At 64.9% G+C, this 57,671-nt stretch carries 48 protein-coding genes (1 of these 48 running past the window's edge); 28 read left to right on the top strand and 20 right to left on the bottom strand.

Annotated elements, in window-relative coordinates:
- Positions 1-370 carry the 5' portion of a LysR family transcriptional regulator gene (locus UNPF46_RS11575; protein ID WP_100175195.1) on the bottom strand. 515 nt of this gene lie to the left of the window's left edge, so 370 of the gene's 885 nt are visible here — the first part of the coding sequence; the start codon lies at positions 368-370; its stop codon lies off the left edge, out of view.
- A 120-nt stretch (positions 371-490) separates the two neighbouring features.
- On the opposite strand from UNPF46_RS11575, the gene UNPF46_RS11570 reads away from it, so the two are divergent.
- Entirely contained in the window at positions 491-1,117 is a 627-nt protein-coding gene (locus UNPF46_RS11570; protein ID WP_100175196.1) for a pyridoxamine 5'-phosphate oxidase family protein, read from the top strand.
- 181 nt (positions 1,118-1,298) lie between these two features.
- Here UNPF46_RS11570 and UNPF46_RS11565 read toward each other — a convergent pair whose 3' ends face one another.
- Genes UNPF46_RS11565 through UNPF46_RS11555 form a run of 3 tightly spaced genes read right to left on the bottom strand, consistent with a single transcriptional unit; the run spans position 1,299 to position 4,844 of the window.
- Positions 1,299-2,030, bottom strand: a complete 732-nt coding sequence (locus UNPF46_RS11565; protein ID WP_142250092.1) for an ABC transporter ATP-binding protein — start codon at positions 2,028-2,030, stop codon at positions 1,299-1,301.
- On the bottom strand, positions 2,027-3,796 hold the full coding sequence (locus UNPF46_RS11560; RefSeq protein ID WP_142250091.1) for a branched-chain amino acid ABC transporter ATP-binding protein/permease: 1,770 nt from the start codon (positions 3,794-3,796) through the stop codon (positions 2,027-2,029). Before UNPF46_RS11560 ends, UNPF46_RS11565 begins: the two co-directional genes overlap by 4 nt.
- Before the next feature lie 7 nt (positions 3,797-3,803).
- The gene (locus tag UNPF46_RS11555) at positions 3,804-4,844 is read right to left on the bottom strand and encodes a branched-chain amino acid ABC transporter permease (RefSeq protein ID WP_174718744.1); all 1,041 of its coding nucleotides are present in this window, start codon (positions 4,842-4,844) and stop codon (positions 3,804-3,806) included.
- A gap of 178 nt (positions 4,845-5,022) precedes the next feature.
- Between UNPF46_RS11555 and UNPF46_RS11550 the strand changes: the two genes are divergently transcribed.
- The 8 genes from UNPF46_RS11550 to UNPF46_RS11515 all read left to right on the top strand — a co-directional run bounded on the left by UNPF46_RS11550 (position 5,023) and on the right by UNPF46_RS11515 (position 13,305).
- Positions 5,023-5,544, top strand: a complete 522-nt coding sequence (locus UNPF46_RS11550) for a MarR family winged helix-turn-helix transcriptional regulator (protein WP_100175199.1) — start codon at positions 5,023-5,025, stop codon at positions 5,542-5,544.
- 334 nt (positions 5,545-5,878) lie between these two features.
- The gene (locus UNPF46_RS11545; RefSeq protein WP_142250090.1) at positions 5,879-6,154 is read left to right on the top strand and encodes a transcriptional regulator; all 276 of its coding nucleotides are present in this window, start codon (positions 5,879-5,881) and stop codon (positions 6,152-6,154) included.
- A 34-nt stretch (positions 6,155-6,188) separates the two neighbouring features.
- Entirely contained in the window at positions 6,189-8,189 is a 2,001-nt protein-coding gene (gene hyfB / locus UNPF46_RS11540) for a hydrogenase 4 subunit B (RefSeq protein WP_142250089.1), read from the top strand.
- Positions 8,186-9,142, top strand: a complete 957-nt coding sequence (locus UNPF46_RS11535; protein WP_142250088.1) for a respiratory chain complex I subunit 1 family protein — start codon at positions 8,186-8,188, stop codon at positions 9,140-9,142. The genes hyfB and UNPF46_RS11535 overlap by 4 nt, the downstream gene beginning before the upstream one ends.
- Before the next feature lie 3 nt (positions 9,143-9,145).
- The gene (locus UNPF46_RS11530) at positions 9,146-9,808 is read left to right on the top strand and encodes a hydrogenase-4 component E (RefSeq protein ID WP_100175203.1); all 663 of its coding nucleotides are present in this window, start codon (positions 9,146-9,148) and stop codon (positions 9,806-9,808) included.
- Positions 9,805-11,244, top strand: a complete 1,440-nt coding sequence (locus tag UNPF46_RS11525; RefSeq protein ID WP_142250087.1) for a hydrogenase 4 subunit F — start codon at positions 9,805-9,807, stop codon at positions 11,242-11,244. Before UNPF46_RS11530 ends, UNPF46_RS11525 begins: the two co-directional genes overlap by 4 nt.
- 3 nt (positions 11,245-11,247) lie before the next feature.
- Positions 11,248-12,777: a hydrogenase large subunit gene (locus UNPF46_RS11520; protein WP_142250086.1), complete on the top strand. Its 1,530-nt coding sequence runs from the start codon at positions 11,248-11,250 to the stop codon at positions 12,775-12,777.
- 3 nt (positions 12,778-12,780) lie between these two features.
- Positions 12,781-13,305, top strand: coding sequence for an NADH-quinone oxidoreductase subunit B family protein (locus UNPF46_RS11515; protein WP_142250085.1), 525 nt, complete (start codon positions 12,781-12,783; stop codon positions 13,303-13,305).
- 53 nt (positions 13,306-13,358) lie between these two features.
- Here the strand turns inward: UNPF46_RS11515 and UNPF46_RS11510 are convergent, their stop codons facing one another.
- The 9 genes from UNPF46_RS11510 to UNPF46_RS11470 form a co-directional block, all read right to left on the bottom strand.
- Entirely contained in the window at positions 13,359-14,642 is a 1,284-nt protein-coding gene (locus UNPF46_RS11510; RefSeq protein WP_142250084.1) for a glycerate kinase type-2 family protein, read from the bottom strand.
- 207 nt (positions 14,643-14,849) lie between these two features.
- Positions 14,850-16,079, bottom strand: coding sequence for an ABC transporter substrate-binding protein (locus UNPF46_RS11505; protein WP_142250083.1), 1,230 nt, complete (start codon positions 16,077-16,079; stop codon positions 14,850-14,852).
- A gap of 241 nt (positions 16,080-16,320) precedes the next feature.
- Positions 16,321-17,550, bottom strand: coding sequence for an ABC transporter substrate-binding protein (locus tag UNPF46_RS11500; protein ID WP_142250082.1), 1,230 nt, complete (start codon positions 17,548-17,550; stop codon positions 16,321-16,323).
- 120 nt (positions 17,551-17,670) lie between these two features.
- Positions 17,671-18,906: an ABC transporter substrate-binding protein gene (locus UNPF46_RS11495; RefSeq protein WP_142250081.1), complete on the bottom strand. Its 1,236-nt coding sequence runs from the start codon at positions 18,904-18,906 to the stop codon at positions 17,671-17,673.
- 30 nt (positions 18,907-18,936) lie between these two features.
- Positions 18,937-19,956: a branched-chain amino acid ABC transporter permease gene (locus UNPF46_RS11490; protein ID WP_100175210.1), complete on the bottom strand. Its 1,020-nt coding sequence runs from the start codon at positions 19,954-19,956 to the stop codon at positions 18,937-18,939.
- Positions 19,957-19,958: 2 nt separating this feature from the next.
- Positions 19,959-20,837, bottom strand: coding sequence for a branched-chain amino acid ABC transporter permease (locus UNPF46_RS11485; RefSeq protein WP_097660018.1), 879 nt, complete (start codon positions 20,835-20,837; stop codon positions 19,959-19,961).
- Between the two features lie 13 nt (positions 20,838-20,850).
- Complete coding sequence (locus UNPF46_RS11480; protein WP_008135694.1) at positions 20,851-21,564, bottom strand: ABC transporter ATP-binding protein; 714 nt, start codon at positions 21,562-21,564, stop codon at positions 20,851-20,853.
- Entirely contained in the window at positions 21,561-22,358 is a 798-nt protein-coding gene (locus UNPF46_RS11475) for an ABC transporter ATP-binding protein (RefSeq protein ID WP_097660016.1), read from the bottom strand. Before UNPF46_RS11475 ends, UNPF46_RS11480 begins: the two co-directional genes overlap by 4 nt.
- Before the next feature lie 66 nt (positions 22,359-22,424).
- Positions 22,425-23,291 carry an IclR family transcriptional regulator gene (locus UNPF46_RS11470; protein WP_174719271.1) on the bottom strand — a complete coding sequence of 289 codons (867 nt, stop codon included), beginning with the start codon at positions 23,289-23,291 and terminating at the stop codon, positions 22,425-22,427.
- 131 nt (positions 23,292-23,422) lie between these two features.
- Here UNPF46_RS11470 and UNPF46_RS11465 point away from each other — a divergent pair, with 131 nt between their 5' ends.
- The 9 genes from UNPF46_RS11465 to UNPF46_RS11420 all read left to right on the top strand — a co-directional run bounded on the left by UNPF46_RS11465 (position 23,423) and on the right by UNPF46_RS11420 (position 35,238).
- Positions 23,423-25,519 (top strand): 3-hydroxyacyl-CoA dehydrogenase NAD-binding domain-containing protein, encoded by a 2,097-nt coding sequence (locus UNPF46_RS11465; RefSeq protein ID WP_100175211.1) that lies wholly within the window; start codon positions 23,423-23,425, stop codon positions 25,517-25,519.
- Between the two features lie 145 nt (positions 25,520-25,664).
- Positions 25,665-27,347, top strand: a complete 1,683-nt coding sequence (gene pimA, locus UNPF46_RS11460; protein WP_142250080.1) for a dicarboxylate--CoA ligase PimA — start codon at positions 25,665-25,667, stop codon at positions 27,345-27,347.
- Positions 27,344-28,531, top strand: coding sequence for an acetyl-CoA C-acyltransferase (locus UNPF46_RS11455; protein WP_142250079.1), 1,188 nt, complete (start codon positions 27,344-27,346; stop codon positions 28,529-28,531). The genes pimA and UNPF46_RS11455 overlap by 4 nt, the downstream gene beginning before the upstream one ends.
- 135 nt (positions 28,532-28,666) lie before the next feature.
- The gene (gene pimC, locus UNPF46_RS11450) at positions 28,667-29,857 is read left to right on the top strand and encodes a pimeloyl-CoA dehydrogenase large subunit (RefSeq protein ID WP_142250078.1); all 1,191 of its coding nucleotides are present in this window, start codon (positions 28,667-28,669) and stop codon (positions 29,855-29,857) included.
- 135 nt (positions 29,858-29,992) lie between these two features.
- On the top strand, positions 29,993-31,135 hold the full coding sequence (pimD, locus tag UNPF46_RS11445) for a pimeloyl-CoA dehydrogenase small subunit (protein WP_142250077.1): 1,143 nt from the start codon (positions 29,993-29,995) through the stop codon (positions 31,133-31,135).
- A gap of 128 nt (positions 31,136-31,263) precedes the next feature.
- Entirely contained in the window at positions 31,264-32,037 is a 774-nt protein-coding gene (locus UNPF46_RS11440) for an SDR family NAD(P)-dependent oxidoreductase (protein ID WP_142250076.1), read from the top strand.
- A 127-nt stretch (positions 32,038-32,164) separates the two neighbouring features.
- Complete coding sequence (locus UNPF46_RS11435) at positions 32,165-32,572, top strand: endonuclease domain-containing protein (RefSeq protein ID WP_142250075.1); 408 nt, start codon at positions 32,165-32,167, stop codon at positions 32,570-32,572.
- 271 nt (positions 32,573-32,843) lie between these two features.
- Complete coding sequence (gene glpK / locus UNPF46_RS11425; protein WP_142250073.1) at positions 32,844-34,349, top strand: glycerol kinase GlpK; 1,506 nt, start codon at positions 32,844-32,846, stop codon at positions 34,347-34,349.
- A gap of 295 nt (positions 34,350-34,644) precedes the next feature.
- Positions 34,645-35,238, top strand: coding sequence for a GNAT family N-acetyltransferase (locus UNPF46_RS11420; RefSeq protein ID WP_100176773.1), 594 nt, complete (start codon positions 34,645-34,647; stop codon positions 35,236-35,238).
- A 271-nt stretch (positions 35,239-35,509) separates the two neighbouring features.
- On the opposite strand, the gene UNPF46_RS11415 is transcribed toward UNPF46_RS11420, so the two are convergent.
- Positions 35,510-36,424, bottom strand: coding sequence for a LysR substrate-binding domain-containing protein (locus tag UNPF46_RS11415; protein WP_100181107.1), 915 nt, complete (start codon positions 36,422-36,424; stop codon positions 35,510-35,512).
- Here UNPF46_RS11415 and UNPF46_RS11410 point away from each other — a divergent pair.
- A complete protein-coding gene (locus UNPF46_RS11410; RefSeq protein WP_142250072.1) occupies positions 36,374-37,903 on the top strand; it encodes an MFS transporter in 1,530 nt (509 codons plus the stop codon). The genes UNPF46_RS11415 and UNPF46_RS11410 overlap by 51 nt on opposite strands.
- Positions 37,904-38,047: 144 nt before the next feature.
- Here UNPF46_RS11410 and UNPF46_RS11405 read toward each other — a convergent pair whose 3' ends face one another.
- Together UNPF46_RS11405 and UNPF46_RS11400 are read right to left on the bottom strand one after the other, a co-directional pair.
- On the bottom strand, positions 38,048-38,479 hold the full coding sequence (locus UNPF46_RS11405; RefSeq protein ID WP_142250071.1) for a DUF6636 domain-containing protein: 432 nt from the start codon (positions 38,477-38,479) through the stop codon (positions 38,048-38,050).
- An 11-nt stretch (positions 38,480-38,490) separates the two neighbouring features.
- On the bottom strand, positions 38,491-39,474 hold the full coding sequence (locus tag UNPF46_RS11400) for a threonine/serine dehydratase (RefSeq protein WP_142250070.1): 984 nt from the start codon (positions 39,472-39,474) through the stop codon (positions 38,491-38,493).
- Between the two features lie 27 nt (positions 39,475-39,501).
- On the opposite strand from UNPF46_RS11400, the gene UNPF46_RS11395 reads away from it, so the two are divergent.
- Positions 39,502-39,804, top strand: coding sequence for an ArsR/SmtB family transcription factor (locus tag UNPF46_RS11395; protein WP_028177302.1), 303 nt, complete (start codon positions 39,502-39,504; stop codon positions 39,802-39,804).
- 140 nt (positions 39,805-39,944) lie between these two features.
- Positions 39,945-40,574 (top strand): glutathione S-transferase family protein, encoded by a 630-nt coding sequence (locus tag UNPF46_RS11390; RefSeq protein WP_142250069.1) that lies wholly within the window; start codon positions 39,945-39,947, stop codon positions 40,572-40,574.
- Between the two features lie 372 nt (positions 40,575-40,946).
- On the opposite strand, the gene metH is transcribed toward UNPF46_RS11390, so the two are convergent.
- Both metH and metF read right to left on the bottom strand, forming a co-directional pair.
- A complete protein-coding gene (gene metH, locus UNPF46_RS11380; RefSeq protein ID WP_142250068.1) occupies positions 40,947-44,795 on the bottom strand; it encodes a methionine synthase in 3,849 nt (1,282 codons plus the stop codon).
- A 6-nt stretch (positions 44,796-44,801) separates the two neighbouring features.
- A complete protein-coding gene (metF, locus tag UNPF46_RS11375; protein ID WP_142250067.1) occupies positions 44,802-45,722 on the bottom strand; it encodes a methylenetetrahydrofolate reductase [NAD(P)H] in 921 nt (306 codons plus the stop codon).
- 396 nt (positions 45,723-46,118) lie between these two features.
- Between metF and UNPF46_RS11370 the strand changes: the two genes are divergently transcribed.
- The gene (locus UNPF46_RS11370) at positions 46,119-47,132 is read left to right on the top strand and encodes an LLM class flavin-dependent oxidoreductase (RefSeq protein ID WP_100176780.1); all 1,014 of its coding nucleotides are present in this window, start codon (positions 46,119-46,121) and stop codon (positions 47,130-47,132) included.
- Positions 47,133-47,170: 38 nt separating this feature from the next.
- Here the strand turns inward: UNPF46_RS11370 and UNPF46_RS11365 are convergent, their stop codons facing one another.
- Together UNPF46_RS11365 and UNPF46_RS11360 are read right to left on the bottom strand one after the other, a co-directional pair.
- Positions 47,171-48,031 carry a prephenate dehydratase gene (locus UNPF46_RS11365; protein ID WP_100176781.1) on the bottom strand — a complete coding sequence of 287 codons (861 nt, stop codon included), beginning with the start codon at positions 48,029-48,031 and terminating at the stop codon, positions 47,171-47,173.
- A 37-nt stretch (positions 48,032-48,068) separates the two neighbouring features.
- Positions 48,069-48,809: a 3-deoxy-manno-octulosonate cytidylyltransferase gene (locus UNPF46_RS11360; RefSeq protein WP_142250066.1), complete on the bottom strand. Its 741-nt coding sequence runs from the start codon at positions 48,807-48,809 to the stop codon at positions 48,069-48,071.
- Between the two features lie 234 nt (positions 48,810-49,043).
- Between UNPF46_RS11360 and UNPF46_RS11355 the strand changes: the two genes are divergently transcribed.
- The 6 genes from UNPF46_RS11355 to UNPF46_RS11330 all read left to right on the top strand — a co-directional run bounded on the left by UNPF46_RS11355 (position 49,044) and on the right by UNPF46_RS11330 (position 57,538).
- The gene (locus tag UNPF46_RS11355) at positions 49,044-49,598 is read left to right on the top strand and encodes a c-type cytochrome (protein WP_100176783.1); all 555 of its coding nucleotides are present in this window, start codon (positions 49,044-49,046) and stop codon (positions 49,596-49,598) included.
- Between the two features lie 211 nt (positions 49,599-49,809).
- Positions 49,810-51,705, top strand: coding sequence for an extracellular solute-binding protein (locus tag UNPF46_RS11350; RefSeq protein ID WP_142250065.1), 1,896 nt, complete (start codon positions 49,810-49,812; stop codon positions 51,703-51,705).
- Positions 51,706-51,719: 14 nt separating this feature from the next.
- Entirely contained in the window at positions 51,720-53,606 is a 1,887-nt protein-coding gene (locus UNPF46_RS11345; RefSeq protein ID WP_174718889.1) for an extracellular solute-binding protein, read from the top strand.
- Between the two features lie 2 nt (positions 53,607-53,608).
- Positions 53,609-54,718, top strand: a complete 1,110-nt coding sequence (locus UNPF46_RS11340) for a microcin C ABC transporter permease YejB (protein WP_100176786.1) — start codon at positions 53,609-53,611, stop codon at positions 54,716-54,718.
- Entirely contained in the window at positions 54,718-55,896 is a 1,179-nt protein-coding gene (locus UNPF46_RS11335; protein WP_142250064.1) for an ABC transporter permease, read from the top strand. Before UNPF46_RS11340 ends, UNPF46_RS11335 begins: the two co-directional genes overlap by 1 nt.
- Positions 55,897-55,900: 4 nt before the next feature.
- Entirely contained in the window at positions 55,901-57,538 is a 1,638-nt protein-coding gene (locus UNPF46_RS11330; RefSeq protein ID WP_142250063.1) for an ABC transporter ATP-binding protein, read from the top strand.
- The last annotated feature ends 133 nt before the right edge of the window (positions 57,539-57,671 follow it).

The raw sequence follows: 57,671 nt of genomic DNA, 5'->3' as shown, positions 1-57,671 counted from the left end.
CGGCGGCGACCTCGGGATAGCGCTTGAGATAGGCCGTCATCACCGACGCAACATGCAGCCGGCCGAAACCGACCGGGGCCGACACCACGAGGCGCCCGCTCGGCCGGTTGCGTTCCTCCCGGGCGGAGCCGTCGGCCTCCTCGACATCGGCGAGAATGCGCCGCGCGCGTTCCAGGTAGCGCGTGCCGACGTCGGTCAGCGTCACCTGCCGCGTGGTCCGCTGCAACAGCCGGGCGCCGAGATGCTCCTCCAGCGCCGCGATCAGCCGCGTCACCGCCGAGGGCGACAGCCTCAGCTTGCGCGCCGCCGGGGCAAAGCCGCGCAGATCAGCAACGGTGACGAAGACGTGCATGGCTTCGAGGCGGTCCATGAGATTATTGCATATATTGCAACGATGAAGTGTCAATAGGCCAGATTGTTTTAGTCGCAGGAAGGTCCATTTTGAGAGGCGAAGACGCAGACATGCGCCGGAATTTCAGGAGATGTTCCGATGAGTGAAGTCCACACCTATGCCAGCGACGTCGCCTTCTCGCCGGCGGTGAAATCGATTCAGACCCGAAAGGGCTCGCGCGAGGGCTATGCCCACGCTGAGCAGCGCGGATGGCGCACCGAGGTCGACGAGAACCTCGCGGCGTTCCTGGCCGATGCCAACAGCTTCTATTTTGCGACGGCCTCGGCCGACGGCCAGCCCTATATCCAGCACCGCGGCGGACCGAAGGGGTTCTTGAAGGTGCTGGACAAGCAGACGCTCGCCTTCACCGACTACGCTGGTAACAGGCAATACATCACCCAGGGAAACCTGTCCGAGAATCCCAAAGCCTACATCTTCGTGATGGATTACACCCATCGCCGCCGGGTGAAGATCTGGGGCGAGGCGCGCGTCGTCGAGGACGACGAGGCGCTGACGACATCGTTGATGCCGAAGGGCTATCGTGCGCGGCCCGAGCAGGTGATACTGTTCAAGATCGCCGCGTGGGACACCAACTGCCCGCAGCACATCCCGCAGAAATTCGACGCGGGCGATGTGGCGGCGGCCCTTGCGGCGAGGGATGCGAGGATCGCGGAGCTGGAAGCGGAGGTCGCGGCGCTGAAGGGTGAGAAGGGTACTGCGAGTTAAACGGCGCTGTGCTCTTTCACCCTCCCCTGGAGGGGGAGGGTCGATCGCGCGCAGCGCGAGCGGGGTGGGGTGATCTCTCAACACGGGTACTGTGCGCGGGGAGAGACCGTCACCCCACCCCGCTTCGCATTTCGCTTCGCTACATGCGAAGCGACCCTCCCCCTCCAGGGGAGGGTAAGAGTTACAACACGCTCGCGCCTTCGTGCTGGAAGCCGAGATAGCTCGCCGCGACCCGCTCGTTCGCGGCGATGTCGCTAGCTTTCCCGCTGAGCACGAACTCGCCGAGCTCCATCACATAGGCCTGGTCCGCGATCTTGAGCGCGGCCTGGGCGTTCTGCTCGACCAGCAGCACGGAGACGCCGGCGGTGCGCAGTTCGGTCACGATGCGGAAGATGTCGGCGACGATGATCGGGGCGAGGCCGAGGCTCGGCTCGTCCAGCATCAGGAGCTTCGGCTCGCCCATCAGCGCGCGGCCCATCGCGAGCATCTGCTGCTCGCCGCCGGACAAGGTACCGGCGAGCTGCTTGCGCCGCTCCTTGAGCCGCGGAAACAGCGCATAGACCCGTTCGATCGAGGATTTCGCCCGGCTCCGCTCGATGCGGAAGGCGCCGAGCTCGAGATTGTCCTCGACATTCATGGTCACGAACAATTCGCGGTGCTCGGGGACGAGACCGAGCCCCATCGCGACGCGGTCCTCGATATCGAGGCGGGCGAGATCCTCACCGGCAAAGGTGACGCGGCCCTTCAGCGGCAGGATGCCCATGACGGCCGAGAGCAGCGTGGTCTTGCCGGCGCCGTTGGCGCCGACGATGGTGACGATCTCATTGGCGCCGACCTCGAGCGAGACCGAGCGTACGGCCTCGACCTTGCCATAGGCGACATGGGCGTCGGTGACGGACAACAGCGCGCTCATGCCGCCACTCCGAGATAGGCCTTGATCACTTCTGGATTGGTCTTGATCGTGGCGGGGGTGCCCTCCGCGATCTTGGTGCCGAAATCGAGCACCACGATGCGGTCGGCGAGGTTCATGACGAAGCCCATGTCGTGCTCGACCAGGAGCACGCTCATGCCGCCGTCGCGCAAGTCCCGCAGCAACTTGGCGAGCTGCTGCTTCTCCATGTGGCGCAGGCCCGCGGCGGGCTCGTCGAGCAGCAGCAGCATCGGATCGACGCAGAGCGCGCGGGCGATCTCGACGATGCGCTGCTGGCCGAGCGAGAGGCTGCCTGCGAGCTGATGCATCTGGTCGGCAAGGCCGACACGCTCGATCTGGCGGGCGGCTTCGGCAAGCAGCTTCGCCTCATCGGCGCGGTCGAGCCGCAGCATCGAGGAGATCGGCCCCGAATGGCCGCGCAGATGGGCGCCGATGGCGACGTTTTCCAGCACGGTCATGTCAGGGACCAGCTTGACGTGCTGGAACGTCCTGCTGATTCCGAGCTTGACGATCTCCTGCGGCGGCGCGTTGTCGACCTTCTTGCCGAGCACCGAGATCGAGCCCGAGGTGGCCGACAGCACGCCGGTGATCAGGTTGAAGGTGGTGCTCTTGCCGGCGCCGTTCGGGCCGATTAGCGCGACGATCTCGCGGGCCTGGACGTCGAAGGAGACGTTGTTGACGGCGACCACGCCGCCGAACTGCTTTCGTGCCTTTTCGACCTGGAGCAGGATGCTGGCCTCGCCGGGCGAGCGGATGCGCTGCTCCAGCTTCAACGAGGTGTCGGGCTTCTTGCCACGGGTAGCTTCCGGCAGGAACGATATCAGCCAGGGCCAGAGGCCGCCGGGCGCAAGCTGCAGCAGCGCCACCAGCATGATGCCGAACACGATGGTCTCGACCTGGCCGGAGCCGGGCAGGATCAGCGGCAAATAGCTCTGCAGCACCTCTTTCAGCACGACGACGATGGCCGCGCCCAGCACGCCGCCCCAGACATAGCCGGCGCCGCCGACCACGGCGATGAAGAGATATTCGATGCCGGCCTGCGCGCCGAACGGCGTCGGATTCACCGCGCGCTGCAGATGCGCGTAGAGCCACCCCGACAGGCCGGCGAGCACGGCGGCATGGATGAACACCAGCAGTTTGGCGCGCGGCGTGTGCACGCCGAATGCTTCGGCGGCGACATGGCCGCGGCGCAGCGCGCGGATGGCGCGGCCGGTGCGGGAGTCCAGGAGGTTCATCGTCAGCAGGGCCGAAAGGATCACGGCGACCCAGATCGCGTAATAGATCGAGCCGGGCGAGAGCATCTTGAACGTGCCGATCGACAGCGGCGGAATCGCCGAGATGCCGTCGTTGCGCCCGAGGAACTCCAGCTTGCTGAACAGGTAGAACAGCCCCAACCCCCAGGCCAGCGTGCCGAGCGGCAAATAATGGCCGGAGAGGCGGACGGTGATCAGCCCGAGCAGCACCGCCAGCGAACCGCTGACCACGAGCGACAGCGGCAGCGTCAGCCAGGGCGACAGGCCGTAGGCCGTCGACAGCACCGCGGTGGTGTAGGCACCGAAACCGACGAAGGCCGCTTGTCCGAACGAGGTCAGGCCGCCGACGCCGGTCAGCAGCACGAGGCCCATCGCGACGAGGGCCGCGAGGCCGATATTGTCGAGCAGCACGATCCAGAACGGAGGCATTCCGGGAACGAACGGGATCGCCGCCATGACGGCTGCGAAGATGGTGATGGGAAGCCGGCTCTGCATCTTGGCCTCAGTCCTTCTCTTCCTCGACCGCAGGCGCGGCGAGCGAGCGCAGCAGCAGCACGGGGATCAAGAGCATGAAAACGATCACCTCCTTGTAGTTGGAGGCATAGAAGGACGAGAACGCCTCGACGATGCCGACGACCAGCGCCGCGACGGCGGTCAGGGGGTAGCTGACGAGGCCGCCGATGATCGCGGCGACGAAACCCTTCAGGCCGATCAGGAAGCCGCTGTCGTAATAGAGCGTCGTGATCGGCACGATCAGGATGCCCGACAGCGCGCCGATGACGGACGCCAGCAGGAAGGCGATCTGCCCCGACAGCGTGGTGCGGATGCCGGCGAGCCGCGCTCCCAGCCGGTTCACGGCGGTCGCGCGCAGCGCCTTGCCGTAGAGCGTCAGGCCGAAGAACAGCCAGAGCCCGACGATGAAGGCGATGGTGATGCCGTAGACGGTGAGGCTCTGGCCGGTGAAGCGCAGCGCGCCCGCGGTGAACGACCCCGCCAGCACGGCGGGTCCGCGCTGGCCTTCGGCGCCGAAGAACAACAGGCCGAGGCCCTGCAGCGCGAGGTGGACGCCGACCGATGCGATCAGCAGTACCAGCACGGAAGTGTGCGCCAGCGGCTGGAAAGCTATGCGGTAGAGATAGAGGCCGATCATGGCGACGATCACTAGCGACAGCACGATCGCAACTGCGACCGGGGGCTTCTGGGCGGCGAAGTACACGGTCAACGCCAGCACGACGGCCGGCAGCACGACGTTGGTGACGAGGCTGCGCAGGATCAGGCGCCCATGCAGCGCCCTGCGGGCGACGAACAGGTCGAAGCCGAAGGCGCCGATGCCCAGCGCGAGCGCGAGCTTCGCCGTGCCCGGCATCTGGCCCGCGGCCAGCGAGGCATAGGTCAGCGCGCCGTAGGTGACGAATTCGCCCTGGGGAATGAGGATGACGCGGGTGACGGCGAACACCAGCACCAGCGCCAGGCCGAGCAGCGCATAGATCGCGCCATTGGTGATGCCGTCCTGCACCAGAAACAGCATGATGGTGGTATTCAAGACCGGACGCTCCCCCTCAAGATTTAAGGACCGGTCTCCGCAATTGCGGTGGATGGTCCCCTCACAGCCATTGAAATGCACTGGCGATATTTGATATGGTCCATAACAATTATCAAATATAACATCAAGGGTGAGGAACGACCCGACCCGAATTTAGCGGGATTACGAGCATGAGGCGATGACCGTTTCCAAGACCGCTGAGAAGTCCTCCGAAAAGTCCGGCGAGGCGGCCAAGGGCCGCAAGGACGCAGGCGAGCCGCTGGCGGAAACCCTCCAGCTCGGCGAGCTCTCCGAGCAGCTCGGCTATGTGCTGAAGCGGGCGCAGCTCAAGGTGTTCGAGAACTTCTTGCGTTGCATGGCCTCGCTGCAGCTGACGCCGGCGCAGTTCTCCGTGCTGCTGCTGGTCGAGAAGAACCCGGGCCGTAACCAGACCGAGATCGCCTCGACCCTCGGCATCCTCAGGCCGAACTTCGTGGCGATGCTCGACAATCTCGAGAGCCGCGATCTCTGTGCCCGGATCCGCTCCACCAACGACCGCCGCTCGCACATCCTGGTGCTGACCGACAAGGGCAAGGCCGTGCTGGCCCGCGCCAAGAAGCTCGTCGCCACCAAGCACGAGGCGCGGCTCAACGATCTGCTCGGGCAAAGCAACCGCGAGGCCCTGATCGCGATGCTCTCGAAGATCGCGAACGAGTTCTGAGGCGGACAGTCGTTCCTGGGCGCGCGCGGGTGCGACCCCGGAAGCTCGCGCTGCATTTGCGCGGTCGTCATGCCAGGGCTTGACGAGGGCTTGACGAGGGCTTGACCAGGTTTGTCCCCGGCATCCGCGTCGCTCCGTCAATCCGCGACGGCCGCACGGCCTGACGTAAATCCGCAGTTGCGGATTGGGGAGCCGCACCTCACGCACTTGGAGGGAGCCCCGACAACGTCGAGCGGTATGATGCGCCGCATATAGAAATTGATGCTTGAAACGTCATTCTGCGCACTCTAAGCTTGCCTAATCAAGCACCGTAACTGCCACGGATATCCTGCCCGTGATCACCGCCGCGCAGCTTCGAGCCGCCCGTGCCTTGCTCAGGATTGACCAGCGCGAACTCGCGCAGCGCTGTTCGCTGTCACTGCCGACGATCCAGCGCATGGAGGCCTCCGAAGGGGTGATCCGCGGCAACGTCGATTCCCTGGTGAAGCTGGTTGAGGCGCTGTCGCTTGCCGGCATCGAGCTGATCGCCGAGGGGGCGGTGTCGAGCGCCGGGGGCCGCGGCGTGCGGCTGAGGTCTCCACCTCCGAGAGCGGGCGGCCAAGAGCGATGACGACGCGCGCGCAAATCATGATCCAGGAGCGGCCATGATCGCCGTGGCGCTATGGTCGGTGGCGGCTCTGCTCGCTCTGGCGCCTGCGGGAGTCGTGCTGTCGACGCGCCCGCGCGGCTCGCTCATCGTTTACGGCGGATGCCTGATCGCCACATCGACGCTATGCGTCACGGCGCTGTCCGATCTGCTCCATGTCCCTCAACTAACGCCGAGCGCGACACTGCCGATCGGCCTGCCCTGGCTCGGTGCCCATTTCCGGCTCGATGCGCTGTCCGCCTTCTTCCTCGTCGTCGTCAATCTCGGCGGCGTCGCTGCGAGCCTTTTCGCGCTCGGTTACGGCCGGCACGAGGACTCTCCCGGCCGCGTGCTGCCGTTCTATCCTGCCTATCTCGCAGCGATGAACGTCGTCGTGCTGGCGAACGATGCCTTCAGCTTCCTGGTCGCCTGGGAATTCATGTCGCTGACCTCCTGGGCGCTGGTGGTGTCGCATCACCGGGAGGCCGAGAACATCCGCGCCGGCTACGTCTATCTATTGATGGCGAGTTTCGGCACGCTGGCGCTGCTGCTCGCGTTCGGCCTGCTCGCAAGCGGCGCAGGTTACGATTTCGATGCGATCCGGGCCTCACATCCTTCCGCTGCAGTGACCGGCACGGTGGTGATCCTCGCGCTGCTGGGCGCCGGCTCCAAGGCTGGCCTGGTACCGCTGCACGCCTGGCTGCCGCTCGCCCATCCCGCCGCACCCAGCCACGTCTCCGGCCTCATGAGCGGCGTCATGACCAAGGTCGCCGTCTACGGCTTCGTGCGCATCGTCTTCGACCTTCTGCCCGAACCGGTGTGGTGGTGGAGCATGGTGGTGTTGCTGGTCGGCGGTCCGACGGCGACGCTGGGCGTGCTCTATGCGCTGATGCAGCGCGATATCAAGCGCGTGCTCGCCTATTCGACGATTGAGAACATCGGCATCGTCTTCACCGGCCTCGGGCTGGCACTGGCTTTCAAGGCGGAAGGGCTCGACTGGGTGGCGGCACTGGCTTTCACCGCGGCGATGCTGCATGTCTTCAATCATGCACTGTTCAAAAGCCTGCTGTTCTTCGGCGCCGGCGCGGTGCTGGCAGCAACAGGCGAGCGCGACATGGAGAAACTCGGCGGGCTCATCCATCGCATGCCGAAGACGGCGTTCGCGATGCTGATCGGCTGCGTCGCGATCTCGGCATTGCCGCCGTTCAACGGCTTCGTTTCGGAATGGCTGACTTTCCAGGCGATCCTGCTCTCACCGCAATTGCCCTCCTGGGGCCTCAAGCTGGTGATTCCGGCGGTCGGCGGCTTGCTGGCGCTCGCGGCCGCCCTTGCCGCGGCCTGCTTCGTCAAGCTCTATGGCATCAGCTTCCTCGGCCGGCCGCGTTCGGACGTCGCGGCGTCAGCGCATGAGACCGACCGCTTCTCGCTGACCGCGATGCTCGTGCTTGCCGCCTTCTGCCTCATCGCCGGTATCCTGCCCGGGCTGTTCATCGATGCGCTGGCGCCAGTGAGCAAGGCCATGGTCGGCAACATCATGCCGCATCAGGTCGGTCTGCAGTGGCTCACCATCGTGCCGATTGCGGAAAGCCGTAGCTCCTATAACGGCCTTCTGGTGTTCGTGTTCGCGGCACTCTGCGGCACGGCGGCGGCTTCAGCCATTCACCGTCTCGCCTCCGATCGCTTGCGCCGCGCACCGGCCTGGGATTGCGGCCATCCCGATCCAAACCCGGCGATCCAGTATTCGGCTTCCAGCTTCTCGCAGCCGATCCGCCGCGTGTTCGGCAGCGTCGTCTTTGCCGCGCGCGAGATCGGCGAGATGCCGCCGCCGTCCTCGCCGCGTCCTGCGCGGCTCCGGGTCGAACTGCACGATCTGATCTGGGAAGCGCTGTACGCGCCGATTGCGATGGTCGTCGGCTTTGCGACGGACCGCGTCAATGTCCTTCAGTTCCTCACCATTCGCCGCTACCTGACGCTGGTCTTCGTGGCGCTGATCGTGCTGCTGCTGGTGGTGGCACTATGAGCGCGCTGCGCGACATCCTCTCCCAGGGCGCCCAGATGTCGCTCGTGCTGGGGCTCGCGCCGCTGCTCACGGGTTTCGTGCGCAAGGTGAAGGCGCGGTTGCTGCGCCGGCGAGGGCCGCCGCTGCTTCAGCCCTATCGCGACCTCATTCGCCTGATGCGCAAGGACGCCGTGCTCGCGGACAATGCGTCATGGCTGTTCCGCGTCATTCCCTATCTGATGTTCTCGGGCACCTGGGTCGCCGTCTCGCTGGTGCCGACTTTCGGCAATGGTCTGTTGTTCTCCTGGACCGCCGACCTCATCGCCATCATTGCGCTGCTCGGCAGCGCCCGTTTCTTCCAGGCGCTCGCTGGCATGGACGTCGGCACCGCCTTCGGCGGCATCGGCTCCAGCCGCGAGGTCATGATCGCCTCGCTCGCCGAGCCCGCGATGCTGATCACTGTATTCTCGGTCGCCATGATCGCCGGCTCGACGCAGCTCGCCAACGTGGCCGAGTTCATGGGCTCGGACGCGGTCGGCTTGCGCGTGTCGCTTGGCATGGCGTTCGTGGCACTGACCATCGTGGCGTTGGCGGAAAACGCCCGTATCCCCGTCGACAACCCCGCCACCCATCTCGAGCTCACCATGGTGCACGAGGCCATGGTGCTGGAATATTCGGGACGGCATCTCGCGCTGATCGATCTATCGTCACAGCTCAAGCTCATGCTCTATGTCTCGCTGATCGCCTGCGTGTTCCTGCCATGGGGGATGGCGACTGCGGATTCGAGCGTCGCCCGGCTCGCCTTCGGCGCGCTGCTCTATCTCGGCAAGCTGACGGTTCTTGGCTTTCTGCTCGCCGTGTTCGAGACGTCGATCGCCAAGATGCGCGTGTTCCGGATTCCGGAGTTCTTGGGCGCGGCGCTGATGCTGGCGTTGCTCGCCACCCTGTTGCGCTTCGTGTCGGGGAGCCTCTGAGAGATGAGTAGCCTGCAATTCGACATCGCCCATCTGCTCGCCGGCTCCCTCGTGCTGGCGAGTTTCATGATGCTCTACCAGGACCGGCTCTATGCGCTGCTCAACGTCTATGCGCTGCATGCCGGCATGCTGGCGCTGTCGGTGGCCTGGCAGGCCTATGTGCAACAAGCGCCGCATCTCTATGTCACGGCGCTGATCGCGCTGGTGTTCAAGGCCATCATCATCCCGGTGGCGCTGCACCGGATCATCAAGCGGCTCGGTATCCACCGCGAGATCGAGAACGTGATCGGGATCGGGCTGACCATGATGGCCGGCATCGGCCTCGTCGCACTGTCGATGGTGGTGATGCTGCGGGTGACGCCGGGCGCAGATGCGCTCGCGCGCGAGGACCTCGCCTTCGCGCTGTCGGTGGTGCTGCTGGGGCTCCTGATCATGGTGACGCGGCGCAACGCGGTGGGCCAGGTCGTCGGCTTCATGTCGCTGGAGAACGGGCTGGTGCTGGCGGCAACCGGCGCCAAGGGCATGCCGCTGGTGGTCGAAATCAGCGTCGCGTTCTCGGTGCTGATCGCCTTCATCGTGATCGGCATCTTCCTGTTCCGCATCCGCGAGCGCTTTGACAGCGTGGACATGCAGGCGCTCGACCGTTTCCGCGGAGAGCGGCGATGAGCATCGACGTCCTCAGCGCCATCCTCGTGATCCCGGCGGTCTCGGCGGCGCTGCTGGCGATTTTGCCGGGCTATGGGCAGACGGCGAAGCTGAACGTGGTGGCCGCACTCGCGACCTTCCTGACCTCGCTCTCGCTGTTCGTGGTCGAGCCGGTGTCGGGGCAGTATCTGCTGGTGGACGACCTCAACAAGGTCTTCATCGTATTGACCACCTTCGTCAGCTTCACCACATCGGTGTTCAGCGCGAGCTATATCCAGCACGAGATCGAGATCGGACGCCTGACGCCGACGTTCCTTCGCTTCTACCACGCGATGTATCAGACGCTGATGTTCGCGATGAACCTCGCGCTCGTCGCCAACAATATCGGCCTGATGTGGGTCGCAGTCGAAGTGGCGACGCTGACGACCGTGCTGATGGTCGGCATCTACCGCACCCACGAGGCGCTGGAAGCGGCCTGGAAATACTTCATCCTCGGCAGCGTAGGCATCGCGCTGGCGCTGTTCGGCACCATCCTGGTCTACATGGCGGCGCGCCCCGTGGTCGGTGAGGGGCTCGACGGCATGGTGTGGACGGTGCTGGTGAAGCACGCCGCACGGTTCGACCCGGCGCTGCTCAACGTCGCCTTCGTCTTCCTGCTGCTCGGCTACGGCACCAAGGTCGGCCTCGCGCCGCTGCACGCCTGGCTGCCCGATGCCCATGCGGAGGGTCCGACGCCGATCTCGGCGGTGCTCTCGGGCCTCCTGCTCAACGTGGCGCTCTACGCGCTGTTGCGCTTCAAGATGATGCTCGCGGTCAATCTCGCGGCCATCGCGCCGGGGCCGTTGATGGTGACGATGGGCCTGATCTCGGTGATCTTCGCTTCGCTGATGCTCTACCGCCGCCGCGACATCAAGCGCATGTTCGCCTACTCCTCGATCGAGCATATGGGCATCATCGTCTTCGCCTTCGGCATGGGCGGGCCGCTCGCGAATTTTGCCGGCCTCCTCCACATGACCATGCATTCCCTGACCAAGTCGGCGATCTTCTTCGCTGTCGGCCACATCGCGCAGGTCAAGGGCACGCAGAAGATCGCCGACATCGGTGGACTTACGGTGACCAATCCCGTGCTCGGCTGGGGGTTGATGCTCGGCGTCATAGCCATCGTCGGGCTGCCGCCGCTCGGCATCTTCATGAGCGAGTTCCTGGTGGTGAGCTCGACCTTCTCGCACGCGCCCTGGCTGACGATGATCCTGGTGCTCGGCATCATCATCGCGCTCGGCGGCCTGCTGCTGCGCGTCGGCTCCGTGATGTTCGGCGAACCCAAGGGACCTACCGCGCCGGCGGAGGCGTCCTATGTGCCAATGTTCACGCATCTCGCGCTGGTGCTGATGGCCGGCATTTATCTGCCGCCGGGGCTGGTCACTGGCTTCCAGAACGTCGCGAAGCTCCTGGGGTAGGCCATGGGCATCTTCGACAGCATCCCCCATGTCAACGCGGTGCTGTCGCACCGGCCCTGGCCGCGCGCGGTCGTGACGGAGGCGGGTTGGCAGGCGGCGATCGATCGACTGGTCGAGGGAGGCCTCACGCTGCTCGGCTTCTGGGGCGAGCCGGCGGCGGTGCATATGGCGCTGCTCGATGGGGGCTCGGCCGAGATCGCGGTCGTCACCTACGAGTGTACAGCCGGCACATTTCCAAGCGTCGCCAGCCGTCATCCGCCGGCGCTTCGGCTGGAGCGGACCATTCACGATCTGTTCGGGCTCGTTCCGACTGGCGCTGGCGATCTGCGGCCAGATCTCCGGCCTTGGCTCGATCACCATGCCTGGGGCAAATCCTATCCGCTCTCGGGCCGCAATGCATCGCGCGACGTGCAGCCGTACCAGTTCCTGCCGGCCGAAGGCGAGGCGTTGCACCAGGTGGCGGTTGGCCCCGTCCATGCCGGGATCATCGAGCCCGGCCATTTCCGCTTCACCGCCAATGGCGAGCATGTGGTGCGGCTGGAGCAGTGGCTCGGCTACACCCACAAGGGCGTCGAGTCATTGATGCAGGGCGCTAGCCTCGATGCCGCGGCAAAGCTCGCCAACCGCACCTCCGGCGACAGCGCGGTGGCCTACGCCTTTGCCTTTGCGCGTGCCGTGGAAGCGGCGCTGCAGATCGAGGCGCCGAGGCAGGCGACTCTATTGCGAGCGCTGATGGCGGAACTGGAGCGGCTCGCCAATCATTTGGGCGACATCGGGGCCATCTGCAACGACGCGTCGTTCGCGCTGATGCATGCCCAGACCGGTATTCTGCGCGAGCGCTGCTTGCGCGCCGCAAATGTCGCGTTCGGCCATCGCCTGATGATGGACGTCATCGTGCCCGGTGGGGTGACGCGCGATATCGCGCCGGACGGTGTTTCCGCGCTGCGCGCGCTGCTCGCGGAGCTGCGCAAGGTCTTTCCGCGCTTGATCGAGCTCTATGACAACACGGCGTCCTTGCAGGACCGCACCGTCACCACGGGCATCGTGAAGGCTGAATATGCGCGCCAGTTCGGCGCCGGCGGTTATGTCGGCCGTGCTTCGGGCCGCGATTTTGATGCGCGGCGGGCGCTGGCCTACATGCCCTATGACGCGCTGTCGTTCGAGGTGCCGGTTCTCCAGGCCGGCGACGTCAACGCGCGGGTCTGGATCCGCATCCGGGAGGTCGAGCAGAGCGTCGCGCTGATCGAGCAGATCCTGGACCGGCTTGATGAGCCAGGAGGGCTGCAGACCGCGCTGCCTCCCAGGATCGGCCGCGGTGCCTGTGAAGGCATGGCGCTCACCGAGGCCTTCCGCGGCGACGTGCTGGTTTGGCTGCGGCTCGATGGCGAGTTGCGCGTCGAACGCTGCCACCTGCGCGATGCCTCGTGGTTCCAGTGGCCGTTGCTGGAAACCGCGATCGACGGCAACATCATTGCCGACTTCCCGCTCTGCAACAAGTCGTTCAACTGTTCCTATTCGGGCGCGGACCTCTAAACCATGCGCAAGACCCTGCTCGAAAGCCTCACCCATGGTTCGCTGACGGAGCCCGCGCCGGCGCCGGACGAGTCGGCGCTGGCGGAGCTTGCAACGAAAGTCGACCGCGCGGCCCAGGCCAGGCTCGGGCGTTCTCTTGCCATTCGCGAGGTCGATGCCGGATCCTGCAACGGCTGCGAGCTGGAAATCCACGCGCTGTCCAACGCTTTCTACGACATCGAACGTTTCGGCCTGCGCTTCGTCGCCTCGCCGCGGCACGCCGACGTGCTGCTGGTCACCGGTCCGGTGACGAAGAACATGCGACAGGCGCTGGAGCGGACCTACAACGCGACGCCCGATCCGAAATGGGTCGTCGCGGTCGGCGGCTGCGCGATCGATGGCGGCATTTTCAGAGGCAGCTACGCCTGCGTCGGCGGCGTGTCCGAGACCGTGCCGGTGGATCTGCATATCAAGGGCTGCCCGCCGTCGCCGACGGACTTGTTGAAGGGCCTGCTCGCGCTGCTCGAGCATGTCAGCGCCAAGCGTTAAGCCGCGCTCTCCGTCATTGCCGGACTCCGCGATGGCATCGAACAAAGCGAGTTCTAATCCACCAGGATCACCCTGATGTCGTTCACGTTGGTGAGCGTCGGGCCCGGCTGCAGCAGATCTCCCGTCGCCTCGAAGAAGCTGGTCGCGTCGTTGTTGTCCAGATAGGCCTGCGGCTGCAGCCCCAGCATCTTCATCTTCGCAAACGTCGCCGCGTCGATCAGTGCGCCGGCGGGGTCGGTCGGGTGGCCGGCACCGCCGTCGGCGCCGTCGGTGTCGCCGGCGAGCGCCGAAATGTTCGGTGTGTCCTTGAACAGGCTGGCGAGCGCCAGCGCATATTCCTGGTTCGGCCCGCCGCGCCCGTTGCCGCGCACGGTGACCGTGAGCTCGCCGCCGGAGAGGATCGCGAGGCGCTTGCCCCGTGCGCGCGCGTCGAGCGCCAGCCTGGCGTGAGCGGCGGCGACCTCGCGCGCCTCGCCTTCGAGATCGGCGCCGAGGTCGATCGTCTCAAAGCCGGAGTCGCGCGCGAGCTTCACTGCGGCGTCGAGCGACTGCTTGGGCCGCGCGATCAGTTCGAAACGCGCCCGCGCGAAGGCGGGATCATCGGGCTTGCAGCTTTCGTTGCGTTCGTCATCGAGCGCGCGGCGCACGGCATCGTCGATGTCGAGCTTGTATTTCGCGACGATCGCGCGTGCATCGGCCAGCGTGGTCGGATCGGGTACGGTGGGGCCCGAGGCGATCGCGGAAGGATCGTCATGCGGCACGTCGGAGATCGCGAGCGTCACGATCTCGGCGGCATTCTTGCCGGCGCGCGCCAGACGCCCGCCCTTGATGCGCGAGAGGTGCTTGCGCACGACGTTCATCTCGCCGATCGGCGCGCCCGAGCGCAGCAGCGCCCTGTTGACCGCCTGCTTCTGCGCGAAGCTGATGCCCTCGCTCGGCGCGATCCAGTTCGCCGAGCCGCCGCCGGTGAGCAGCACCAGCAGCAGATCGTCCGGCCCGGCTTCGCCTGCGAGCGCGAGCGTGTCGGCCGCGCCCTTCAGGCCGGCCTCATCCGGCACGGGATGGCCGGCTTCGACGACGCGGATGCGGCGGGTCGGCACGCCGTAGCCGTGACGCGTGGTGGCGATGCCGACAAGGCGCTCCGGTGCGAGCTGAAGCGTGTCGAGATAGTGCCGCTCGGCCGCCGCGGCCATGGCGGCCGCACCCTTGCCGGCGGCGAGGCAGATCACGCGTCCCCTGGGTGCGGGCCGCAAGTGCGGCGCCAGCACCACATTGGGATGGGCGGCGGCGACGGCGGCGTCATAGAGCGCGCGGAGCAGGGGACGTCGGTCGGTCATGACGATGGCCTTGAGCAGACGGATTGGACAGACGGAACAGAGTGGCGACAAGCGCCGCCGTTCCCCTGCCTACCGCATTGGGCGCCGAAGCGTAAGTCGGCTTTGCCATCATTCGATTATGCAATCGCGTGATCATAATCGGCACGCAGGAAAAAGCCCCCTGCGATGCTCTCGCAGGAGGCTTTCCGTCGTCAGATCGTCGGGTGGCTAGCCGCCGACGTCGGCGCTGATCACGTCGCCGAACAGCTCCCACTTCTCGCCCTTGAACTTCTCGAGCCGGAGCTGGCTGATGGGTGCAAAGTCGGTCGGCGAGGTGTTGATCTGGATTCCGGGCAACAGCACTTCGGTGCGGAAGTCCTTCAGGCTGGCCGCCTGCTTCATGACGTTCGCGCGGGTGAGGTCGTCGCCGCACTGCTTCAACACCTGGACCAGGGTCTGCGCCACGCCGTAGCCGACGATGGTGCCATGGTCGAGCTTGTCGCCCTCGGGGAAGTACTTGTTCATGAAGGCCAGGAAGTCCTTCATGCCGGGGTCGTTGTTCCACTCGGGATCGGAAACGTCCTTGAGATAGTCCGCGGAAATGATGTCCTGGGCATTCTCGAAGCCCGCGGGCTTGAGCACGCTGCCGACCGACGCCGAGACGTTGTTGAGGAAGTGCAGCGGCTTCCAGCCGATCTCGGCGTTCTTCTTGATCGCCTGCGCCGCGAATTTCGGCGTCGTGATGTTCATGAAGACGTCGGCACCGGTCGACTTCAGCTTCACGATGTGATTGTCGATGGTCGGCTCGGAGGTCTCATAGCTCTCCTCCATGATGATCATCGAAGCGGCCTTGGCGCCGAGGCCGTCCTTCAGGCCCTTCAAATAGTCCTTGCCGTAATCGTCGTTCTGATAGAGCACGGCGATCTTGGCGTCCGGCTTGTTCTTCAACAGCCATTTCGCATAGATCTGCGTTTCGCTCTGGTAGTTGGGTTGCCAGCCCATGGTCCATGGGAAGTCCTTGGGGTCGTTCCACTTGGTGGCGCCGGTGGCGACGAAGAGCTGCGGCACCTTCTTGGAGTTCATGTATTTGTGAATCGCCGAGTTTGGCGGCGTGCCGAGCGAGTTGAAGATGAACAGCACCTCGTCGCTCTCGACCAGCTTGCGCGCCTGCTCGACGGTCTTCGGCGGCGAATAGCCGTCGTCATAGGAGATGAAGTTGATCTTGCGGCCGTTGATGCCGCCCTCGTCGTTGATCTTCTTGAAATAGGCGGCCTCGGTCCGCCCGATGATGCCGTAGGCGGAGGCCGGTCCGCTGTAGGGCATGATGTTGCCGATCTTGATCTCCGTATCGGTCGCGCCGGTATCGTATTTCTTCTGGGCCGATGCGGTGGAGGCCGAGGCCGCAATGAGCGCAAGCGCCAGTGATGCGGCCGCAAGTTTGCCGGTGACAGCGGGCATTCCTATCTCCCTATTTTCTTGGTGTGTGTGCGTCCCTTTTTTTGTCTTGATTGTTTTTGGCGGCGCGGCCGCAATTCAATACGATTTGGCCAACGGCTTCAACAGAAAGCCCCCGCGACGGGGTCGCAGGGGCTGCGTCTTTAGTAGTCAGCGGCGGCAGGGCTCTCGTGTGCGACTGCGAGAAGGCGCGGCTGTCTTGAGTTGTTTAACCAATCCGGGTGCGATTTTGAGTTGCGTCGCGTCAATGATCCATCTCGCTGGAGATGATGTCCCCGATCAGCTCCCATTTCCGGCCCTTGAAGCGCATCATCTGCAGCTGCTCGATCGGGGCGAAATTGTCCGGCGCGGTGTTGATCTTGATGCCGGGCAGCAGCGTGTCGGGCTCGAAATCCTTCAGGGAGGCCGCCTGCTTCATGACGTTCTCGCGGGTGAGGTCGTCGCCGCACATCTGCAGCACCTTCACCATGGTCTGCGCGGCGGCATAGCCGAACACGACGCCGGCATCGAGCTTGTTGGCCTTGGGGTCGTACTGCGCGAGGAAGTTGTAGAACCGCTTCATGCCGTCATCGGCATTCCACTGCGGATCGGAGCCGTCCTTGGTGTAGGTCGCCGACAGGATGCCTTGTGAGATCTCGAGACCGGCCGGCTCGATCACCCCGCCGACGGAGGCCGAGACGTTGGAGACGATGTAGACCGGATGCCAGTTGATCTCCGCCGCCTTCTTGATCGCCTGCGCGGCGAATTTCGGCGTGGTGATGCTGATGAAGACGTCGGCGCCCGAGGCCTTCAGCTTCACGACGTGCTCGTCGATGGCGGGCTCGGACGTGTCGTAGGGCTCTTGCAGCACGATCATCGAGGCCTTGGCGCTAAGGCCGTCCTTCAGCCCCTTCAGGTAATCCTTGCCGAAATCGTCGTTCTGGTAGAGCACGGCAATCTTCCCGTCCGGCTTCTCCTTCATGATGTACTTGGCGTAGATGCGCGCTTCGCTGGCGTAGCTCGGCTGCCAGCCCATGGTCCAGGGATACTGCTTCGGGTCGTTCCACTTCGAGGCGCCGCTTGCCACGAACAATTGCGGCACCTTCTTCTCGTTCATGTATTTGCGGATGGCGCTGTTGGTGGAGGTGCCGAGCGAACCGAACACCAGCAGCACCTCGTCGCTCTCGACCAGCTTGCGCGCCTGCTCCACCGTCTTCGGCGGCGAATAGGCGTCGTCATAGGAGATGAACTTGATCTTGCGGCCGTTGATGCCGCCCTCGGCATTGACCTTGTTGAAATAGGCTTCTTCAGCCTTGCCGATCGCGCCATAGGCCGAGGCCGGGCCGCTATAGGTCATGATATTGCCAATTCTGATCTCGGTATCGGAAGCGCCGCTGTCGTATTTCTTCTGCGCCAGCACCTCGCTGCTGCCCATCGCAGTGCACAACGCGACGACGGCCAGAAGCGCCGCAACCTGAAATCGAACGGCAGTCATCATTCTCCCACCCCGAGTTGGCTCGACGCCGCATTGAACAAGATTGGCGTGTGTCGTCAACAAAAAGCCCCCGCGATCGTTCGCGGGGGCTTCTCGGGGCCGGACTATGACGTCAGCGTGTCACTCGGAAGCGACGTCGCCGCTGATGATCTCGCCGAACAGTTCCCACTTCTCGCCCTTGAAGCGCTGCATCTGGAGCTGGGCGATCGGGGCGAAGTCGGTCGGGCTGGTGTTGATCTTGACACCGGGCAGCAGCGTATCCGGCGCAAAGTCCTTCAGGCTCGCGGCCTGCTTCATGATGTTGGCGCGGGTGAGATCGTCACCGCACATCTCGAGCACCTTGGCGAGGGTTGACGCAGCACCATAGCCATAGACCATGCTGGTGTCGGACTTGTCGGCGCCGGGCATGTACTTGTCGACGAACTCGTTCCACTTCTTCATGCCGGGATCGTTGGCCCACTGGGGATCGGTGGAATCCTTGGCGTAAGCCGCCGACAGCACGCCCTGCGCGTTCTCGAAGCCGGCCGGCTTCATCACGCTGCCGACCGAGATCGACACGTTGGTGAGGATCTGCAGCGGCTTCCAGCTGAGCTCGGCCGTCTTCTTGATGGTCTGGGCCGCGAACTTCGGCGTGGTGTAGATCAGCAGCACGTCGGGATTGGCCGCCTTGATCTTGACGATGTGGCCGTCGATCGAGGGCTCGGACACCTCATAGCTCTCCTCCATGATGATCATGGACGAGGCCTTGGCGCCGAGGCCGTCCTTGGTGCCCTTGAGGTAGTCTTTGCCGAAATCGTCGTTCTGATAGAGGATCGCGATCTTGGCGTCGGGCTTCTCCTTCATCAGCCATTTCGCGTAGATATGCGCTTCGCTCTGGTATGAGGGCTGCCAACCCATGGTCCAGGGGAAGTTCTTCGGATCGTTCCACTTGGTGGCGCCGGTGGCGACGAACAGCTGCGGAATCTTCTTGGAGTTGAGGTACTTCTGGATCGCGCTGTTCGAGGGTGTGCCGAGCGGATTGAACACGGCCAGCACCTCGTCGCTCTCGACCAGCTTGCGGACCTGTTCGACGGCCTTCGGCGGCGAGTAGCCGTCGTCATAGGTGACGAAGTTGATCTTGCGGCCGTTGATGCCGCCCTTGTCGTTGATCATCTTGAAATAGGCTTCTTCGGTCTTGCCGATGACGCCATAAGCCGACGCCGGACCGCTGTACGGCATGATATTGCCGATCTTGATCTCGGTGTCGCTTGCGCCGGTGTCGTATTTCTTCTGGGCGAGTGCTGCGCCGGAGGTGAGAGTGGTGGCCGCCGTTGCCGTGACCAGCGCGGCGGCTCGCAGTGTTCTTCCAAAGTTCAATTCGGTCTCCTTCTCTAATTCAACTGGTTTTCAGTTCTTTCTGAGCTTGCCGGCGAATTGCTGGCCCAGGATCGCGATCTGCCTTGCGCCGTGCGGCACGAGGTAGATGACGAGGAACAGCAGCACGCCGAACACGGCGCCGGAGAGGCCCTTGGAAATGCTCTCCGCCATGTTCGGCACGAAGATGATGAAGGCCGCACCGACGAACGAGCCGGGCAGCCAGCCGACGCCGCCGACCACCATGCCGAGGAACAGCGAGATCGCCAGCGTGATGGTGTAGCTGTCGGGAGCGACGAACTGCACCGCAATGGCGCCGAGCGAGCCGGCAACGCCGGTGATCGCCGCCGACACGCCGAAAGCCAGCGTCTTGTAGCGGGAGACGTTGACACCCATCGAGGACGCCGCGATCTCGTTGTCGCGGATCGCCATGAAGGCGCGGCCGGACCTCGAGCGCAACAGGTTCACCGACAGCAGGTAGATCGCGACCGTCACGATGAGGGTGAAGTAGTACAGCCAGGTGTCCTGCGACATCGGCAGACCGAACGGCGCGTCCGGCTTGGTGACGACGAGGCCCTGCACGCCGCCGGTCCAGTGTTCCAGGAAGTTCAGCTTCAGGAGCTGCGGCATCGCGGTGGCGAGCGCGAAGGTCGCGAGCGCGAGATAGACACCCGACAGCCGCAGCGCCGGCTTGCCGAACAGGTACCCGAAGCCGAAGCAGACCGTCGCGGAAATCGGAATCGTCAGCGCGTAGTTGATGTTGGCGTGCTCCATCAGCACCGCCGACGTATAGGCGCCGACGGCGTAGAAGGCGCTCTGGCCGAGCGAGAACTGGCCGCTTCCGCCGGTCAGGATGTTGAGCGCCAGCACGGCGAGCCCGTAGATCAGGAGCATCGTCATCTGGAAGATGATGAAGTTCTTGACGAACATCGGCACGAGCAACAGCGCCGCCAGCACCACCAGCGAGGTGCCGGTACCCAGCGTCATGGCTCGCTTCGGAACGGCCTCGACGGCCTGGTGGCCTTCGGCAACGACTTCTTCTGCTGCGCTCATGATCAAACTCGCTTGACGATTTGCCGGCCGAACAGGCCAGCGGGTTTGACGACCAGGACGGAGATGATCAGCGCGAGCGCGATCGGGAGTTTCAGCTCGTTGCCGACGCCGGGGATGTAGGTGCCGGCGAGGTTCTCGAAGACGCCGACCAGGAAGCCGCCGACCACGGCGCCGAACGGGCTGGAGAGCCCGCCGAGCACCGCCGCGGCGAAGCCGTAGATCAGCACGCCGCCCATCATGTTGGGCTCCAGGAACACGACCGGTGCGATCAGCATGCCGGCGATCGAGCCGATCGCGGTCGCCATGCCCCAGCCGAGCGCGATCATCCAGCTCGTGTTGATGCCGACGAGCCGGGCCGATTCAGGCACCGAGGCTGCGGCCCGCATCGCAAGGCCGATCCGCGTGTACTGGAAGAAGAAGTAGAGGCCGAGCAGCAGCAGCACGGTGACGCCGATCATGCCGGCCTGGTGGGTCGAGATCAGCTGGCTGCCCAGGAACGGCGCGGAGCCGAACGGGGTCGGGTACTGCTTGATGGTGAAGTCCCAGATCAGGCCCGCCGAGGAGTTGATGATCGCGAACAGTGCGATGAAGCCGGCGACGTTGGTCAGCACCGGCGCCTTGGCAAGCGGCTTGAACAGGATGCGCTCGATCGCGATGCCGGCGACGAAGGAGAATGCCAGCGTGATCACGAAGGCTGCCCAATAGGACACGCCCCACTGCATCAGCTGCCAGGAGATGAAGGTCGAGAACATCGCCATCTCGCCTTGCGCGAAGTTGAGATGGTCGATGGCCTGGTAGATCATGACCACGGCGAGCGCCATGCAGGCATAGATCGCGCCCGTGGCGATGCCGGCCAGGACCTGGTTGGTGAACAGCTCCATTGTGCCGGCTCCCTCAGTAACCCAGATAGGATTTGCGGATTTCTTCGTTGTTCGCGATGTCCTTGGCGTTGCCCGACATCACGATGCGGCCGGTCTCGATCACATAGGCCTGGTCGGCAAGCTCGAGCGCGAGCTGGGCGTTCTGCTCGACCACCAGGATCGACACCTTGTCCTCGCGGTTGATCTTGCCGAGGATGCCGAACAGGTCGCGCACCACCAGCGGCGCGAGGCCGAAGGACGGCTCGTCCAGCAGCATCAGCCGCGGCCGCAGCATCAAGGCGCGAGCGACCGCGAGCATCTGCTGCTCGCCGCCGGAGAGCGTGCCGGCCTGCTGGGTGTGGCGCTGCTTCAACACCGGAAAATGCGCATACATGCGCTCGATGTCGGAGACGATGCCGGCGCTGTCCTTGCGGGTGATGGCCCCGAGCTGGAGATTTTCCTCCACCGTCATGGTGGTGAAGGTGCCGCGGCCCTGCGGCACATGGGCGATGCCGAACCGCACGATGCTTTCGGTCGAGCGGTTGTTCAGCGGCTTGCCGTCGAACTCGATGCCGCCGGTCGAGCGCACCATGTTGCAGATCGCGCGCAGCGTGGTGGTCTTGCCGGCGCCGTTGGCACCGAGCAGCGTCGTCAGCGAGCCCTCGTTGAGCGAGAAGGACAGGCCGTGGAGCGCCTGGACCTGGCCGTAATAGGCGCGCAGGTCCTTGACGTTGAGCAGCGTCGTCATTGGTCCTTGCTCCCGAGATAGGCCTTGATGACGTCGGGGTCGGCCTGCACCTGGGCGGGCGTGCCTTCTGCGAGCTTCTTGCCGAAATTCAGCGCGACGACGTGGTCGGCGATCGACATCACGAGACCCATGTGATGCTCGACCAGCAGCACGGTCATGTGGCGCTCGTCGCGGATCTTGCGGATGAGATCGCCCAGCACGTAGACTTCCTCGTGATTGAGGCCGCCGGCAGGCTCGTCGAGCAGCAGGATCTTCGGGTCGGCCGCGAGCGCACGTGCGAGCTCGACGCGCTTCTGCGTGCCGAAGGGCAGGCCGGACACCACGGTGTGGGCGACGTCCTCGAGATCGAGATAGGCGAGGATGTCGTGCACCTTCTTGTTCACGTCGGTCTCGCTCCGGCGAATCCAGGCAAGGCGCAGCGAGTCGCTGATGATGTCGCTGGACGTCCGGGCGTGGGTTCCGACGCGAACGTTGTCCATCACCGAGAGGTTCGGAAACAGCGCCACGTTCTGGAAGGTGCGGCCGATGCCGATTTCGGCGATCCGGTGCGGCGGCCGCGTCAGGATGCTCGCGCCCTCCATCAGGATATCGCCGGATGACGGCTGGTAGAGCCGGGACAGGCAATTGAAGAGCGTGGTCTTGCCGGCGCCGTTGGGGCCGATCAATCCGAGGATCTGGCCCTTCTGCATGTCGAAGGACACGCCGTTGAGCGCGACAATGCCGCCGAACACGACGCTGACGTCGCGAACGGCGAGCAGGGGCGATGTCCCCTGCGCGAGCTGTGCCTGCGTCATCTCGTCTCGCTCACGTCGTTCAGTGAGCGAAGGGGCGATGCGAACCGCTCCCGACGTTGACAAAGCCTATCTGATCCCCTCGGCCACACGAGCAACTTTCCCTCCTGATTTCAGCTTTTTGCTGACGTCTTTTTTGGAATGCGGCATCAGACCCCCGAGCGCCGCTTCGATGTTCCTTACCATCGCTAAGAGACGCGGTCCAATGTCGTTGATCAAACGCTCTTCCGTGAAGCGGAATGCGGGCGCGCCGCAGTTGAACGCGTAAGGTCCGGTTCCGTCGTTGAGCTTGAGCGCGACGCCGGCGGCGCCGATATCGTCGTGCCAGTCGCCGACCGAAATCGCAAAACCGTATTTCGCGACGGTCTCGCCGGAGCGTTCCAGCCCGTCGCGCATCTTCGGCCAGCGGCTGCCGTAATGTTCGCGCAACAGGCGCGACAGCTCCGCGCGGTCCGCGTCGTCGAGTGCCCAGAAATAGGCCCGGCCCATCGCGCTGGTTGCAATCGGCACGCGCGAGCCGACGTCAAGTTGAACGCCGACCGTTTCGCTGCCGCGGCTCTGTCCGAAATAGATCATGCTGTGACGATCGCGGCCGCCGACGGCGACGGCGCCGCCAGTCGCGCGCATCACATCCTCGCGAAACGGCTCGGACAAATGCCGAACACCGAGATTGGCGAGCGCCGCGTAACCGAGCGACATCGCGGCGGGTGTGAGCTGGTACTTCTCGAATCGGGGAACCGGCGCGAGATAGCCGAGCTTGGTCAAGGTGTAAGTCAGCCGCGAAACCGTCGGCTTCGGCAGGTTGGTGCGCGCCGCAATCTCCTGATTGCCGAGCAGGCCGTCATTGGGGTGGAAGGCTCGCAATACGTCCAGTCCGCGGGAAAGCGCGACGACGAAATTCCGATCTGTCGCAGTCTTCTTTCCTGTACGCTTCATCCCTGATCTGCTTCTTGCGCGGAGTCGTTGACAAGCCACGTGCTTCAAAATAACCCTGCCGTCAAGATGCGGAATTAAATTCCGCACCGCGAAATCGAACAAAAGTTAATCCCCACCAAGGAGGGAACACCGTGAGCGAAGTGGTCAAGCTTGAGCGTCATGACGAGGTCGGTATCGTCACGGTCAACAGCCCTCCGGTCAACGCGCTGAGTGCCGCGGTGCGCGGTGGTATCTTGGAGTGCGTCAAGGCCGCTGTCGCCGATCCCGCCATCAAGGGCATCGTGCTGACCTGTGCCGGCCGCACTTTCATCGCGGGTGCCGACATCACCGAGTTCGGCAAGCCGCCGAAGGCGCCGGCGCTCAACGACGTGCTGTCCGAGATCGAGAATTCGCCGAAGCCGGTGGTTGCCGCCATTCACGGCACCGCGCTCGGCGGCGGCCTCGAGGTCGCGCTCGCCTGTCATTTCCGCGTTGCAGTGAAAGAGGCCAAGCTCGGCCTGCCCGAGGTGAAGCTCGGCCTGCTGCCGGGCGCCGGCGGCACCCAGCGCCTGCCGCGCGCGGTCGGTCCCGAGCTCGCCGTCAAGATGATCGTCGGTGGCGATCCCATCGGCGCTGCGGAAGCGCTGAAGAACGGCCTGATCGAGGAGATCGTCGAGGGTCCGGCGGCGGGCGGCGAAGCTTTCGTGCGCAAGCTGCTGGCCGAGAAGCGCCCGCTGCGGCGCCTGCGCGACGACGATTCCAAGATCGCGGCCGCCAAGGCCGACCGTTCGATCTTCACCAATGCGGTCGCGGCCATGACCAAGAAGTCGCGCGGCCTCGAGGCGCCGTTCGCCGCCGCCGACGCCGTCGGCTACGCCATTGACCTACCCTTCGACGAAGGTCTGAAGAAGGAGCGCGAGGGCTTTCTCAAGCTCGTCGCCAGCGACCAGTCCAAGGCGCAGCGCTACGCCTTCTTCGCCGAGCGCGAGGCCGCCAAGATCGCGGGCGTGCCTGAAGGCACCAAGTCGCGCCCGGTCAACCGTGTCGCCATTCTCGGCGCCGGCACCATGGGCGGCGGCATCGCGATGTCCTTTGCCAATGCCGGCGTGCCCGTCACCCTGATCGAGACCGGCGAAGAGCAGCTCAAGCGCGGCATGGGCATCATGCAGAAGAACTGGGAAGCGACCGCGGCGCGCGGCGGCATCCCGGCGGACGCGCCCGCCAAGCGCATGGCGCTGATCAACGGCGTCGTCGGGATCGAGAATGTCGGCGATGCCGACCTCGTCATCGAGGCCGTGTTCGAGACCATGGCGGTGAAGAAGGAAGTGTTCGGCAAGCTCGACCAGTACGCCAAGCCAGGCGCCGTGCTCGCCTCCAACACCTCGTATCTGAACATCGACGAGATCGCGAAGTCGACCAAGCGTCCGCAGGACGTGCTCGGCATGCACTTCTTCTCGCCGGCCAACGTGATGAAGCTGTGCGAGATCGTGCGCGCCGACAAGACCGCGCCGGACGCGCTGGTCACCGCCGTGACCATCGCGCGCAAAATCGCGAAGGTGCCGGCCGTGGTCGGCGTCTGCGACGGTTTTGTGGGCAACCGCATGCTGGCCCAGCGCGGCAAGCAGTCGGAGAAGCTGTTGTTCGAAGGTGCCCTGCCGCAGCAGGTCGACGCGGTCGTGACCAAGTTCGGCATGCCGATGGGCCCGTTCGCGATGGGCGATCTCGCCGGCCTCGACATCGGCTGGCGCTCGCGCAAGGACCGCGGCATCAAGTCGGAGATCGCGGATGCGCTGTGCGAAGCCGGCCGCTTCGGCCAGAAGACCGGCAAGGGCTATTACAAATACGAAGCCGGCAGCCGTGCCCCGCTGCCCGATCCGGAGGTCGAGAAGCTGATCGACGAGACGCTGCTGCGTCTGGGGCGGAAGAAGCGCGTCGTCAGCGACGAGGAAATCCTTGAGCGCATGATGTATCCGATGATCAACGAGGGCGCCAAGATCCTCGAAGAGGGCATCGCGGCGCGTCCGTCCGACATCGACGTGGTCTGGCTCTACGGCTATGGCTGGCCGATCTACCGCGGCGGCCCGATGTTCTGGGCCGACAGCGTCGGCCTCAAGCACATCGCCGATCGTCTGGCCTTCTACGCCAAGGAGACCAACGACCCCAGCCTCGAGCCGGCCCCGCTGCTGAAGAAGCTCGCGGCCGAAGGCAAGACCTTCGCCTCGCTGGCCGCGGCGTCGAAGGCGGCGTGATGGGAGCTCGCACTCTCGGCGTCATTCCGGGACGGCCCACAGGGCCGTGCCCGGAATCCATTTCGCCTCCGGGTGCGCTGCCTGATGGATTCCGGGCTCGCGACTTCGTCGCGCCCCGGAATGACCACTGAATGTGATGCAGAAAATGACCCATCCCGGCGAACAGTTTTACCCCGCGGGCGTGCGGTGGGACGATCCCATCGTCCAGGGCTCGCTGCCCGACCTCCTGGCAAAAGCTGCGGCAGATTACGGCCCGCGCACCGCGCTGGAATTCCGCGACCGTCCGATCACCTACACTGAACTCGCAGCTCAGGCCGAGCGCGCAGCGGCGGCGTTCCTTCGCGCAGGCATCGGCAAGAACACCTCGGTGGCGCTATTCCTCGGCAACACCCCCGATCATCCCGTCAATTTCTTCGGCGCGCTGAAGGCTGGCGCCCGCGTCGCGCATCTCTCCCCGCTCGACGGCGAGATCGCGCTGACGCACAAGGTCTCAGATTCCGGCTCGCGCCTGCTCGTCACCTCGAATCTCCAGGCGCTGCTGCCGACCGCGCTGAAGTTCCTGGACAAGGGCCTGATCGACCGCCTCGTCGTCTGCGAAGATGATGATTGGGGCAAGGTCGGCACGCCGCAGGCGGCGATCCCCAGCGATCCCCGCATCGTCACCTTCAAGACCTTCGTCGAGGGCGCCACCGCGCCGGCGCAATGGCCGTCCGTGACGGCCGACGACGTCGCGCTGCTGCAATATACCGGCGGCACCACCGGCCTGCCCAAGGGCGCGATGCTGACACACGGCAATCTCACCTCGGCGGTGTCGATCTACGACGTCTGGGGCAAGCCGTCGCGCGCCGCGCGCGGCGACGTGGTCGAGCGCGTGATCTGCGTGCTGCCGCTGTTCCACATCTACGCGCTCACCGTGGTGCTGCTGTCCTCGCTCAGCCGCGGCAATCTGATCTCCATCCATCAGCGTTTCGACGTCGAAGCCGTGATGCGCGACATCGAGGTCAAGCGCGCCACCTATTTCCCGGGCGTGCCGACGATGTGGATCGCGATCGCGGCGCTCCCGGATCTCGACAAGCGGGACTTCTCCTCGCTCGCGACGATCGGCTCCGGCGGCGCGCCGCTGCCGGTGGAGATCGCCAATTTCTTCGAGCGCAAGGTCGGCAAGAAGCTGCGCAGCGGCTGGGGCATGACCGAGACCTGCTCGCCCGGCACCGGCCATCCGCCCACCGGCCCCGACAAGCCGGGCTCGATCGGCCTGATGCTGCCGGGCATCGAGCTCGACGTCGTTGCGCTCGACGACCCGAGGCGCGTGCTGCCGCCGGGCGAGGTCGGCGAGATCCGGATCAAGGGCCCGAACGTCACCAAAGGCTACTGGAACAAGCCGGAGGGATCCACGGATGCCTTCGTCGATGGCCGCTTCCTCACCGGCGACATCGGCTATGTCGACACCGACGGCTATTTCTTCCTGGTCGACCGCAAGAAGGACATGATCATCTCCGGCGGCTTCAACGTCTACCCGCAGATGATCGAGCAGGCGATCTACACCATATCAGGCGTGCACGAGGTGATCGTGCTCGGCATCCCCGACCAGTACCGCGGCGAGGCAGCGAAGGCCTTCATCAAGCTGAAGCCCGACGCAAAGCCGTTCTCGCTCGACGAGCTGCGCACGCAGCTCGCCGGCAAGCTCGGCAAGCACGAATTGCCGGCGGCGGTCGAATTCGCCGCCGACTTGCCGCGCACGCCGGTCGGAAAATTGTCGCGCCACGAATTGCGCCAGCAGCAGAAGCCGTCACAATCCAACCCACTCGCATCAGGAGGTCGTTCTTGACCGACGCCGTCATCGTTTCCACCGCCCGCACCCCGATCGGCAAGGCCTATCGCGGCGCACTCAACGCCACCGAGGGCGCAACCCTGCTCGGCCACGCGATTGGTGAGGCTGTCGCGCGCGCAAAAGTCGATCCGAAGGAGATCGAGGACGTCGTGATGGGCGCCGCCCTGCAGCAGGGCGCGACCGGCGGCAACATCGCGCGCAAGGCGCTGCTGCGCGCCGGCCTTCCCGTCACCGTCGCCGGCACCACCATCGACCGGCAATGCGCCTCGGGCCTGCAGGCGATCGCGCTTGCCGCGCGCTCGGTGATCTTCGACGGCGTCCAGATCGCGGTCGGCGGCGGCGGCGAGTCGATCTCGCTGGTGCAGAACGACAAGATGAACGGCTTCCACGCCCAAGATCCGGCGCTGCTCAAGATCAAGGGCGAGGTCTACATGCCCATGATCGACACCGCCGAGGTCGTGGCCAAGCGCTACGGCATCTCCCGCGAGAAGCAGGACGAATATTCGCTGGAGAGCCAGCGCCGCACCGCGGCCGCGCAGCAGGGCGGCAAGTTCAAGGAGGAGATCGCCCCGATCACGACGCAGATGGCGGTCACCGACAAGGCGACCGGCGTCGTCTCGATGAAGGACGTCACGCTGTCGCAGGACGAGGGCCCGCGTCCCGAGACCACGCTCGAAGGTCTCGCCGGCCTCAAGCCCGTGCGCGGCGAGGGCTTCTCGATCACCGCCGGCAATGCCAGCCAGCTCTCCGACGGCGCCAGCGCCTCCGTGATCATGAGCGACAAGGAAGCCGCCAAGCGGGGTCTTGCGCCGCTCGGCATCTTCCGCGGCTTCGTCTCGGCCGGCTGCGAGCCGGACGAGATGGGCATCGGCCCGGTCTTCGCCGTGCCGCGCCTGCTCAAGCGCCACGGCCTCACCGTCGACGACATCGGCCTCTGGGAGCTCAACGAAGCCTTCGCGGTGCAGGTGCTCTATTGCCGCGACAAGCTTGGGATCGATCCCGAGAAGATCAACGTCGACGGCGGCGCGATCGCGGTCGGCCATCCCTACGGCATGTCGGGCGCGCGCCTCACCGGCCACGCCCTGATCGAAGGCCGTCGCCGCAAGGCCAAATACGCGGTCGTCACCATGTGCGTCGGCGGCGGCATGGGTGCGGCGGGACTTTTCGAGGTGTTGCAGTAAACGGGCTCTGTCGTTCCGGGGCATTCGCGTTAGCGAATGAACCCGGAATCTCGAGCCGCAAACTTCTGGATTCCGGGTTCGCGCTTTGCGCGCCCCGGAATGACGAATAGAAAATAACGCTCACAGGAGGATCCGATGGATCTCGCATTCACGAAAGAAGAGCAGGCGTTTCGCGAGGAAGTGCGGCAGTTCTTCCGCGACAACGTGCCGCCGGACACCCGGCGCAAGATGGTCGAGGGCCGTCACCTCTCGAAGGACGAGATGGTGACATGGTGGCGCATTCTCAACAAGAAGGGCTGGGGCGTCAGCCATTGGCCCAAGCAATATGGCGGCACGGGCTGGACCAGCGTGCAGCACTACATCTTCAACGAGGAGCTGCAGTCCTATCCGGCGCCGCAGCCGCTCGCCTTCGGCGTCAGCATGGTCGGCCCCGTCATCTACACCTTCGGCAACGAGGAGCAGAAGAAGAAATACCTGCCGCGCATCGCCAATGTCGACGACTGGTGGTGCCAGGGCTTCTCCGAGCCGGGCTCGGGTTCAGACCTCGCCTCGCTGAAGACGAAAGCCGAGCGCCGTGGCGACAAGTGGATCATCAACGGCCAGAAGACCTGGACCACGCTCGCCCAGCACGCCGACATGATCTTCTGCCTCTGCCGCACCGACAACAACGCCAAGAAGCAGATGGGCATCTCCTTCATCGTGTTCTCGATGAAGTCGAAGGGCGTCACCGTGCGCCCGATCCAGACCATCGACGGCGGCCATGAGGTCAACGAGGTCTTCTTCGACGACGTCGAGGTGCCCGTCGAGAACCTGATCGGCGAGGAGAACAAGGGCTGGGACTACGCCAAATTCCTGCTCGGCAACGAGCGCACCGGCATCGCGCGCGTCGGCGTCTCCAAGGAGCGGCTGCGCCGCATCCGCGATCTCGCCGGCAAGGTCGAATCGTCAGGCAAGCCGATCATCCAGGACCCAGCGTTCCGCGAGAAGCTCGCGGCGTGCGAGATCGAGCTGAAAGCGCTCGAGCTCACCCAGCTGCGCGTCGTCGCCGACGAGGGCAAGCACGGCAAGGGCAAGCCCAATCCGGCCTCCTCGGTGCTGAAGATCAAGGGTTCCGAGATCCAGCAGACCACCACCGAGCTGCTCATGGAAGTGATCGGCCCGTTCGCCGCGCCCTACGACGTGCACGGCGACGACGGCTCGAACGAGGCCATGGACTGGACCGCCCAGATCGCGCCGAGCTATTTCAACAACCGCAAGGTCTCGATCTACGGCGGCTCCAACGAGATCCAGCGCAACATCATCGCCAAGGCGGTGCTGGGGCTCTAACCGCCGTCATTCCGGGGCGCGACGAAGTCGCGAGCCCGGAATCTCGCGCCACAACCTCTGGATTCCGGGTCCCCGCGCTGCCGCGCGTGTCCCGGAATGACGAAGCAAGAATTCCGGGTACGAGGAACCAAAGACATGGATTTTGATCTGAACGAGGAGCAGCGGCTTCTCAAGGAAAGCATCGACGGCCTGCTGACCGATTCCTACGATTTCGAGCAGCGCAAGAAGTACATGAAGGAGAAGGGCGGCTGGAGCAAAGCCGTCTGGCTCAAGCTCGCCGAGCAGGGCCTGCTCGGCCTGCCCTTCAGCGAGGCCGACGGCGGCTTCGGCGGCGGCGGCGTCGAGACCATGATCGTGATGGAGGCGCTCGGCAAGGCGCTGGTGCTCGAGCCGTATCTCGCGACGGTCGTGATCGGCGGCGGCTTCCTGCGCCACGCCGGCAGCGACGCGCAGAAGGCCGCGCACGTGCCCGGCATCATCGACGGCAGCAAGACGCTCGCGTTTGCCCAGCTCGAGAAGAACTCGCGCTACGATCTCTTTGACGTCTCGACGACCGCGAAGAAGAAGGGCGACGGCTGGGTCATCGACGGCGAGAAGTTCGTCGTGCTCAACGGCGAGAACGCCGACACGCTTGTCGTCACCGCGCGCACCAAGGGCGAGCGCCGCGACAGTAGCGGCATCGGCGTGTTCCTGGTCCCCGCGAATGCCAAGGGCGTGACGAAAAAGTCCTATCCGACCCAGGACGGCCTCCACGCCGCCGACATCACCTTTACGGGTGTCGAGGTCGGCGCGGATTCTGCGATCGGCAATCCCGACGACTCGCTCGCGCTGATCGAGCGCGTGGTGGACGAAGCCCGCGTCGCGCTCTGCGCCGAGGCGGTCGGGCTGATGGACGAGTCGCTCAAGACCACGGTCGAATACATCAAGACGCGAAAGCAGTTCGGCGTCGCGATCGGCTCGTTCCAGTCGCTGCAGCACCGCGCCTCCGACATGTTCGTCGCGACCGAGCAGGCGCGCTCGATGTCGATGTTCGCGACCATGGCGAACGATTTCGAGAACGCCAAGGAGCGCTCGAACGCCATCGCCGCGGCCAAGGTGCAGATCGGCAAGTCGCTAAAGTTCGTGGGACAGCAGGCGATCCAGCTCCACGGCGGCATCGGCATGACCATGGAGGCGAAGATCGGCCACTACTTCAAGCGCCTGACCATGATCGAGAACACCTTCGGCGATACCGACTACCACCAGCGCCGCGTCGCCGACGCGGGCGGGTTGGTCTAGCCACGCTGTCATCCCGGGGCGCGCGTAGCGCGAACCCGGGATCCATCGGGCGGCAATACGCGCGGTGAAATGGATTCCGGGCTCGCGACTTCGTCGCGCCCCGGAATGACCAGGAAGAAGGCAGACCCATGAAAAACACCCCGTTCGATCTCACCGGCAAGGTCGCCGTGGTCACCGGCTCCAGCCGCGGCATCGGCCGCTCCTCCGCCGAATTGCTGGCCAGGCTCGGCGCCAAGGTCGTGGTCTCCTCCCGCAAGGCCGACGCCTGCAAGGAAGTCGCTGACGGCATCAACGCGGCCGGCGGCGATGCCACCGTCATTCCCTGCAACATCGCGCGCAAGGCCGAGGTCGAGGCGCTGATCGCCGGCGCCACCAAGCACTACGGCAAGATCGACATCCTCGTCTGCAATGCCGCGGTGAATCCGTATTACGGCCCGCTGCTCGACATCACGGACGAGGCCTTCGACAAGATCATGGGCTCGAACGTGAAGAGCAACATCTGGCTCTCCGCGCTCGCGATCCCGCAGATGGCCGCGCGCGGAGGCGGCTCCGTCGTCATCATCTCCTCGATCGGCGGTTTGCGCGGCTCGACCGTGATCGGCGCCTACGGGATCTCGAAAGCCGCCGATTTCGCGCTGTGCCGCTCGCTCGCCGGCGAATGGGGCCCGAAGGGCGTCCGCGTCAATTGCATCGCACCCGGCCTCGTCAAGACCGATTTCGCCCGCGCGCTGTGGGAGGATGAGGCCATGCTGAAGCGCCGCACCGCCACCACGCCGCTGCGCCGCATCGGCGAGCCCGACGAAATCGCCGGCGCCGTCGCCTATCTCGCCTCCGATGCGTCGAGCTTCATGACCGGCCAGACCATCGTCATCGACGGCGGCGTCACCACGGCGGCGGTGTAGCTCGACAACCGTTAGTTGCGTTAACCTGACGCCTCGCTTACCCTCCCCTGGAGGGGTCCGGGACGAACGTAGCTCGCCCGTGGGTCGCTCACGCGTAGCGTGAGCGGGGTGGGGTGAAGCCGCAGCAATGGTCTCGACATCGATCCGACGCGCCGCCGCGAAGAAGCTGAGAGCGAACACGACGCCCCATGAGCGCATGTTGTGGCGCGCCCTGAAGGAGCTCCCGATGGACGGATCGCACTTCCGCCGGCAAGCGCCGATCGGTCCCTACGTCGTCGACTTCTTTTGCCCCGCCAAAGGCCTCATCATCGAACTTGACGGCGGGCATCACAACGAAGACGACACCGCTGCGCGCGATCTCGTGCGCCAGCGCTGGCTCGAAAACGAAGGTTATCGCGTCGTTAGATTCTGGAACTCGGAGATCACGAGCGATCTGACAGCGATAATGGTGCGCATCTATGTCGAGCTCTATGGCTCGCGTGAAGCGGAAGCTATGCGGCTCGAGCATCGTCGTAGGCCAAAGCCGTCAACCTGAATCGCGCCGTGCTCTTTATTACCCTCCCCTGGAGGGGGAGGGTCGATCGCGCGCAGCGCGAGCGGGGTGGGGTGATCTCTCCCCACGGGCGCTGTTGGCGGTGGAGACACCGTCACCCCACCCCGGCTCACATGTCGCTCCGCTCGATGTGAGCCGACCCTCCCCCTCCAGGGGAGGGTAAGGGAGAGCCGCCTTGACCTTGCCGCTCTAATCCGCTCCCTTTGGCGCGACACAATGATCCTCTCAAGGGAAAACGCCAAGGTAAGCCGCCATGTCTTTCGTCCTCGCCATCGACCAGGGCACCACCTCCTCGCGCGCGATCGTGTTTCGCGGCGACATTTCCATCGCGGCGAAGGCTCAAGCGGAGTTTCCGCAGCATTTTCCGGCCTCGGGCTGGGTCGAGCACGAGCCGGAGGACATCTGGACCTCGACCGTGATGGTCTGCCGCGAGGCGATCGAGCAGGCCGGCATCAAGGCCAAGGACATCGCCGCGATCGGCATCACCAACCAGCGCGAGACCACCGTGGTGTGGGATCGCGCCACCGGGCAGGCCGTGCACCGCGCCATCGTCTGGCAGGACCGCCGCACCGCCGACATCTGCGCGAAACTGAAGGCCGACGGCCGCGAGCCCGTGATCTCGCAGAAGACCGGCCTGATCATCGATCCCTATTTCTCCGGCACCAAGGTCGCCTGGATCCTCGACCACGTCCCCGGCGCCCGGGCCCGCGCCGCGCGCGGCGAATTGATGTTCGGCACCGTCGACTGCTACCTGCTCTGGCGCCTCACCGGCGGCAAGGTGCACGCCACCGACGCCACCAACGCCTCGCGCACGCTGCTGTTCAACATCCACACCGGCCAGTGGGACGACGAGCTCCTGGAGATCATCGGCGTGCCGCGCTCGATGCTGCCCGAGGTGAAGGATTCCTCCGCCCGCTTCGGCGAGAGCACGCCCGATCTGTTCGGCGGCGCCATCGCCATCTCAGGCATCGCCGGCGACCAGCAGGCCGCCACCATCGGCCAGGCCTGCTTCCGTCCGGGCATGATGAAATCCACTTACGGCACCGGCTGCTTCGCCCTGCTCAACACCGGCACCACGCCCGTGGTGTCCAGGAACAAGCTGCTCACCACCGTCGCCTATCAGCTCGACGGCAAGCGCACCTATGCGCTGGAAGGCTCAATCTTCGTCGCGGGCTCAGCGGTGCAATGGCTGCGCGACGGTCTCGGCATCATCAAGCACGCCGCCGAGACCGGGCCGCTGGCCGATCAGTCGGACTCCATGCAGAGCGTCTATCTCGTTCCCGCCTTCGTCGGCATGGGCGCGCCCTACTGGAATCCGCGCGTGCGCGGCGCGCTGTTCGGCCTCACCCGCAACACCGGCCCCGCCGAGCTTGCGCACGCCGCGCTGGAAAGCGTCTGCTACCAGACCTTCGACCTCTGGGCCGCCATGCGCGCGGATTGGCCGAGCTCGGAGACGGCCAGTGTCGTGCTCCGCGTCGACGGCGGCATGACCGCCTCGGACTGGACCATGCAGCGCCTCGCCGATCTCCTGGATGCGCCCGTCGACCGTCCCGTGATCCAGGAGACCACGGCGCTCGGCGCCGCCTATCTCGCCGGCCTCAACGCCGGCGTCTATCCCGAGCCCACAAAGTTTGCCGACAACTGGCGGCTCGAGCACCGCTTCAAGCCCAACATGAGCCAGGCCACGCGCGAGCGGAAGCTCGCCGGCTGGGCGCGCGCCGTGAAGGGTGTGCTGGCGAGCGACGAGGGGGAGGGGTAGCGGCAGGGCGAGCCTCGTAGCCCGGATGGAGCGCAGCGAAATCCGGGACCCCTGCCGGCTCTGGCAAGAATCCCGGATTGCGCTGCGCTCCATCCGGGCTACACACACTCTCTCAACCGTCATTGCCTCTCCACCGTCATTGCGAGGAGCTCTTGCGACGAAGCAATCCAGAGTCCCTCCGCGGAAAGATCCTGGATTGCTTCGCTGCGCTCGCAATGACGGAGTACTGAGCCCCCGTCGTTCTTCAAATCGGCACGGCTCGCCCGCTTGCCTATAACGAAGGAAGCAACCATCCATGATCCTCCCCGACGGCTATTCCGACGTTCCCGCCGGCAAGATCGCCTCCGTCGTCACCCATCTGGAGATGACGGCGCCTCCCGCGCGCCGCGACGATCCGCCGGGTGCGTGGTCGCTGCGCAAGGTCGATGCGCCCGCGCTTGCCTGGTACCGCGATCTCTTCCGCCGCGTCGGCGAGGACTGGCTGTGGTTCTCGCGCGCCCGCATGAGCGATGCCGAGCTCGCCGCGATCATCCACGCGCCTGAGGTCGAGGTCTACGCCCTGGCCCTGGACGGCCGCGATGAAGGTCTGCTCGAGCTCGACTTCCGCGAACCCGGCCAGTGCGAGCTGGGCTATTTCGGCGTCACGGGTCGCCTGATCGGCACCGGCGCTGCCCGCTTCCTGATGAACCGCGCGCTGGAGCGGGCCTGGTCGCGCGACGTCAGCCGCGTCTGGGTGCACACCTGCACGCTCGACCATCCCTCCGCCGTCGCCTTCTACCAGCGCTCCGGCTTCCGCCCGTTCCGCCGCCAGATCGAGATCGCCGACGATCCACGGCTTGATGGCACCGCGCCGCGCGATGCGGCAAGGCATGTGCCGATCATCGGATAGCGTGCGAGCTCGCAGCCCGGATGAGCGAAGCGATATCCGGGGAAGTGCTCACAAGATTCCCCGCATGTCGGCTCGCTCATGCGCTGTCTCCCCAGCGCGTTGCGAGGAGCTCTGGCGACGAAGCAATCCAGGTTGCCTCCGTGGGCTGATTCCGGATTGCTGCGCGGAGCCCGGCATCGGGCCGCGCTGTGCGCGGACCCGTTGGCTCGCAACGACAGCGTGCCGACGCGGCCGTCAGCGCATCAATGTGCGACGGTGCCGGGCGGGTCTCCTATTGGACGCATTCGTCAGCCTCGTCCAAAAGCCATGCAACGAATGCCTTCACCCGAGCATCACTTGCCAAGACCGCGGGCCAACGCACGAGGTGTACCTTCGTCGACGGCATGTCCCAGGTCTCAGGCAGCACGCGCACGAGGCGGCCGTCGATAAGCGCGTCGCGCGCGAGGAGTGAGCGCGTCAGCACGACGCCGCTGCCTTGAAGTGCGGCTCCGATCGCTGTCGCCATGTTGGCGTAACGTAGTCCAACCGGCGGCGGCGCATCCAGGCCAAGTCGCGCGAACCACGTCGCCCAGGACCACTCCGTTCCCGCGTTCGCGTCTGCGCCAGCCCCCTTATGGATCAGCGGCAGCGCGGCAATGCGCATCGGGTCGTCGAGCGGCGCCGACGGCAATAGTTGCGCGTGGCAGACGGGGAAGACCTGCTCGCGGAACAACACGCGCTGCGTCGAGGTCTCGCGTGCCTCGCCCTCGAGGAGCCAATGGATCGTGATGTCGAGATCGAGGTGGATCGCTTGCGCCGTGCTCTCGACGATGATCAGTTCGATCGGTGTCGATGAGGCCTTGAACATCGGCAGGCGTGCGACGAGCCAATAGTCCGCAAGCGCCGCACTGACGCCGACGCGCAGCGGGCCATTGCTGGCGGCAGCGCGGCATCGTGCGCGTAGCTCTCCGAGGCCGGTGAGGAGTTCCGCGAGGCCGGATGCAAGCGCTTCACCGGCGGGAGTCGGGCGCATGCCGCCCGAAGTCCGCATCAGCAGTGGCAAACCCATGAAGTCTTCCAGCCGGCGCAATCGGTGGCTCACTGCACTCTGCGTCACACCGAGGTCGCTTGCTGCGGCGGTGACGCTGCCGAGACGGTGCACGGCTTCGAAGGCAATCAGGGTATCGAATGGAGGCTGAGCGGTCATATCGGCATTATGAAGGAGATTCATGTTGAATTGAACACTCGGCATACGCCGAGGGCGCAAGCCGATGATAACAAGCGGGCATCGCAGCGCTTCTGCGCGGCACTTTCCCGGCTCGGCAGAGGATTTGTGAAGACGGCCCCCTCCTTATGCGCTCGTGATCTTTCCGTTGTCCTGACACTCGGCCTCGGTGCGTTCTTCACCAATCTCGACGTCACGGCCGTCGTCGTCGCGCTGCCTGCGATGGAGCATACCCTCAACTTCGGCATGGCCGCGACGGCCTGGGTGATCGATGCCTATTCGCTCGCTTTCACGGGCATGCTGCTGGCGGCTGGGGCAATCGCCGATCGCTTTGGTCGCCGCCGCGCTTTGCTGGCCGGCAATGCGATCTTCCTTGTCGCTTCCCTTGCTTGCGGCCTTGCCTGGGACGGTCCGTCGTTGTGGCTTGCCCGAGGTCTGCAAGGCGCTGGCGCAGCGTTCATCGTCACAGGCGCCTTGGCGCTCGTCGCCGGCGCGTTCCCGGATGCCGCCGTCAGAGCGCGCGTATTCGCCTTGATGGGCGTCGTCTCCGGTGTTGGAATGGCCGTGGGGCCGACGCTCGGTGGCGTGATTACGGCTTGGACCGGGTGGCGCTGGATCTTCTTCATCAACGTGCCGTTCTGCGTGGCTCTCACCATTGCGGTGCCGCGGCTCGTCGTCGAGGGCCAAGCCGCGGAGAAGCGCTCGCTCGATATTGTCGGCGTCGTCCTGTTGACGATGGCACTCGCGCTGCTGATTGACGCGACGTTGCGCGTACGTGTCGATATGATCGGTGCCGCGAGCCTCGGCGGCGCGGCGCTTCTGCTGTTGGCAGGCTTCGCCCTTCAACAGCGTCGACGCGCCGTGCCGCTCCTCGACCCGGCCGTGTTCGGGACACCCGCGATGATCGGTGTCGGCCTGCTGCTGATTGCGGTCTCCGTCAGCTACTGGGCCATCCTTGTCTATCTGCCGCCGGCGATGCAGAGCGCATTCGGGTGGCACGCCGATCGTACTGGCCTCGCGCTGCTTGCTGCAACGGCGCCGATGCTCATCGTACCGCCAATTGGCGGCCACCTCGTCATGCGCATAGGTTGGCGCTGGCACTTCGCGCATTCTCTCGCAATACTCGCAGTCGGTAACCTCCTTTTGCTTGCATCCCTCTGGCGCACTGACACGGCCGAGACCCTCGGCCTTATGCTCGCAGGCATGGTCGTCATCGGCAGCGGCGCGGCGCTCGCCCACCCGCAACTTTCGGGTGCCCTGCTTGCGCTCGCCCCGGCAGACCGTTCCGGCATGGCCTCTGCCATGACGATCGTGGCGCGGCAGGGTGGCTTCGCGCTTGGGATCGCTGCGCTGGCCGTAGTTGGTGGCGGGCATGCCTTCGAGGCTATCTTTGCGACCGCGGCGTCAATAGCAGTCTTGGGCGCTCTTGCAGCAATCTTCCTGCTTCCCGCCGATCGGTGAGCGCATGAAATCTGGCTCTGGCTGCGGCATCCGCCGTGTTGCGCCGGAGTGATCGTCTTCCCAATCGTGTCGATCCTCGTCAGTCAAGGGCACGATTTCATTGCCTCTGCCAGCGCTCCGCAGGAAGGCTTACGGACTTTCGCCTCAAAACACCTCCTGCTTCCCCCGCGCCAGCGAAAACCCCCGCTGCATCGCATTGAAGCACGTCAGCCCGCTCTGTTCCGACCGGCATGTAAATCCCCCGCGCTGCCAGATCTCGCCATAGGCCAGCACCGGCAGCGAGGCGTCCATCACGGTGTCGCCGGCACAGATGCGCCCCGCGGCGCCCTTCGCGCTCATCTCGAAGGCGTGGCCATAATCGAGGTCGCAGTCGGCGGGGCGGCGCGGGCGCGCGTCCATGTTCATGATGTCGCAGCGGAGCACGCCTCTATCGTTGGCTTGGCCGTTATCGGTGAAGAACTGGCAGGCGATGTTCTTCGACGGTGTCAGAAAGCCGATCGGGCGGTCCTGGGCGCGGGCGGCACCCATCATCGGCAACAGGATCGATATCAGCATCAGTCCGCGTGTTGCCTTCATGCCATGCCCGCTCAGCTGTCGAAATTCACCGCCGTGGTGTTGGCGCCGCAGAGCAGAACCGCGACGCGCTCGGCGGGTGAGGGACGATAGCGGCTGGAGAGCAGCGCGGCAAACGCGGCTGCGCCGCCGGGCTCGGCCACGAGACGCAGGCGCGACCACAGGGCTGCTTGGGCCTGCCGGATCGCATCGTCGCTGACCAGGACGACGCGCTCGACATGAGCCCGCGCGACCGGAAACATCAGCTCGCCGACGCGCCGCGGCGCAAGGCTGTCGGCGGCGATGCCGCCGGCCGGCGCATCGACCGGTGCGCCGGCTTCGAACGCGGCGTGCAGGGTGGGCGATTGCTCAGGCTCGACCGCCACGATGCGCGTCCTGCCGGCGTACCACGCCGCAATGCCGCCGATCAGCCCGCCGCCGCCAACCGCCACGAGCAGCGTGTCGATGCCGGGAGCATCCTGCTCCAGCTCCAGGCCGACGCTGCCCTGGCCGAGCAGGGTTTCGGCCTGATCGTAGGCATGGACGGCCAGCGCGCCGGTCTGCACGACATGCGCCTCGCTGGCGGCGAGCGCATCGGCGTAGCGGCTTCCCGCGATCACGAGCTTTGCGCCATATCCTCTGATCCGCTCCGCCTTGGCCGGTGAGGTGATGTCAGGCACGAAGATCGCGGCGGGAATGCCGAGCTGCTGCGCCGCATAGGCGACGGCCGCGCCGTGATTGCCGCCGGATGCGGCAACGACGCCGGCCTCCGGCACCTGCCGCAGCAACAGATTGGCGAAGGCGCCGCGCGCCTTGAACGATCCGGAATGCTGCAGCATCTCGAGCTTGAACGTGACGGGCGCGGCGGGCAGGCCGAAATCGGCGAGATCGACCCGAAGCAGCGGTGTGCGCCTGATATGCGGGCGGATGACCGTCTCGGTCGCCGCAATCCGCTCCCGCGTGATGTCCGTGGTTGCTGTCATGATGCAATCCAGACTAGCGCATGGGAGAGTTGACATCAATTAGGTAATTAGCAAAATGGCTAAATGAAATTCGCCGTTGCCTTGCGCGCGCTCGCCAATGAACGCCGCCTGCAGATCCTGGAATGGCTGCGGGATCCGCGGCGGCATTTTCGCGAGCAGGCCGATGGCGACCTGGTCGAGGACGGCGTCTGCGGATTGCTGATCGCCGAGAAGCTCGGGGTCAGCGCGCCCACGGTGAGCGAGCACATGCGGGTGCTGACGGCGGCCAAGCTGGTGCGCGCCAAGCGGATCAAGCAGTGGACGATGTACAAGCGCAACGAGACGGCCATCGCCGCGATCAAGCGCTCGATCCAGGACGGCCTTTGACGGGTAGCGCCTGAGGTGGTCGCGGGCGACGTTGCAGCCGGCGCAATGCTCCATTTCCGAGATTCTTGTTGCGCCGCACCGAGCCGGTCGTGGAGACTGATCGGCCCTGCCGGGTCCCACGACTGAGAAGAGCGAGAACCATGTTCCTGATCGGCCAATATGATTCCCCCTTCGTCCGCCGCGTCGCGATTGCGCTGCGGCTTTACGGCATCGCTTTCGAGCACAAGCCATGGTCGACTTTCGGCGATGCCGACAAGATCGCGCCGTACAACCCGTTGCGGCGCGTGCCGACCCTGGTGCTCGACGACGGCGAGGCGCTGATCGAGAGCATGATCATCCTCGACTATCTCGACGAGCGCGTCGGCGCGGACAAGGCGATGCTGCCGCGAAGCGGCGCCGAGCGGCGCAAGCATTTGCGCATTTGCGCGCTCGCCTCAGGTCTCGGCGACAAGGCGGTCAGCCTGCTCTATGAGCGCGTGCTGCGGAAGGAGCAGCTCGTGTTGTGGGTCGAGCGTTGCCAGGCGCAGATCGGCGACGTGCTCAAGGTGCTGGAAGCCGAGCGCGCCAGGGTGGCCACGCCGTACTGGCTGGGTGATCGCATCGGCCACGCCGATGTCGCGGTCGCCTGCGTCGTCCGCTTCACCCGCGAGGCGCATCCGCTTCTGTTCGACGCCTCGCGCTATCCGGCGCTGGCGGCACATGCCGAGCGCTGCGAGGCGTTGGCCCCGTTCCAGGAGATCGTGCAGCCGCTGGCCCCGCCAAAGGGGTGAGGTTTCTTACCCTCCCCTGGAGGGGGAGGGTCGATCGCGCGCAGCGCGAGCGGGGTGGGGTGATCTCTCCGCACGGGCAGCGTTGGATGTGGAGAGACCGTCACCCCACCTCGGTCCGCATTCCGCTTCGCTGCATGCGGACCGATCCTCCCCCTCCAGGGGAGGATGGGCACCGTGCGCGTAGGAAGAGTGAAATAGCAATCCGCTGCCGGCGCTGCTTCAGTGGCCACAGCAGCCAATGATGCAACAATACCCCTGTTTTGCCCGACGTCGCAAACCGCGCCCGACGCCATGCAAAAATTGCTCAACCCTTTCAACCCCATGGCTACTGTGCATGGGGTTGTTTTCGCAACTTTTGCTTTGGAGCGCGGCCTATCCCGCGCCTGCGCGCTTCTTCTGCCAGACCAGATGCACCGCGCAGGTGCAGCCCGGCGGATGCGAGGCGAGATCCGCCGGGGGCTCGTCGTTCGCCGGCGTTGCCGCGAAGGCCTTGTCGGTCTGTTGCGACGGGATGTAGTTCAGCACCGGCGCGAGCCAGCGCTCGGCTTCCGCGACGCTCATACCCTTGCGCGCGGCGTAGTCCTCGACCTGGTCGCGCTCGATCTTGCCGACGCCGAAATAGTAGCTCTCAGGCGCAGCGAAATAGAGCCCGGACACGCTCGAGCCCGGCCACATCGCAAAGCTCTCGGTCAGCCTGACGCCACAGGTTGCTTCCGCATCGAGCAGCTCGAACAGCGTCGCCTTCTCGGTGTGGTCGGGCTGCGCGGGATAGCCGGGCGCGGGGCGGATGCCAGAGTACTTCTCCAGGATCATCTCGTCGTTGGAGAGGGCCTCGTCCGGCGCGTAGGCCCAGAACTCGCGGCGCACGCGGGCGTGCATGCGCTCGGCAAAGGCCTCCGCAAGGCGGTCGGCCAGCGCCTTGCACAGGATCGAGGAGTAGTCGTCGTTGGCCATCTTGAAGCGGTCGGCAACGGCATCCTCGCCGATCCCCGCGGTGACGACGAAGCCGCCGACATAGTCGGGCACGCCCGCGGGCGCGACGAAGTCGGCGAGCGCGGCGTTGAACCGGCCCTCGCGCTTCTCGAGCTGCTGGCGCAGCGTGTGCAGCGTCGCGATCTTCTTCGTCCGGCTCTCGTCGGCATAGAGCGCGATGTCGTCGCCCTCGGCATTGGCCGGCCAGAACCCGATCGTCGCGCGCGCCCGGAACCACTTCTCCTTGACGATGGTGTCGAGCATCTTGCGCGCATCGTCATAGAGCGAGCGCGCGACCTCGCCGACCTTGGCGTCGTCGAGGATGGCGGGGAAGCGGCCGGCGAGCTCCCAGGTCTGGAAGAACGGCGTCCAGTCGATGTACTCGACCAGCTCGGCGAGATCGTAGTCGTCGAAGCTCTTGATGCCGAGGAAGGTCGGCTTCACCGGCTTGCTTTTGGCGAAATCGACCGGCACGCGGTTGGCGCGGGCGGCTTCCAGCTTCAGCCGCTTCTTGTCGGCCTGCGCCCGCAGATGCGCCTCCGAGATCTTCGCGTATTCGGCACGCACCTCGGCGGCATAGGCCTCGCGCTTCTCGGGCGACAGCAGCGAGGAGGCAACGCCGACCGCGCGGCTGGCGTCGTTGACGTGGACGACGGGGCCGGCGCGATAGCTCGGGTCGATCTTGACCGCCGTGTGCACGCGGCTGGTGGTGGCGCCGCCGATCAGCAGCGGCAGCTTCAACCCTTCGCGCTGCAATTCGCCGGCGAAGAACGCCATCTCGTCGAGCGAGGGCGTGATCAGGCCCGAGAGACCGACGATGTCGGCCTTCTCCGCCTTCACGGTCTCGACGATCTTGGCGGCCGGCACCATCACGCCGAGGTCGATGACCTCGAAATTGTTGCACTGGAGCACGATGCCGACGATGTTCTTGCCGATGTCGTGGACGTCGCCCTTGACGGTCGCGAGCACGATCTTGCCGGCGGACGAGGATCCCTCGGTGCCGATGCCGTTGGCGAGGTTGCGCGCCTTCTCCTCCTCCATGAACGGCATCAGCCAGGCGACAGCCTGCTTCATCACGCGGGCGGACTTCACCACCTGCGGCAGGAACATCTTGCCGTCACCGAAGAGGTCGCCGACCACGTTCATGCCGGCCATCAGCGGGCCCTCGATCACGTCGAGCGGCCGCGAGGACGCCTTGCGGGCCTCTTCGGTGTCCTGCTCGATGTATTCCGTGATGCCGTGCACCAGCGAATGCGACAGTCGCTTGGCCACCGGCCATTCGCGCCAGGCGAGATCGGCTTCCTTGGTCTGGGTCTTGTTGCCGCGGAATTTTTCCGCCAGCGCCAGCAGCCGCTCGGACGCTCCGGGATCGCGATTGAGGATGACGTCCTCGCACACCTGGCGCAATTCAGGGTCGATGTCGTCATAGACGATCATCTGCCCGGCATTGACGATGCCCATGTCCATGCCCGCCTTGATGGCGTGATACAGGAACACCGAGTGCATGGCCTCGCGCACCGGCTCGTTGCCGCGGAACGAGAAGGAGAGGTTGGAGACGCCGCCCGAGATGTGCGCGCCCGGCAGGTTCTGGCGGATCCAGCGCGTCGCCTCGATGAAGTCGACGCCGTAATTGTTGTGTTCCTCGATGCCGGTCGCGATCGCGAAGATGTTGGGATCGAAGATGATGTCCTCGGGCGGGAAGCCGACCTTGTTCACCAGGATGTCGTAGGCGCGCTCGCAGATCTCGGTCTTGCGCGTGAACGTGTCGGCCTGGCCGACCTCGTCGAATGCCATGACCACGACGGCCGCGCCGTGGCGGCGGGCGATCCTGGCCTCGTGGATGAACTTCTCCTCGCCTTCCTTCATCGAGATCGAGTTGACGACCGGCTTGCCCTGCACGCATTTCAGGCCGGCCTCGATCACCGAGAATTTCGAGGAGTCCACCATCACGGGGACACGGGCGATGTCGGGCTCGGCGGCGACGAGGTTGAGGAAGGTCACCATCGCGGCTTCCGAGTCGAGCAGGCCTTCGTCCATGTTGACGTCGATGATCTGCGCGCCGTTCTCGACCTGGTCGCGGGCAACCTGCAGCGCCGCCGTGTAGTCGCCGGCCGTGATCAGCTTGCGGAAGCGGGCGGAGCCGGTGACGTTGGTGCGCTCGCCGACATTCACGAACGGAATGGCGTCCGTCAGCACGAACGGCTCGAGGCCGGAGAGCCGCAGGCGCGGTTCGATCTCGGGCACGATGCGCGGCTTGTGCGGGGCCACGGCCGCTGCGATTGCCGCGATATGGTCCGGCGTGGTGCCGCAGCAGCCGCCGACGATGTTGACGAGGCCGTCACGCGCGAATTCGCCGACCAGGCGCGCCATATATTCCGGCGTCTCGTCATACTGGCCGAACTCGTTGGGCAGGCCGGCGTTCGGATAGGCGCAGACCAGCGTGTCGGCGACGCGGCCGATATCGGCGATATGGGCGCGCAAATCTTCCGCGCCGAGCGCGCAGTTGAAGCCGATGGTAACAGGCTTGGCGTGCCGCACCGAATTCCAGAACGCTTCCGGCATCTGGCCGGAGAGCAGGCGGCCGGACTTGTCGGTGATGGTGCCCGACACCATCACGGGCACGTCGATGCCACGCGCTTCGGTGATCTCGGCGATGGCATAGAGCGCCGCCTTGGCGTTCAGCGTGTCGAAGATGGTCTCGACCAGCAAGAGGTCGACGCCGCCGTCGAGCATGCCGCGGATCTGCTCGCCATAGGATTTGCGCAGATCGTCGAAGGTGACGGCGCGGTAGCCGGGGTTGGACACGTCGGGCGAGATCGATGCGGTGCGGTTGGTCGGACCGATGGCGCCGGCGACGAAGCGCGGCTTGCCGTCCTCGGCCTCGACGCGGCGGGCGGCATTGCCGGCGAGGCGGGCGCCTTCGCGCGCCATTTCCCGGACGATGTCGGTGAGATCGTAATCGGCCTGCGCGATCGAGGTGGTGGAGAAGGTATTGGTCGCGACGATGTCGGCGCCGGCGCGCAAATAGGCGGCGTGGATGTCCTCGATCGCCTGCGGCTGGGTCAGGATCAACAGATCGTTGTTGCCGCGCAGGTCGCGATGAAAATTCTTGAAACGCTCGCCGCGGAAGGCGGCCTCGTCGAATTGCAGGTTCTGGATCATCGTGCCCATGGCGCCGTCGAGCACGAGGATGCGCTCGCGCGCGGCGTTGAGCAGGGCAGTTCGCTTCGGAGAGATGGGTACGGTCATGCTATCTTAGGCCGCCTTCTGGGCGCTCTTGGCGCGGATGCCGAGCAAATGGCTGATCGCGAACACGAGATCGGCGCGGTTCATGGTGTAGAAATGGAAGGTGTCGACGCCGTGTTTTGCCAGCTTCTGCACCTGCCCGGCTGCAACAGTGGCAGCTACGAGCTTGCGAGTCTCGGCGTCGTCGTCGAGGCCTTCGAATTTCGCGGCGAACCAGTCCGGCACGGTGGTGCCGGCGCGCGTTACGAAGGCTCTCGCCTGCTTGAAATTGTGCATGGGCATGATGCCCGGCACGATCGGGATGTCGATGCCGCGGGCACGGACGCGGTCGAGATAGCGGAAGTAGAGGTCGTTATCGAAGAACACCTGGGTGATCGCGCGGGTCGCGCCGGCATCCACCTTGGCCTGCAGCGTGTCGATGTCGGCGTCGAAGTCGCGCGCTTCGGGGTGCTTCTCGGGATAGGCCGAGACCGACACTTCGATGTCGCCATGCCGCTTCTTGATCCCGGCGACGAGGTCCGCGGAGCTCTGGTAGCCGTCGGGATGGCTGGAGTAGGGCGTGCCGATGCCGCCGACGGGATCGCCGCGCAAGGCCACGATGTGGCGGACGCCGACCTCGTGATAGCGGTCGACGATCTCGTCGATCTCGCCGCGCGAGGCGCCGACGCAGGTCAGATGCGCGGCCGGCAGCAGCGCAGTCTCTTTCAGGATGCGGGCGATGGTCGCATGGGTGCGCTCGCGGGTCGAGCCGCCGGCGCCGTAGGTCACCGAGACGAATTTCGGGTCGAGCGGGGCGAGCCGGTTGATGGTCTCCCAGAGATTGCGTTCCATGTCTTCCGTCTTGGGCGGAAAGAACTCAAAGGAGATCGCAGGCCGCTTCAGGTGCCCGTCTTGCCCGTTGGTCCGGGCGGGGATCGTCAGATCGGTCATGGCACCACTTGCTCCAGATTTGTCGCCAGGTTTCGGCGGCCGACGGTCAGGTCTCGCTTGGAGGCCCAAGATAAGCCAAAGGCAGGGTGATCGACAGCCCATCGATGGTGGGAAATGGCCCACTTCCACCAAACGATGTGGAGTTATTGCCTCAATTTCGGTTCGAGTGGGAAATTGCAGACGATCTGAAAGACTATATATATCAATAAATTGTATAAAATTCAGGGTCGGATGGCGGAAAGTTTTGTCGATGGGCAAGCCAAAGTGTTCGTTATCTAGACGTTAACTTGCCCATTGACTCGCGCTGGCCCGCCGCGTCGGCTCGTGGCCCGCACACCCCAGACCTGCGTAGCCGACCCATTGTCGCCGCTTGGCTCTCCATTAGGTTACGCCGCCATGATCCCGCTCTCCGTCCTCGACCTCTCCGTGGTCACATCAGGCACCAAGCCCGCCGCGGCGTTGCGCAACAGCATCGATCTGGCGCGCCATGTCGATGGCCTCGGCTATGTCCGCTATTGGCTCGCCGAGCACCACAACCTCGCCTCCGTCGCGAGCCCGGCGCCCGACGTCATGATCGGCCAGATCGCGGCCGTCACGAAGCATATCCGCGTCGGCTCCGGCGGCGTGATGCTGCCCAACCACGCCCCGTTGGTCGTGGCCGAGCGCTTCAAGATGCTGGAGGCGCTGTTTCCCGGCCGCATCGATCTCGGGCTCGGCCGTGCGCCCGGCACCGACGGTGCGACGGCTTACGCGCTGCGGAGCCGGCTCGACCGCCGCGAGGGCGACGATTTCCTGGAGCGGCTGCACGAGCTGATTCTGTGGGAGACGCGCGAATTCCCCGCAGGCCATCCCTACCACAACGTCGTCGCCATGCCTGACGACACCAAGCTGCCGCCGATCTGGCTGCTCGGCTCCAGCGATTATTCCTCGGAACTGGCCGCCCAGGTCGGCATGGGCTTCGCCTTCGCCCATCACTTCGCGTCCCACGATGCGGTCGATGCGATGGTGCATTACCGCAACCGCTTCCAGCCTTCGGCCTGGCGTGCAAGCCCGCACGCGATCCTCGCGGTCGCCGTCATCACAGCGGATACCGATGAGGAGGCCGAACGGCTCGCCTCTTCGTTCGATCTCAACCGCCTGCGCCGCGACCGCGGACAATATCTGCCGCTGCCGAGCGTCGAGGAGGCGCTGGCCTATCCCTATTCCGACGCCGAGCGCACCTCGATCCTGCGCAACCGCTCGCGCCTGTTCGTCGGCAACCCCGCCACGGTGCAGAAGAAGCTGCAGCCGCTGATCGAGGCGAGCAAGCCGGACGAGCTGATGGTGATTACGGCGGTCTACGATCACGACGCGCGGAAGAGATCGTACTCGCTGCTGGCGGAGGCGTTCGGGCTTAAGGCGGCGGCTTAGCTTACCCTCCCCTGGAGGGGGAGGGTGAGGGTGAAGGATCAATCCTGCTGGGCTTCGCTGAACGTCGCGCGGAACGGATGGCCGGGATACACGCCGACGATGCGGAATTCGCGCGAGAAGAATTTCAGCTCCTCGATGGCGAAAGCGAGGCCCTTGTCCTCGGGGTGGCCGTCGACGTCGGCGTAGAACTGCGTGGCGAAGAAATTGCCGTCGACCATGTAGCTCTCGAGCTTGGTCATGTTGACGCCGTTGGTGGCGAAGCCGCCAAGCGCCTTGTAGAGCGCGGCCGGCAAATTGCGCACGCGGAAAACAAACGTCGTGACCAGCGGTCCCGAGCCCTGCGCGGCCCATTTCGGCTCGCGCGCCAGCACCACGAAGCGCGTGGTGTTGTGGGCCTCGTCCTCGATGTCCTCGGCGAGGATGTCGAGGCCGTAGATCTTGGCGGCGAGGCGGGAGGCGATCGCGGCCACCGTCTTGTCCTTGCGCTCCGAGATGTCGCGGGCGCTGCCTGCGGTGTCGGCGTGCACGATCGGTTTGATGCCGAGCTTGCGGATGATGCGACGGCACTGGCCGAGCGCATGCACATGGCTCTCGACGCTCTTGATGTCTTCGAGCTTGGTGCCCTTCACCGCCATCAGTTGATGCCGCACGGGGAGAAACCATTCGCCGATGATGAAGAGGCCGGAGGCCGGCAGCAGATGATGGATGTCGGCGACGCGGCCGGCGACCGAATTCTCGATCGGAATCATGCCGAGATCGGCCTCGCCCGACGAGATCGCCGACAGCGCGTCCTCGAAGGTGGCGCAGGGCATCGGCTCGGCGTCGGGATAGGCCTCGACGATGGCGATGTGGGAATTGGCCCCGGGCTCGCCCTGGAATGCGATCTTCAGCTTGGTCATGTCTCGAATTGCTCCTGCGGCGCCTTGTAGCAGCCGCTCAGGATTTGGAAAGGATGCTGCGGGCGGTTTCGAGATCGGGCGGCGTGTCGACGCCGCGGGGCACGCTGTCGACGATCATGATGTCGATGCGCAGGCCGGCTTCGACCGCCCGCAATTGCTCCAGGCTTTCCTGGCGTTCCAGGGGCGAGGGCGGCAGCGACACGAATCGCTCCAGCGCGGCGCGGCGATAAGCATAGAGACCGATGTGATGGTAGCGTGGTCCGTTGCCGTAAGGCGCCGTGGCGCGGGTAAAATAAAGTGCCCGCAGCCGCCGCGGCCCGATCGGTGAGCCCACGGCCTTCACGACGCTGGGCGCGAGGTCCTCCTCCTCGGTGTGGATCTGCGAGGCCAGCGTCACGATGTCGACGCCAGGGTCGTCGAACGGCGGCAGCACCTCGCGGATGGTCTGCGGCGTGATGGTGGGGAAGTCGCCCTGGAGGTTGATCACGATCTCGGCCTTGCCGTCCGGGTCGAGCTTCTGCATCGCCTCGTGGATGCGGTCCGAACCCGAAGGGTGGTCGGCGCGGGTCATCACGGCTTCGCCGCCATGGGCCGTCACGACCGAGGCGATCTCGGGCGTGTCGGTCGCAACCGCGACCCGGCCGATGGCGGCGGCCTCGGCGCGGCGCATCACATGGACGATCATCGGCAGGCCCGCGATATCGGCGAGCGGCTTGCCGGGCAGGCGGGTGGCGGCCATGCGGGCCGGGATCAGCACCAGGATGCGGGGGTCGATCATTGGGTCCAAAGGTCTGGGGTCAAGAGCCTGGAAACAGGGCGTTTTCCGCGCCGAGAAATGGAGTGGGGACGGGCCGCAAGCGGGGTCGCTTATACGGGTTGCCAGACCCCGGGCAAACCGATATCTCAATGGCAAAACTCGGGGAAACAATAAGGAACGTTTGATTCTCCCGAGGCTCGTCCTGGCGGCCGCCCGGCCGCTCGATCCTTCTTGCGGTGTGGGGCCTGGCCGGAAATGGACTCTTTCGAACTCAATAAGATTCTCGGTGCCGTGCTCGGCACCTGTCTCATCCTGCTGGTGACGAGCTTCACCGCGAGCGCGCTGTTCTCGCCCAAGATGCCGGAAAAACCGGGCTTCGAGATCGCCGTGAAGGAAGATGCCGGTCACGGCAAGGAAGGCGGCGCTGCCGCGGCAGCCTCCGAGCCGATCGAAAAGCTGCTCCAGACCGCCTCCGTCGAGAAGGGCGCCGCCGCCGCCAAGAAGTGCGGCGCCTGCCACACCTTCGAGAAGGGCGGCCCGAATCGCGTCGGTCCGAACCTCTATGGCGTCGTGGGTGAGCCGAAGGGCCAGGGCCGCGGCGGCTTCAACTTCTCAGCCGCCATGAAGGGCAAAGGCGGCGAATGGACTTTCGACGATCTCAACAAGTTCATCGCCAATCCGAAGGGCTTCGTCCCGGGCACCGCGATGGGCTTCGCCGGTATCCCCAAGGATTCCGAGCGCGCCGACGTCATTGCCTATCTGAACTCGCTGTCGGAGCATCCGAAGCCGCTGCCGACCGCGTCGAAGTAAGGCTTCGAGAACCTGTCTTGGAATACGCGGCCAGGCTGAGAAGCCTGGCCGTTTCCTTATCAGGGCCTCGCGATGACGTTATCGGGGCGTTTGGCCGCATGCGACAGGCCGCCCGGCCTTCCAAGATGAGGAAAAAGCAACATATTCGGTCGAAACCTCGCTTATATTGGGAACTTAAAGGAGTAGCCTCCTTCAAGACAGGGATGTTGATTTGGCCATTACCCGACGCGATCTCCTGCTCACCGGCACTGCTGTCGCAGCGCTTCCCGTCCTCGGTTCCGTAGCGGGGCTCCCCGTCGCTGGTGCGGCGCAGGCGCAGTCTTCGAACGAGCTTCCCTGGCGCCATGCGCTGTCGCTGTTCGGCGACATCAAGTACCCCGCCGATTTCAAGCATTTTGATTACGTCAACCCGGTTGCGCCCAAGGGCGGCGTCGCCCGTCTGATCTCGATCGGGACGTTCGACAATTTCAACCTCGCGGTCGCCGGCATCAAGGGCTCACTCGCCCCGGCCGCTGCGATGATCTACGAGACGCTGATGACCCGGGCGCAGGATGAGGTGGCGACCGAGTACGGTGAACTCGCCGAAGCCGCACAGCATCCGGACGATTTTTCCTGGGTGATCTACCGCCTGCGCAAGGAAGCCCGCTGGCATGACGGCAAGCCGGTGACGCCGGAAGACGTCATGTTCTCGCTGGAGACGTTCAAGCAGCAGAGCCCGATGTATGCGTCCTACTATCGCCACGTGACGAAGGCGGAGAAGGTCGGCGATCGCGACGTCAAATTCACGTTCGATGGACCGGGCAATCGCGAATTGCCGACCATCGTCGGCGAACTCACGGTGCTGCCGAAGCATTGGTGGGAGGGCACCGACGCGCAGGGGCGCAAGCGGGACGTCAGCGCGACCACCCTGGAAATCCCGCTCGGCTCCGGGCCCTATCGGATCAAGGAATTCGTGGCGGGGCGTTCAGTCAAGCTGGAGCGGGTCAAGGATCATTGGGGCGCCAATCTGCCGAGCCAGATCGGCACCAACAATTTCGACGAGCTGCGCTTTGAATTCTTCCGCGACAATCAGGTCGCGCTGGAAGCGTTCAAGGCCGATCAGGCCGACTGGATCGCGGAAAACTCAGCCAAGCAGTGGGCGACGGCTTATGACTTCCCGGCGGTGACCGAGAAGCGGGTGATCAAGCAAGAGTTTCCGATCAACGATTCCGGCCGCATGCAGGCCTTCGTCGTCAACAACAGGCGCCCCCAATTCAAGGACGCGCGGGTGCGGCGCGCGTTCAACTATGCCTACGACTTCGAAGAGATGAACAAGCAGCTGTTCTTCGGTCAATACAAGCGCATCAACAGCTATTTCGAAGGCACGGACCTTGCGGCGACCGGCCTGCCCCAGGGCGAGGAACTGCAGATCCTCGAGACCGTAAGGGACAAGGTGCCGCCGGAAGTCTTCACCACGCCGTACCAGAATCCGGTCGGCGGCAATCCCGAAGCCGTGCGCGCCAATCTGCGTGAGGCAGCAAAGTTGCTGAAGGAGGCCGGTTTCGAGGTGCGGGATCACAAGCTGGTCGACGCGTCGGGCAAGGTTCTGACGGTCGAAATCCTGGTGCAGGAACCCTCGTCTGAGCGAATCGCACTGTTCTACAAGCCGTCACTGGAGCGGATCGGCGTCAATACGTCGGTTCGTGTGGTCGATGACGCGCAATACCAGAACCGCCTGCGCAGCTTCGACTTCGACATGATCATCGACCAGTGGGGTGAGTCGCTTTCGCCCGGCAACGAGCAGCGCGAGTTTTGGAGCTCGGCGACGGCGGACGTGCCCGGTGCACGCAACACCATCGGCATCAAGAACCCGGCCGTCGATGCCTTGATCGAGAAGGTGATCTTCGCCAAGGACCGCGCCGGTCTTGTCGCCGCTACGCGTGCGCTCGATCGGGTGTTGCTCTGGAATTTCTACGTAGTGCCCCAGTTCACCTATCCGTTCTCGCGCTACGCCCGTTGGGACCGCTTCAGCCATGCCGAGCCGCTGCCGAAATACGGCCGGTCCGGCCTGCCGGCGTTGTGGTGGTACGACGCGGACAAGGCGGCGCGCGCCGGAAAACGATCTTGAGGAAGCGAGTGCGCATGGCGCAGCTTTCACGCCGGCATGTGCTGGTCCTGGGTGCCGGCGGTGCGCTCGGCGCCGCCCTGCCGCGCGGCGCGGCGGCGTCGGAAGGGCCGGCCGAAGCCCACGGCATCTCGGCGTTCGGCGATCTCAAATACCCCGCCGACTTCCACCACTTCGACTACGTCAATCTCGATGCGCCGAAAGGCGGGGTGTTCTCGCTCATTCCGTCAACGCGCGGCTATAATCAGTCCTACCAGACCTTCAACTCGTTCAATGCCTTCATCCTGAAAGGCGAGGGCGCACAGGGGATGGATCTGACCTTCGCAACGCTGATGGCGCATGCCGGCGATGAACCGGATGCCATGTACGGCTTTGCCGCCAAGTCGGTGCAGATATCCGCCGACAAGCTCGCCTATCGTTACACCATACGACCCGAGGCAAGGTTTCATGACGGGACGAAGCTGACCGCGCATGATGTCGCGTATTCGATCAACACGCTGAAGGCCAAGGGCCATCCGTTGATCCAGATCCAGATGCGCGACGTCAAGGGCGCGGAGGCGCTCGATGATGCCACCGTGGTCGTGAATTTTGCCGAGAGGCGCGCGCGCGACGTGCCGCTCTACGCGGCGGGCCTGCCGATCTTTTCGAAGGCCTACTACGCGAACCGGCCATTTGACGAAACAACGACCGACACGCCGCTGGGCTCCGGTCCCTACAAGGTCGGAAAGTACGAGATCAATCGCTTTGTCGAATTCGAACGGGTCAAGGATTGGTGGGGCGCCGACCTTCCGGTTTGCCGGGGCAGCAACAATTTCGACGTGATCCGCTACGAGTTCTACCGCGATCGCGACGTCGCCTTCGAAGGTTTTACGAGCAAAAGCTACCTGTACCGCGAGGAATTCACTTCGCGTATCTGGGCGACGCGCTACGACTTTCCCGCGGTCAAGGACGGCCGCGTCAAGCGGGAGCTGGTGCCGGATCAGACCCCGTCGGGCGGCCAGGGCTGGTTCATGAACACGCGGCGTGACAGGTTCAAGGATCCAAAAGTCCGCGAAGCGATCAACTGCGCGTTCGATTTCGAGTGGACCAACAAGACCATCATGTACGGCGCCTATGCCCGCACAGTCTCGCCGTTCCAGAATTCCGATCTTGTCGCGCAGGGGCCGCCGTCGGCGGAGGAGTTGAAGCTGCTCGAGCCTTTCCGCGGGCAAGTGCCTGATGAGGTCTTTGGTGAACCGTACGTGCCGCCGGTGTCGGACGGCTCCGGCCAGGACCGCGCGCTTCTGCGCAAGGCGCAGCAACTGCTCCAGGAAGCGAAGCTCACGGCCAAAGACGGCAAGCGGATATTGCCCAATGGGGATGTCTTCACCATAGAGTTCCTGATCGATGAAGCCTCGTTCCAGCCGCACCACGGCTCGTTCCTGAAGAACCTGAACACGCTGGGCATTGAAGCCAGCTTGCGCCTCGTCGATGCGGTCCAGTACCGCGCGCGCGTCGAAGCGTTCGACTTCGACATCGCCATGCAGCGCCTGACCATGTCGGCCACGCCCGGCGACGGCTTGCGGACATATTTCACTTCGCAAGCCGCGGCGACGAAGGGATCGTACAATCTGGCGGGCGCCGCCAGTCCTGCGATGGATGCTCTGGTCGAGAAGGCCATGGCGGCCGAGACGCGTAGCGACCTGACCTTCGCCTGTCGCGCGCTCGATCGCGTGTTCCGCGCCGGCCGCTACTGGGTGCCGCAATGGTACAACACCAGCCATCGGCTGGCTTATTGGGACCAGTTCGGTCATCCAGCGAACCTGCCGCGTTACGCGATCTCCGACTACGCCAGTGGCGTGGGTGAACGAACCCTATGGTGGTATGAACCCGCCAAGGCGGCCAAGCTCGAGCAGGCGAAATAATCATGAGCGCCTATATCGCCCGTCGCATCCTGCTGATGATCCCGACTTTGCTCGGAATCCTCTTCGTCTCCTTCGTCGTCGTGCAGTTCGCGCCGGGTGGCCCGGTCGAGCGCGTCATCGCGCAGCTCTCGGGTGCCGACACCGGCGGCACCTCGCGCATTTCGGGTGGCGGCGATTTTGCTCAGCGCGCGCCGGGGCAACTGGGAGCCGGTGCCGATGCGATCAACTCGAAATATCGCGGCGCGCAGGGTCTCGACCCCGATTTCATCAAGAAGCTTGAGGCACAGTTCGGCTTCGACAAGCCGGCACCGGAGCGCTTTGCGCTGATGGTCTGGAATTTCGCCCGCTTCGATTTCGGCAAGAGCTATTTCCGCGACGTCAGCGTCCTGCAACTCATCAAGGAGAAGCTGCCGGTCTCGATCTCGCTCGGCCTGTGGTTGACGCTCCTGACCTATCTGATCTCGATTCCGCTCGGCATCCGCAAGGCGGTCAAGGACGGAACGCGATTCGACACCTGGACGTCGACCGTGCTCGTGCTCGGCTACGCCATACCCGGCTTCCTGTTCGCGATCCTCCTGATCATCCTGTTTGCGGGCGGCTCGTTCTTCAACTGGTTTCCGCTGCGCGGACTGACGTCAGACGGCTGGTCACAATTTCCCTGGTATTGGAAGATCATCGATTACTTCTGGCATTTGACGCTGCCGCTGATCGCGATGGGGCTAGGCGCGTTCACGACCATGACATTCCTGACCAAGAACTCGTTTCTGGACGAAATCCGCAAGCAATATGTGATGACCGCACGCGCGAAGGGCTGTAGCGAGAATCGGGTGCTCTACGGTCACGTCTTCCGCAACGCGATGCTCATCGTCATCGCGGGCTTTCCCAGCACCTTCATTCACGCCTTCTTCTCGGGCTCGCTTCTGATCGAGACCATCTTCTCGCTGGATGGCCTCGGGCTGCTCAGTTTCGAGAGCGTGCTCAACCGCGATTATCCCGTGGTGTTCGGCACCCTCTACATCTTTTCGCTCGTCGGCCTCGTGGTCAATCTGATCTCCGACCTGACCTATATGTGGATCGACCCCCGGATCGATTTCGAGGCGCGGGAGGTCTGATGACGATTACCGCGCCGACGCCGACCGAGACCACGACACAGTCCCCGCTGGGTGAGGTCGTTCCGATCACGCGCAAGCCTTTCGCGCCTTCGCCGCTCAACAGGCGGCGGTGGCAGAACTTCAAGGCGAACCGCCGCGGCTATTGGTCGTTCTGGCTGTTCATCGCCCTGTTCGTGCTCTCGCTGTTCGCCGAGCTGATCGCCAATGATCGGCCTTTCCTGATCAAGTTCGACGGCCGCCTCTATTGGCCAGCCTTCGTGACTTATTCGGAAACCACATTCGGTGGTGACTTCGAAACCGCGGCGGACTATCGCGACCCCTATTTGCAGAAGCTGATCAAGGACAAGAACGGCAGCATCCTCTGGCCGCTGATCCGCTACTCCTACGACACCCACAATCTCGATCTGCCGACGCCGGCGCCGTCGGCGCCGACGTGGATGCTCACGGAAGCGCAATGCAAGCCGGTGGTGGAGAAAAAGGGGCTGAAGAGCTGCCGCGACCTCGAATACAACTGGCTCGGAACGGACGATCAGGGGCGCGACGTGGTCGCGCGGCTGATCTACGGCTTCCGCATCTCGGTGCTGTTTGGCCTTTGCCTCACGATCGTCTCGTCCGTCATCGGCATCGCAGCGGGGGCGGTGCAGGGCTATTTCGGTGGCCGGGTCGATCTCATCTTCCAGCGCTTCATCGAGATCTGGACGGCGATTCCCTCGCTCTATCTTCTCCTGATCCTCTCCTCGGTGCTCGTGCCCGGCTTCTTCGTGCTGCTCGGCATTCTCTTGCTGTTCTCATGGGTCTCGCTGGTCGGCCTGGTGCGGGCCGAGTTCCTGCGCGGTCGCAATTTCGAATACATCCAGGCGGCACGGGCGCTCGGCGTCTCCAATCCCGTCATCATGTTCCGCCACCTGCTGCCGAACGCGATGGTCGCGACCATGACGTTCCTGCCCTTCATCGTGTCCAGCTCGGTGATGACGCTGACGGCGCTGGATTTCCTGGGCTTCGGCCTGCCGCCGGGATCGCCCTCGCTGGGCGAATTGCTGTCGCAAGCCAAGTCCAATGTGCAGGCGCCCTGGCTCGGCTTCTCCGGCTTCTTCTCGGTTGCGATCATGCTGTCGCTCCTGATCTTCATCGGCGAAGCGGTGCGCGACGCCTTCGATCCGCGCAAGACGTTCAGGTAAGGTCATGGACGCGATCAACCAGCCCCTGCTCAGCGTGCGCGACCTTTCGGTGGCCTTTCACCAGGGCGGCGCCACGACGCTCGCGGTCGACAAGGTCTCGTTCCAGATCAAGCGGGGCGAGTGCCTGGCGCTGGTCGGCGAGTCCGGCTCCGGCAAATCCGTCAGCGCGCTCTCCATCCTCAAGCTGCTGCCCTATCCCAACGCCTCGCACCCCTCGGGCAGCATCCGCTTCAAGGGGCAGGAGCTGATCGACCGCTCCGAGCAACAGATGCGGGAGATCAGGGGCAGCGACATCTCCATCATCTTCCAGGAGCCGATGACCTCGCTCAATCCGCTGCACACGATCGAGGCGCAGATCGGCGAGATCATCCAGCTGCACAATCCGACCAGCAATGCGCAGGCGCGCAAGCGGACGCTGGAGCTCTTGACGCAGGTCGGCATTCCCGAGCCGGAGACGCGTCTGAACAGCTATCCGCATCAGCTCTCCGGCGGCCAGCGCCAGCGCGTGATGATCGCGATGGCGCTCGCCAACGAGCCGGATCTGTTGATCGCGGACGAGCCGACCACGGCGCTCGACGTCACCGTGCAGGCGCAGATCCTGGCGCTGCTCGCCGAGATCCGTTCCAGGCTCGGCATGAGCCTGTTGTTCATCACCCACGATCTCGGCATCGTGCGCCGTATCGCCGACACCGTCTGCGTCATGAAGGGCGGCGTGATCGTGGAGCAGGGGCCGGTCGAGCAGGTCTTCAAGACCCCGAAACATCCCTATACGCGCGACCTGCTCGCAGCGGAGCCCAAGCCGGATCCGGCACCACCGCAACCGGATGCGCCGGTGGTGATGTCGGCCAGTGATCTGAAAGTGTGGTTTCCGATCAAGCGTGGCCTGATGCGCAAGACGGTCGGCCATATCAAGGCGGTCGACGGCGTCAGCGTCGCCGTGCGCAAGGGTGAGACGCTCGGCGTGGTCGGCGAATCCGGCTCGGGCAAGACCACGCTGGGGCTGGCCCTGCTGCGGCTGATCTCCTCGAACGGACGCATCGTATTTCTGGGCAAGGACATCCAGGGCCTGCGCTTCAAGGAGATGCGACCGTTCCGGCGCGACATGCAGATCGTGTTCCAGGACCCGTTCGGCTCGCTCTCGCCGCGCATGTCGGTCGCCGACATCATCGCCGAAGGTCTCTCCGTGCATCAGCCGAAGCTGTCGCGGGAAGAGCGCGAGGCGCGCGTCGTCAAGGCGCTGGAGGACGTCGGACTGAAGGCCGATACCCGCTTCCGCTATCCCCACGAATTCTCCGGCGGCCAGCGCCAGCGCATCTCGATCGCACGCGCGGTGGTGCTGGAGCCGGATTTCGTCGTGCTGGACGAGCCGACCAGCGCGCTCGACATGCTGTTCCAGGCCCAGATGGTCGATCTGCTCCGCGAGCTGCAGCGCAAGCGCGAGCTGACCTACATGTTCATCTCGCACGATCTGCGCGTCGTCGCCTCGCTTGCGAGCCATCTGATCGTGATGCGCGGCGGCAAGGTGGTCGAAGAGGGGCAGGCTGCCGAGCTGTTCAAGAATCCGAAGACGGATTACACCCGCGCGCTGTTTGCGGCGGCGTTTCGGTTGGAGACGGCCGGCAACGGGACGGTGGCAACGTAGCGCCGTGGGATGGGTAGAGCGCACGCTCTCCCCATCCCACAAAGTCTCGCTAGAGCGTTTTCGAGCGAAGTGGACACCGGTTCGCGTGAAGAAAACGCGTCAAAACAAGAATCTAGAGCTTCGGTTCTGATTC

It is taken from the genome of Bradyrhizobium sp. UNPF46 (assembly GCF_006658625.1).
GTDB classification, from domain to species: domain Bacteria; phylum Pseudomonadota; class Alphaproteobacteria; order Rhizobiales; family Xanthobacteraceae; genus Bradyrhizobium; species Bradyrhizobium nitroreducens.
This window is presented reverse-complemented; position numbering and strand designations above follow the sequence as displayed.

Excerpts from the sequence above, each read along its gene's own strand:
- UNPF46_RS11570 (WP_100175196.1), top strand. The coding sequence starts at position 491 with ATGAGTGAAGTCCACACCTATGCCAGCGACGTCGCCTTCTCGCCGGCG.
- UNPF46_RS11565 (WP_142250092.1), bottom strand. The coding sequence starts at position 2,030 with ATGAGCGCGCTGTTGTCCGTCACCGACGCCCATGTCGCCTATGGCAAG.
- UNPF46_RS11560 (WP_142250091.1), bottom strand. The coding sequence starts at position 3,796 with ATGCAGAGCCGGCTTCCCATCACCATCTTCGCAGCCGTCATGGCGGCG.
- UNPF46_RS11550 (WP_100175199.1), top strand. The coding sequence starts at position 5,023 with ATGACCGTTTCCAAGACCGCTGAGAAGTCCTCCGAAAAGTCCGGCGAG.
- hyfB (WP_142250089.1), top strand. The coding sequence starts at position 6,189 with ATGATCGCCGTGGCGCTATGGTCGGTGGCGGCTCTGCTCGCTCTGGCG.
- UNPF46_RS11535 (WP_142250088.1), top strand. The coding sequence starts at position 8,186 with ATGAGCGCGCTGCGCGACATCCTCTCCCAGGGCGCCCAGATGTCGCTC.
- UNPF46_RS11530 (WP_100175203.1), top strand. The coding sequence starts at position 9,146 with ATGAGTAGCCTGCAATTCGACATCGCCCATCTGCTCGCCGGCTCCCTC.
- UNPF46_RS11525 (WP_142250087.1), top strand. The coding sequence starts at position 9,805 with ATGAGCATCGACGTCCTCAGCGCCATCCTCGTGATCCCGGCGGTCTCG.
- UNPF46_RS11520 (WP_142250086.1), top strand. The coding sequence starts at position 11,248 with ATGGGCATCTTCGACAGCATCCCCCATGTCAACGCGGTGCTGTCGCAC.
- UNPF46_RS11515 (WP_142250085.1), top strand. The coding sequence starts at position 12,781 with ATGCGCAAGACCCTGCTCGAAAGCCTCACCCATGGTTCGCTGACGGAG.
- UNPF46_RS11510 (WP_142250084.1), bottom strand. The coding sequence starts at position 14,642 with ATGACCGACCGACGTCCCCTGCTCCGCGCGCTCTATGACGCCGCCGTC.
- UNPF46_RS11505 (WP_142250083.1), bottom strand. The coding sequence starts at position 16,079 with ATGCCCGCTGTCACCGGCAAACTTGCGGCCGCATCACTGGCGCTTGCG.
- UNPF46_RS11500 (WP_142250082.1), bottom strand. The coding sequence starts at position 17,550 with ATGACTGCCGTTCGATTTCAGGTTGCGGCGCTTCTGGCCGTCGTCGCG.
- UNPF46_RS11490 (WP_100175210.1), bottom strand. The coding sequence starts at position 19,956 with ATGAGCGCAGCAGAAGAAGTCGTTGCCGAAGGCCACCAGGCCGTCGAG.
- UNPF46_RS11485 (WP_097660018.1), bottom strand. The coding sequence starts at position 20,837 with ATGGAGCTGTTCACCAACCAGGTCCTGGCCGGCATCGCCACGGGCGCG.
- UNPF46_RS11480 (WP_008135694.1), bottom strand. The coding sequence starts at position 21,564 with ATGACGACGCTGCTCAACGTCAAGGACCTGCGCGCCTATTACGGCCAG.
- UNPF46_RS11475 (WP_097660016.1), bottom strand. The coding sequence starts at position 22,358 with ATGACGCAGGCACAGCTCGCGCAGGGGACATCGCCCCTGCTCGCCGTT.
- UNPF46_RS11470 (WP_174719271.1), bottom strand. The coding sequence starts at position 23,291 with ATGAAGCGTACAGGAAAGAAGACTGCGACAGATCGGAATTTCGTCGTC.
- pimA (WP_142250080.1), top strand. The coding sequence starts at position 25,665 with ATGACCCATCCCGGCGAACAGTTTTACCCCGCGGGCGTGCGGTGGGAC.
- pimC (WP_142250078.1), top strand. The coding sequence starts at position 28,667 with ATGGATCTCGCATTCACGAAAGAAGAGCAGGCGTTTCGCGAGGAAGTG.
- pimD (WP_142250077.1), top strand. The coding sequence starts at position 29,993 with ATGGATTTTGATCTGAACGAGGAGCAGCGGCTTCTCAAGGAAAGCATC.
- UNPF46_RS11440 (WP_142250076.1), top strand. The coding sequence starts at position 31,264 with ATGAAAAACACCCCGTTCGATCTCACCGGCAAGGTCGCCGTGGTCACC.
- UNPF46_RS11435 (WP_142250075.1), top strand. The coding sequence starts at position 32,165 with ATGGTCTCGACATCGATCCGACGCGCCGCCGCGAAGAAGCTGAGAGCG.
- glpK (WP_142250073.1), top strand. The coding sequence starts at position 32,844 with ATGTCTTTCGTCCTCGCCATCGACCAGGGCACCACCTCCTCGCGCGCG.
- UNPF46_RS11420 (WP_100176773.1), top strand. The coding sequence starts at position 34,645 with ATGATCCTCCCCGACGGCTATTCCGACGTTCCCGCCGGCAAGATCGCC.
- UNPF46_RS11415 (WP_100181107.1), bottom strand. The coding sequence starts at position 36,424 with ATGACCGCTCAGCCTCCATTCGATACCCTGATTGCCTTCGAAGCCGTG.
- UNPF46_RS11405 (WP_142250071.1), bottom strand. The coding sequence starts at position 38,479 with ATGAAGGCAACACGCGGACTGATGCTGATATCGATCCTGTTGCCGATG.
- UNPF46_RS11400 (WP_142250070.1), bottom strand. The coding sequence starts at position 39,474 with ATGTCAACTCTCCCATGCGCTAGTCTGGATTGCATCATGACAGCAACC.
- UNPF46_RS11395 (WP_028177302.1), top strand. The coding sequence starts at position 39,502 with ATGAAATTCGCCGTTGCCTTGCGCGCGCTCGCCAATGAACGCCGCCTG.
- UNPF46_RS11390 (WP_142250069.1), top strand. The coding sequence starts at position 39,945 with ATGTTCCTGATCGGCCAATATGATTCCCCCTTCGTCCGCCGCGTCGCG.
- metH (WP_142250068.1), bottom strand. The coding sequence starts at position 44,795 with ATGACCGTACCCATCTCTCCGAAGCGAACTGCCCTGCTCAACGCCGCG.
- metF (WP_142250067.1), bottom strand. The coding sequence starts at position 45,722 with ATGACCGATCTGACGATCCCCGCCCGGACCAACGGGCAAGACGGGCAC.
- UNPF46_RS11370 (WP_100176780.1), top strand. The coding sequence starts at position 46,119 with ATGATCCCGCTCTCCGTCCTCGACCTCTCCGTGGTCACATCAGGCACC.
- UNPF46_RS11365 (WP_100176781.1), bottom strand. The coding sequence starts at position 48,031 with ATGACCAAGCTGAAGATCGCATTCCAGGGCGAGCCCGGGGCCAATTCC.
- UNPF46_RS11360 (WP_142250066.1), bottom strand. The coding sequence starts at position 48,809 with ATGATCGACCCCCGCATCCTGGTGCTGATCCCGGCCCGCATGGCCGCC.
- UNPF46_RS11355 (WP_100176783.1), top strand. The coding sequence starts at position 49,044 with ATGGACTCTTTCGAACTCAATAAGATTCTCGGTGCCGTGCTCGGCACC.
- UNPF46_RS11345 (WP_174718889.1), top strand. The coding sequence starts at position 51,720 with ATGGCGCAGCTTTCACGCCGGCATGTGCTGGTCCTGGGTGCCGGCGGT.
- UNPF46_RS11340 (WP_100176786.1), top strand. The coding sequence starts at position 53,609 with ATGAGCGCCTATATCGCCCGTCGCATCCTGCTGATGATCCCGACTTTG.
- UNPF46_RS11335 (WP_142250064.1), top strand. The coding sequence starts at position 54,718 with ATGACGATTACCGCGCCGACGCCGACCGAGACCACGACACAGTCCCCG.
- UNPF46_RS11330 (WP_142250063.1), top strand. The coding sequence starts at position 55,901 with ATGGACGCGATCAACCAGCCCCTGCTCAGCGTGCGCGACCTTTCGGTG.